The sequence below is a fragment of the Mucilaginibacter sp. genome, from assembly GCF_039921305.1.
Lineage (GTDB): Bacteria > Bacteroidota > Bacteroidia > Sphingobacteriales > Sphingobacteriaceae > Mucilaginibacter.
This window is the reverse complement of the sequence record NZ_JBDSCA010000025.1, coordinates 1-57,671: the sequence shown is the minus strand read 5'-3', so window position 1 is coordinate 57,671 and position 57,671 is coordinate 1. Positions and strand designations below refer to the sequence as shown.

Here is a 57,671-nt window from a genome sequence, read left to right as displayed (position 1 = left end):
TTTTACCTGGGAGCAGGTATTTGGCTTCTAAAAGCAGGTGTTCCTTTGTTTCGTTTACTGCTGCCGGTTTACCGTTTATCTCTATTGATTTGATTTTAGCTGGCTCTTCTTTAAAATCCAGTTGCAGTGGCTGGCCGGTTTGTTTGAAGTTGAAGGTTATGGTTTCGGTAGCCTCGATATCCGTTGTCTTAGTTTCGGGGATGGTGAGGTTGAGGGTGTATTGGAGGTTGCGAATGTTGGCAGCGCGACTTTCGGCGAGTTGTTTAGATACGCCGGGGTCGATGGTTTGGGCTTGGGTTGCAGTTGTATATGATAGGACTATAAGCAGGAACTTGGTAAAACGCATGTGTAGGTATTTGATAATGGCAAATTACTGGATTTTTTTTTAACGGGGGATAACAAAGTGGTGACATCTTTGAATGGTGGCTCTGTATAGTTTCCGCTCATAGCCGACAAGCCAAATGGCTTGTAAGCAGTAGGCTTCTTTGCCGCACAGGCCTTTTACCTGCCTGCCGGCAGGCAGGCGCACAAGCGGAGAGAACTCCACGGGCTGAATGCTTGTGCGGCTTAGGCTTCACGAGGCCCGCGCTATGCACAAACAGGAGGCCCTTCCCTACCGCACTGCCCACCACGTTCTCTCCGCTTTTGGCCGAAGCTGTCTGCTGACGAGAAATTGGGTTTTGAGTTTTGGTTTGAACCTTTGTTTTGCGTTAGGGATAGTAGTGGAAAGCCCGGAGGCACGTCTATCAGTGGCGAGGACTTGGAACGGATAGCCCGGGCCGAAGGCAACGCCCAAATGATTATCTAAATTTTAGTTATTCAAACTAACATTAGCATATAAATTAAACTCCTATCCATTATACCTTAATCAAAATCATAAAAAACATCACTCCCACTTGAAAAAACATTGAAAAATATCACCAAAAAAGAAGATTCCGTTTCGTTGTAATGGTTGAATTTAATAGCTTTACCGCACAAAATATCTCGAACGAAATGAATATTCACGAATATCAGGGTAAAGCTATACTAAAAAGTTTTGGTGTAAGGATTCAGGAAGGCATTGTTGCCGATAATGTTGAACAGGCTATTGAGGCCGCGAAAAAGTTGAAAGAAGACTTTGGGTCGGACTGGGTGGTTGTTAAGGCGCAAATTCACGCTGGTGGCCGGGGTAAAGGCGGTGGCGTTAAGCTGGCTAAAAACCTTGACGATGTGAAGGAAAAAGCCGGCGCTATTTTAGGTATGACTTTGGTTACTCCGCAAACCGGTCCGGAAGGTAAGTTTGTTAGTAAGGTTTTAGTTGCTCAGGATGTTTATTATCCAGGCGCTACCGAAACTAAGGAGTTTTATATGAGTGTTCTGTTGGACAGGGCTGCTGGTCGTAACATCATTATGTACAGTACCGAAGGTGGTATGGACATTGAAGAGGTTGCCGAGCACACTCCGCACCTGATATTTAAGGAAGAGATTGACCCTAAGGTTGGTTTACAAGGTTTCCAGGCTCGTAAAATTGCTTTTAACTTAGGTTTGAGTGGTGATGCTTTTAAGGATATGGTGAAATTTGTTGCTGCTTTGTACAAGGCTTACGACGCTACAGATTCGGCTATGTTTGAGATCAACCCTGTTTTAAAAACAAGCGATAATAAAATATTGGCCGTTGATGCTAAGGTTAACTTAGATGATAACGCGCTGTTCCGTCACCCCGACTTTGCCGCTTTACGCGACACTGCCGAGGAAGACCCAATGGAAGTTGAAGCGAGCTTAAGCAACCTGAACTATGTAAAACTTGACGGTAACGTTGGTTGTATGGTTAACGGTGCCGGTTTAGCTATGGCGACCATGGACATAATCAAAATTGCCGGTGGTGAGCCTGCTAACTTTTTGGACGTAGGCGGAACCGCTAACGCGCAAACTGTTAAGGCTGCTTTCAACATTATTTTGAAAGACCCTAACGTTAAAGCTATTTTGATCAACATTTTCGGTGGTATTGTTCGTTGTGACCGTGTTGCCCAGGGTGTTATTGACGCTTACAAAGAAATTGGCGATATCCCGGTTCCGATCATCGTTCGTTTACAAGGTACCAATGCTGTTGAGGCTAAGAAATTGCTTGACGAAAGTGGTTTGAAGGTTAAATCGGCTATATTATTGAAAGAAGCTGCTGATCGAGTTAAGGAAGTATTTGCTGCTTAATTAGCCTTTTTTGTTTTCGGGGATTGCAAATCCCCGGTGATGTTAAGTCCGGGATTATAAATCCGGACTAACGAGTAAAGCGATGGGTTTAGACTCATCGCTTTTTTTGTGCTACGATCAGCGATATTATTAAAGGAGAATAATGAGATTTTCTCCTTTTTTGTTTTATATTTAGTAAACCATAATAACCTTATCATAATGAGTAATGGAGTAGATATTGAGGTAATAAGAAAAACCTATGAACGAAAAACTGATGAAGAATTAGTACGCGTTGTAACCCAAAACTCTGCCGGTTTAACGCCCGAAGCTATTGACGTAGTTAAGGCAGAACTTAAAAAACGCAATATAGATGCAAGTGTTGCACGAAGTGTTGACGCGCAGAATAAACAATATACAATTGAAGAGATAGATGCTTATTGTGCTATAATTCAAAACCTGCCTTGCCCTGTAACAGGCAGTACCGACGAAAAGTTAAATGCTACAATCGTAGCTGAAGTAATCAGTTTTATAATTTTCACCAATTATAAAAAAAAGATGCTCATTGCCAGCCCGGATGCTTTGGACAAGGCTAACAATAACGCTTTGGTAAAAACAGCCATATTAGGTTGGTGGGGGATTCCCTGGGGAATTATCAAAACTATTCAGGCGATAAATTTGAATATTAAAAACAAACGATCAAACCGGGCAGACGGCCCTAATGATTATTTACGGGGTTTTGTATTGAGCAGGGTTGGACAAATAGAAGCATTTAAGGACAACCCAAATAAACTGGCTGAGATCATTTCGTTGTGATGATATTACTCCAATGAATATTGCTAAAAGAACTTATAGATCTATATAACGTAAAGGGATAACTATTTCAGTCTTTTTTATTCGTTGCAAAATCTACTCAAAATAGAATCCGTAAAGATTTGACAACTTTTAATTACTGCTTCCCATCCATCGATATTAACGATTTTGAAGTAATGATCTTTAATGCGGCTTCTTCAGAAAAACCAACTTTTATTAAGGCATCATAATAGGCTTTAGTCACCTGGGCCAGTTTGGTTGTGGTTTCGGGTTTGCTGTATCTGTATATTTTTAACTGGGTACTAATGCTGTTGAGGCTAAAAAATTGCTTGACGAAAGTGGTTTGAAGGTTAAATCGGCTATATTATTGAAAGAAGCTGCTGATCGAGTTAAGGAAGTATTTGCTACTTAATTTATTAGCTATTTGATATAAAAAAGGGAGGGCATATGCTCTCCCTTTTTTGTTTTCGGGGATTGCAAATCCCCGGTGGTGTTAAGTCCGGGGATTATAAATCCGGACTAACGATGGAAATGCAATCCTCTAATTAATTAGAACTATCGCAACCGGTATTAAACTAATTAATGCCAAATTAACGTAAAAATGCCATTCTTTTTTAAAACAGACTGCGCCTAATAATAACGTAAATACAAACACTACACTTATAACTAAAGCAGCAATACCGGTATACATATAATTATACCAATGACCGATCTGGTGACTATCGGTAAAGTGCTCTGCAACCATTTCCACGCTCAATCCGGCTTTAAATACGATAACCCAATACACACTGTAGAACAGGAAAAGGATAATAGTTACCGGGTGTTTTTTTAATAGCTGTACCAAATATTGCATATCAGTAGTGATATTTTATTGACGTAACCTATAGGTTGTGTTGCAGCAGCAAATTCCTTAACTAGGCTTACTACTTCCCATCCATCGATATCAATGATTTTGAAGTAATGATCTTCAATGCAGCTTCTTCAGAAAAGCCAACTTTTATTAATGCATCATAATAATTTTTTGTTACCTGGGCCAGTTTTGCGGTTGTTTCGGGTTTGCTGTAAACTTTTAGTTGGGCATCGAGTATGCTGGAGTACATGCTTCCCATCATTGGGCCTACACCGTCCATAATCCCTTTAGGCATTGGTGCTGTAAAATTGCTACTTACATTAAAAGCCGTGTCTTGTTTAATTTCATTTTTTGCACCTCGTGGCGGAGCCATCAATACTACATCGGTTACCTTAACACGTTCGTTAACGGCAGGCGCCGATTTGGTTAGGCTTACATTGTAAAAGTTAAAATAAAAGTTGGTGCCGGGTTGCTCAAATATGTAATGGGCACGTTCAACTATGTTGATGGCTTTTGTACCGGATTTAAGCTTTTGAAAATACACCTTAAAGCTTACTTCCTGTCCATCTTTTGTCGCGGTAATTTTGTTGGGCTTTAGTGGGATGCCTTCCGATTTTATATAGTTATACTTCTCTTCGCCATTGGCATCCTGCAGATAGATGCCTTTATTAATTTCAACCCAGGCACCCGGATTTGGAAACGTATGTTTAAAGCTTACCACGGTATTAGTTTTGGTAACCTCTATTTTAGTAACAGTTGTATTATGCGCTTCGGCATAACCAACTTGCGGCATGGTTACCGATTGGCAATAGGCTATGGCCGGGCATAGCGTGATAAAAAGCAATAGTGATTTGAGTTTCATGTGGTTTAGTTTTTATTAAAGATATGTATTTTAATAACATAGATATCTTAATATATGTTAAATTTAAGATGGTGATTTTGTATCTTTGTATAGCGATATTTCAACGTCTATTATGCTGAAACGAGTTTGGCATGGTGATGAAATAATTCTTACAATACCCCCCTGAAAATAGAATCAGGAAGTAAAAGCCAAGAATCAAAAATTTAAAATTCTTACTTTATCCCCTATAAGTTCGCTCTGTAAGTCGGGGATTGCTTCGTTCCTCGCAATGACGCGCGGAGATGAATACATAAAACATCTTTTTTAAAACACCCACTTTTACCCCCCTATCCTCAGTTATTCAGGTTATTGGAAATTTGTAATTTGGCGTATCAGAATATACCATTTGTTTATCTTCGTTCCATGCAGCCTACAGACGCTAAAAAAAGAATCCACGAGTTATCCACCGAATTAAAACAGCATAATTACAACTATTATGTGCTGGCTATGCCAACTATTGCCGACTTTGATTTTGACATCAAACTAAAAGAACTGGCGGAATTGGAGAAACAGTTCCCTGAGTTTCTGGAAGAGGATTCGCCTACGCAACGTGTGGGTGGCGAGGTGACCAAGGAATTTGAAACAGTGCGGCATAAGTGGCCTATGATGAGTTTAGGCAACACCTATAACGAGCAGGAACTGGTTGATTTCGACGCGCGCATTCGTAAGGCTATCGGTGATGATTTTGAGTATGTGGTTGAACTGAAGTTTGACGGTTTATCAATGAGCCTCACCTATCAAAACGGTAAGCTGCTGCGTGCCGTTACCCGTGGTGATGGTGTGCAGGGAGATGATGTGACCACCAATGTGAAGACGATACACAGCATCCCGAAGAAACTGGACGAGGGCAATTACCCTGAACATTTTGAGATACGTGGCGAAGTATTTATGCACCGCAAAGCCTTTGAGCGCCTCAATAATGAACGGATAGAACAGAACGAAGTACCATACGCCAACCCAAGGAACTTTGCCTCAGGCACTATTAAACTACAGGATTCGCGTGAGGTAGCAAAACGCCCTTTAGACTGCTTTTTGTACTTTTTATATACGGATAAACCGTTATTTAAAACGCATTGGGATAGCATTATGGCTGTTAAAAGCTGGGGCTTTCATGTTTGTGAACATACTAAGCTTTGCAATAATATTAGTGAGGTATTGGAATTTATAGCCATTTGGAACGAGAAACGGCACGACCTAAGTTATGATATAGACGGGATTGTTTTGAAGGTTAATAGCTATGCACAGCAACAAGAGTTAGGTTTTACAGCTAAATCGCCACGATGGGCCATATCTTACAAATACAAGGCACAGCAAGCCGAAACAGTTTTAGAGAGTGTAAGTTACCAGGTTGGCCGTACGGGATCGGTTACGCCGGTGGCTAATTTGAAGCCGGTTTTACTGGCGGGTACTACGGTTAAGCGAGCTTCGTTACATAACGCTAATGAAATATTGAGGCTTGATTTGCATGAGGGTGACAGCGTGTTTGTGGAGAAGGGCGGCGAGATCATCCCAAAGATCATCAGCGTAAATCCGCTAAAGCGGAAGGAAGATTCGCCGGTTATTCAGTATATAACACATTGCCCTGAATGTGGTACGGAGTTGGTACGACAGGAAGGTGAAGCCAATCATTACTGCCCTAATGATGAGGGTTGCCCACCACAGATAGTTGGTAAGATGCAACACTTTATCGGCCGGAAGGCGATGAATATTGATGGGTTAGGTGATGAAACTATTGAGACGCTTTATCAGAAAGGATTTTTGCGCCACATCAGTGATATTTATGACTTGCATAAACGCAGTGATGAGTTGAAACAGCTTGGCAGGTTTGGTGAAAAGTCTATCAATAATATGATGGATGGTATCGAAAAATCAAAGCTGATGCCTTTTGAAAAGGTTTTGTTTGGGATGGGCATCCGCTATGTTGGTGAAACGGTTGCTAAAAAATTGGTGGCTTATTTTAAGACCATCGATAACCTGATCAAAGCCAATGTTGAGGAACTGACCGCCGTTGATGAAATAGGTACCCGCATTGCCGAAAGTTTGGTTGAATACTGGAGCAACCCTGAACATGTGGAGCAGGTTGAACAAATGAAAGTGCAGGGTTTACAATTTGTATCTGATGAGAAAGAGGTAGTATTGGCCAGTAATAAACTGGAAGGTAAAACCTTCATTATCTCGGGTACGTTTGAAAGATCGCGCGAGGAGTTGAAGGATATTATTGAGCAGAATGGTGGTAAGATATTGAGCAGTATATCGGCCAAATTGAACTATTTGGTGGCGGGTGATAATATGGGCCCGGCTAAGTTGGAGAAGGCTACCAAGTTGAATGTGCCGATCATTAGCGATGAGGAGTTATTAGCTATGCTGACCGCTGATTAATGATGATTATTTGATTTCGCTGATTTATTTGCAAGCATTCTTATAATTTTTCCAGATTTATTTACTTGAATTTACGCCTTAAAATCATCAAAAATCAACGAAATCATGGTAATCAAAAATATAATCAACGGTTCAAAAACATACTTTAAACGATCTAAACATATTTTTTCTATCTTTACAGCCTGATTATTGATAATGGAAATGTTTAACGGAACCGGGGTTGCTATGGTGACTCCTTTTCATCCAAATGGTGATGTAGATTTTGGTGGCCTCGAGGCAGTAATTAACCATATTATTGGAGGCGGAGTAGATTACATTGTAGTGCTGGGTACAACCGGCGAAACAGCTACTTTAACCAAGGATGAGAAGAAGCAGATTTTTAAGCGCAGTGTTGACCTTACCAATGGCCGTGTACCTTTGGTTGCAGGGATTGGTGGCAATAATACTTACGAGGTTTTAAAAGATATTGAAGCTTTTGATATTACGGGCTACAGCGCTATACTTTCGGTTAGTCCGTACTACAGTAAACCTACCCAGGAAGGTATTTATCAGCACTACAAAGCTATTGCCGAAAAATCGCCTTTGCCTGTTATTTTATATAATGTTCCGGGGCGTACTGGTAGCACTATTAGTGCTGAAACAACGATACGCCTTGCGAATGATTTTAAGAACATTGTAGCTACTAAAGAGGCTTCGGGCAGCTTTGATATCTTTAACCAGATTATGCGCGATAAACCGGCTGATTTTATGCTGATATCGGGCGACGACCCGGTTACTTTGCCGATGATAGCGATGGGTGCTTCGGGTATTATATCGGTGATTGGGAATGCGGTGCCGAGGGTGTTTTCGGATATGATCAGGCTTTGCCTTAAAGGCGATTATGCAGCGGCCCGTCCGTTACATTATAAGCTGATAGAGTTTACAGCACTTATGTTTGCCGAAGGCAACCCAGGTGGTGTGAAGCATGCTTTAAAAGAGCTGGGCATTTGCGGCGATACGCTTAGATTGCCATTGGTAAATGTGAGCAACTCAACTGCTCAAAAAATAGGCATACAATTACAACAGATCAATCTGGTTGCACAACCAGCCTAAATATCCGCAAATAAAAAACCCGGCTTTTGGCCGGGTCTTTTACTAATAATTACATTATTATTAAGCCTTGTTTTTAGACTCTTGTACTTCTAAACGGATAGCTTGAGCAAGGTTTTTCAAATCTTGCATTCCTTTACGTACACGGGTTCCAGCAGCGCTGTTACCTTTGTTGTAGAATTTGTCAGCATCACCTTCTAATGAAGAGATAAGTTCTTTTACTTTTGTGAATTTTTCCATTTTTCAAATACTCCTTTTAATAATGAGGTTAAAATTGTTTTAAACTATGTGCTAATGTAAAATGTTTTTTCATCAAAAAAAAACATTTAAAGCACTAAATAGCCGCGTAGAGGCGGTTTTTTTCCACATTTTTTAGTTTTGGAGGTATTCATTTGCAAATGTAGGGGATTACCTCAAAAGCTATTTTTAGCAAAATTATAATTATGCGTGCATAATTTAACTAATCCCATAACAATCAGGCTCAATAGCATAAAGTATTATAAATATCACATTGAATGTAAGTGATAAATATAGAGAGCAAAAGCCATAGTTATTTTATTATTTAGAACGAAAAAAGTACAAAAAAAGCCGCTAAATGTTAATATAGCGGCTTATGATGATATAAATAATGGTTAAAATCAGGCAAAAGCCATCTTTAATTCTTTATAATGTCCGGCTTTTAGCTTCTCTCCTACCTCGGTAAAGGCAGAAAGTGTTAGTTCAACATCAGCCAGCGAGTGCATCGCTGTTGGTATCAATCTCAGTTGGATCAATCCTTTTGGGATAACCGGGTACACCACTATGGAGCAGAAGATGCTATAGTTTTTACGCAGGTCCATGGTTAAAGCTGTGGCTTCGTTCAGGTCGCCTTTTAAAAATACAGGTGTTACCATGGTATTGGTTACGCCGGTATCAAAGCCACGTTCGCGCAAGCCGGTTTGCAGTGCGGTTGCTATATTCCATAGCTTCTCACGAAGTTCGGGTCTTGATTTTAATAGTTCGAAACGCTTTTGTAAACCAATTACCATTGGCATTGGCAATGCCTTAGCAAAGGTTTGTGAGCGCATGTTATAGCGAAGGTAGTTTACGATTTCTTCGGTAGAAGCTACGAACGCTCCAATACCCGCCATTGATTTGGCAAAGGTTCCGAAATAGATATCTACACCTTCAATACAATCCTGCGCCTCGTGGGTTCCGGCACCGGTTGCTCCCATTGTACCGAAGCCGTGAGCATCGTCGATCAACAAACGGAAATCGTATTTATCCTTTAAGGCTACGATCTCTTTTAGTTTACCTTGCGCGCCCGACATGCCAAATACTCCTTCGGTGATCAATAAGATACCACCGCCAGTTTGTTCGGCCAGTTTGGTGGCGCGTTCCAACTGCTTATCACAGCTTTCCAGATCGTTATGCTTGTATACAAAGCGCTTGCCCATATGCAGGCGAACACCGTCAATGATACAGGCATGTGATTCACCATCGTAAACGATCACATCATTACGATCAACCAGTGTATCAATGATAGATACCATTCCCTGGTAGCCATAGTTCAGCAAAAAGGCATCGTCCTTTTTTACAAATTTGGCCAGGTCTTGCTCTAATGCTTCGTGGTATTTTGAATTACCCGACATCATACGGGCACCCATTGGATAAGCCATACCGAAATCGGCAGCACCTTTGGCATCAGCCGCGCGTACTTCCGGGTCGTTAGCTAAACCTAAGTAATTATTTAAACTCCACACTAAATGCTCTTTCCCTTCAAATTGCATGTGCGAGCCAATTTCGCCCTCTAAACGAGGGAACGAAAAGTAGCCATGCGACCATTTAAGGTGCTGGCCCAAAGGCCCCATGTTATTTGATATCTTTTTAAATATATCCAAAATCGTAATGTTTTAAATCCTCTGTAATGTACAAATATAGCGGTTAAAGCGGTGAACAGCAAGCGCTATAACTTTTTATAATGGTTTATAACGAAAAAAGCCCCTGTATAAATACAGAGGCTTTGAATAAAGTTTTGAACACACTAATGAACTTAGTCTACATTGTCATGCAGAAAAGAATTGTTATTTCTGATCTCGGTTTTACCTTCATCATCAGTTAATAAACTAAATCTTGAGATCTGGCTTTCTGATGATTGCGGAGTTTGTTGTAAGGCTATCTCTTTACGTTTGTAAGCCGGTACGTTCTCCAATTCCTGAATGTTACCGTTACGCAGTTTCATGCTCAGGTCCTTCAAACGCATAATGCGCTCACGCGATTTACGCAATTGATCTTCGATAGATTCATCGGTTTTATCATCATCTGCACCAACAATTGGCTCGGGTTCTGGCTCGGGCTCGGGCACAAATACAGGCTCGGGTACAAAGGTTACCGCTTCTACAACTTCGGGAACTTCAAATTCCATTTCTGGTTCTGATAGTTTGAAGGTGAAGCCGGCAGTGTCTGCAACCTCTTCCTCTTCGGCAGCAGGTTCTTCTGGTTGGAATGAATATTTGATAACCGGTGGCTCTTCGCTTTTGGCGAAAAGATCAAATAAACCGGTTTGCTTTTGCTCTTCGGCAGCAGGATTAGTGCCTTTCATGTAAACACCAGCGGCAGTTCCTTCCTGTTTAACAACAGGGTTAACAAACTCGTTAACCGGACGGGCCAATGGTTTATTTTCGGGAACAAGCATCGAAATTACCTTTTTGGTACTTTGTTCCTTTTCGCGCTCGTCTTTAGTTTGGAAACCGGTAGCTATAATTGTTACTGAGATCTGCTCGCCTAAAGATTCGTCGCGACAGTTACCCCAGATCAGATCAGCAGATAAACCTGCTTCCATCTGGATAAAATCGGTAATGATGCTCACCTCATCCATAGTTACCTCGGTAACGCCTGATGTAATGTTCAATAAGATATAACGGGCACCTTCAATTTCGTTATCTTTCAATAGCGGAGAAAGCAATGCACCTTCAACAGCTTTTAAAGCACGGTTTTCACCTTCGGCAGAGCAGCTACCCATAATGGCTACGCCACTGTCTTTCATTACAGTGCGCACATCCTTAAAGTCAACGTTGATATATCCCGGTAAGGTGATGATCTCGGCAATACCTTTGGCGGCTGTGGTCAATATATTATCTGCCTGTGCAAATGCCGAACCTAAGGTTAAGTTTCCAAATATCTCGCGCAAGCGATCGTTTGAAATTACCAGGAACGAGTCTACATGTTTTTTAAACTCTTCCAAACCTTCTTCGGCCTGCATTTTACGGCGCTTACCTTCAAAAGAGAATGGCGTGGTAATAATACCAACCGTTAATATATCCAGTTCGCGGGCCGCTTTGGCTATAATAGGGCTTGCGCCTGTACCGGTACCACCGCCCATACCTGCTGTTATAAATAACATTTTGGTATTGCTGCCAAGCATCAATTTAATATCGTCAATATTTTCGATAGCTGAGTTTTTACCTACTTCGGGGATAGAGCCTGCGCCCATTCCTTCGGTTAAACTTGCACCTAATTGCACCTTGTTAGGGATAGGGCTCAACTCTAAAGCCTGGGCATCGGTATTACAGATGATGAAGTCGACACCGGTAATTCCTTGCTTGTACATGTGGTTAACAGCGTTGCCACCACCGCCGCCAACACCAATAACCTTGATGATGGACGACTTTTCTTTTAACATCTCAAACTGCATAATCCTTGTTTTTCAGCTATATGTGATTGACGATAATTCAGATTTCATCTAATGTAATATTAAGAGTTTTTCCACATAGTTTATTAACAATTGTCAATAATGTGGAAAAGTAATTTACCTGTTGAAAACTCCTATTTCAAGAAGTCCTCATCCTTAATATCGTCTTTAATAAATTTCTTTCCAGACTCTAATATCTTACCAAACAAACCAAATTTACGTTCATCTGTAAGTTTTGCCTTTTCAACCTTAACCTCTTTTACCGGCAGATCCATGTCTTCCATTTTCTGGATCCCTTTGATAAGCAAACCAATACCGGTAGCAAAAGTCGGGCTTTGTAATTCCTCATAAATCGCTTTTGGCAATACCTCATTTTTGGCCAGGTGTTCGTTAGGGTAACCTACACGGCAATCTAATCCGGTAACGTACTCAACCAATTGCGGCAGGTGCTTTAATTGCGCGCCACCACCGGTTATTACAATACCTGCTATCAGTTTCTTTTCGTAGCCTGATGATTTGATCTCGTAATAAACATGTTCTACGATCTCTTCCATACGGGCCTGGATAACGTAAGCCAGGTTTTTGATCGAGATCTCTTTTGGCTCGCGGCCACGTAAACCTGGCACACATACAATTTCGTTATCCTTGTTCTCGTCGGCCAAAGCAGAACCGAAACGGGTTTTCAATTGCTCGGCAATGTTGCGCATTACAGAACAGCCTTCGCGGATATCTTCGGTGATACTGTTACCACCGAACGGGATCACGGCGGTATGACGGATGATACCTTCGTGGAAAATAGCCACATCGGTAGTACCGCCACCTATATCAACCAAAACAACGCCGGCTTCTTTTTCCTCATCGCTCAATACAGCTTCGGAAGATGCCAATGGCTCAAGAATTAGGTCCTGACTTTCAAGACCGCCTTTGTTTACACACTTTACAATGTTTTTAATAGCAGTAACCTGGCCGGAGATGATGTGGAAGTTGGCTTCCAAGCGTACGCCAGCCATACCAATAGGATCTTTAATACCCGGCTCGTTATCCACCGTGAACTCCTGCGGCAACACATGGATGATCTCTTCGCCCGGAGGCATCACCAGGTTGTACATATCCTCGATCAGCTTCTCGATATCCTTGCGGGAGATCTCGGTATTCAGATCGCGACGGGTAATTAAACCTCGGTGCTGCAAACTTTTGATATGCTGACCCGCGATACCCACGTTTACAACTTTAACCTCAACGTTTGATTGAGTGCCAGCGATATCAACAGCCGCCGTGATGCCCTGAACGGTTTTATCAATATTAGATACCATACCACGGGTTACACCCGCAGATTCGGCTTTGCCGATACCTAATACCTCTATCTTTCCGTTCTTGCTTCTGCGACCAACAATAGCGCATATCTTTGTTGTACCAATGTCTAATCCCACAACAATTGGTGAACTTTTTTCGTTTGTCTGGCTTTTGTCCATATCTCTGCTTATTAAAATTGTACTTTACTTTGTGTTGTATCCGGTTTTATCTTTATTTCTTCCTTTTTCTTAGTTACAGAATCGGGTTTCAATAATGTATTTTTAATACCAACCACCTGGTTAGCATATTTAATGTTAATTATTCTGTAGGCATCCTGCCCTACTTTTGGCAATGCCTGTTTATAAAACACCAGCAGGTTACCAAACTTGGTAGCCAACGAATCGGCGTTACCCAGCAATATTTTATGGTTACCTACTCTTGGAATTAATTCCAGTTCGTGATCTGTATTGACATAGATCTGTACGATCTGCGCGCTCCATAATGAATCTTTACGAATAAAGTCGGCTGTTCTGTACAAGTCTTTGGTTATAGCGTTGTGCAATGAATCAACCCGGTTACCAAACAGCTCGTCAATTTCGCCGGTAGCTACCAAAACCTTAGCGGTGAAGTTTTGCGACAGCGGCATTTTCATACCGTATTGGTCTATATAAAAATCCTGATCAAACTTATTAACCACCCGTAATATCGGTTGGCGCTGACTGATCTCGACATGGATCACACCATCCATCTCCATATAAACTTTTGCAAACTCAATAAAAGGATTTGCACGGAGCTTACTTTCAAGTGCCTGGATGTTGATATCTTCCAGTTTATGGCCTATCAGCGCGTTGTTTTTTACCTGTAAAATATTATCAACCTCTTCCTTATCAATAAAATACTGATTGCCTGGTATGTATATCTTCACATCGGTGCAAACTACTCCGGCCTTTTTATATTCAATAAAACTCATAAGCGCAATAATGCCACCTATGCTGGTTACCCAGGCAAAGCCGATCAATATTTTACGCCATATTGGGTTCTTAAACATTTTGCAAAGCCTTTTTTAAAGGTTCAACCAATTGATCAATATCGCCCGCACCTACTGTTAACAGCAACTCGGGCATTTGTTTTTTCACTAAATCAACACTCTCTTTTTTACCGATGATACGTTTGTTCAGCATTTTCATGCGGCTTAATATCATATTCGAATCCACGCCTTCGATAGGCAACTCACGGGCGGGGTATATATCCAATAGCAATAGTTCGTCGCTCATATCCAATACCTCTGCAAAACCGTCGACAAAATCGCGCGTGCGGGTAAATAAATGCGGCTGAAATATTACTGTCAGCTTCTTTTCAGGGTATAACTTTTTTACTGATGTAATGCAGGCACGCAACTCTTCGGGATGGTGCGCATAGTCATCAATGTAAATATGCTTTGTCGATTTTACGATGTATTCGAAACGACGCTTTACTCCTTTAAAGGATTTTAAAGCCTTTAAAATATCATCGGGTTTAACTTTCAAATACAAGCAAGCCTGTATAGCGGCAACCGCGTTATCAATATTATGAATGCCGGCAATGCCCATTTCAATATTCTTGATATCAACCGTACCGTTATTGAAATCAAAATAGAAAGTTCCTTTTTCTATGCTGATGTTAGCGCCAACTACATCGGCAAAAGTATTGATGCCATAGGTTACACCATTATGGATATGCAGGCCTTTGTGATAGATGAGCTTACCGCCAATTTTTAGCTGCGAGGCAAACAACTGGAAAGATTCTGTTAGATGCTCATGGTCTCCATAAATATCCAGATGATCGGCATCCATTGATGTGATGATGGCGATGTTTGGGTGCAGTGTGAGGAACGAGCGATCATACTCATCGGCCTCAACCACCATTACTTTACTTTTACCAAACAGCACATTAGTACCATAGTTAGACGCGATACCGCCCAAAAATGCAGAACAATCTATACCTGAAGACTTCAGGATATGCGCTATCATGCTTGAAGTTGTGGTTTTACCGTGGGTACCAGCCACGGCAACCGTTAGCAAGCTTTTGCTAATGATACCTAATACTTGTGAACGTTTCTTCGGATCAAAACCCTTGTTCCGGAAAAAACTCAATATCTCTGAGTAATGCGGAATTGCCGGGGTGTAGATGATCAGCGTTGAATCATTCGGTTTGTAAAAATCAACCGGAATATCTTCGGCGTTATCATCATAAATTATACGGATGCCTTCTTTAACCAACTCGGCAGTTAAGGGGGTAGCCGTTTTATCATATCCGCAAACAATGCAGCCCAAATGGTTAAAATACCGCGCAAGGCCGCTCATACCGATGCCCCCGATACCTACCAAGTAAACTTTTTCAATGTTGCTTAACTTCATTCTCTTTTTAATAAAGCCCCCTCTTTTGGGAAAGGGGGCCTTGATTTAATTGTTAATTGTTATTTGGATAACCTCTTTAGCAATAACTTCGTCGGCTTGTGGCAGGGCCAGTTTACCTATGTTAGTGCTTAATGTTTTTTGTTTCTCTTTATCTTTTAATAATTCTAAAGCCGCGTCAATCAACTTTTCTTCGGCATCTCTATCGGCAACAAAAACCGCCGAATTGGTTTGCATTAAAGCCAAAGCATTTTTAGTTTGATGATCTTCCGCAACGTTTGGCGATGGTACCAATATCACCGGCTTTTTGATCACACATAACTCGGCAATAGTGCCCGCGCCTGCTCTGGATATAATTACGTCGGCAGCGGCGTAAGCCAGATCCATCCGGTTTAAAAACTCCATTATCCGAACGTTAGGGTGATAATCCTCACCCAGTTTTTCGATGATGCCTTTGTAGTAGTATTTACCTGTTTGCCAGATGATCTGAACATCGGCAGCGATAATCTTATCTAAACCGGCCATCACACTTTTATTCAAAGTACCCGCGCCTAAACTTCCACCTGTTACCAGGATTGTTTTTTTATTAGACGATAGCTTCATTAATTCTATCGAAGACATGCGCTTGTTAGCAATATCAACCGACTCCTTACGAATAGGATTACCTGTTTTTATGATCTTATCTGCAGGAAAAAACTTATCCATACCATCAAAAGCCACACAAATCTTTTGCACCTTTTTAGCCAGCCATTTATTGGTGATGCCCGCGTACGAGTTTTGCTCTTGTATTAAACAAGGAATACCTTTTAACGATGCCGCATACAATAACGGGCCAGATGCATAACCACCTACACCAACAGCGGCATCGGGTTTAAAATCTTTAATAATGGTGAGTGCCTTGCGCACGCTTTTTAATAACTTGATAGGGAACATTACGTTTTTCCAGATGGAGCTGCGTTGTATGCCCTGGATATCTAAACCAATAATTTTATAACCTGCCGCCGGAACTTTTTCCATCTCCATACGGCCCAAAGCACCAACAAACAGAATCTCGGTTTGAGGATCGAGCTTTTTTAAAGCATTGGCAATAGCGATAGCCGGGAAGATGTGTCCTCCTGTACCTCCGCCACTTATGATAACACGAGCCCCCCCCGCCCCCTGAAGGGGGAGCTTTTGATTAGCAAAGTCGCCTTTCGGTAACTTTTGATTTGATGCTTCGTTAGTGCTTTTCATCGCTCGGTTTATATGCTGTTAATTATCTCTCTTTTATCAAACTATCCATTCCCCCTTCAGGGGGATTAGGGGGCCTCTACTTCTCTAATTTCTCCTACTACTACTTTTCGTGGCTCATCATTATCGCGGCTAACCGAGAGTATGATACCGAATGCTATACTGGTAAATAATATGGATGTACCGCCCATACTTACCAGTGGTAAAGGCACACCTGTTACCGGACCTAAACCTACAGCTACCGCCATGTTGGCAAACGCTTGTATAGTTAAACTGAAGCTTAAGCCGCAGGCCAGCAAAGCACCAAATGCTTTGGGCGCCTTCGTGACAATTTTAATGCAGCGATATAGCAAGAACAAATAGATGCCCAATAATGCAAAACCACCTATTAAACCATATTCCTCACATATAATGGCGTAAATCTCATCCGAAAATGAATCGGGTAAATAATTACGCTCGGTACTGTTACCCGGGCCTTTACCGAAAATACCGCCAGATGCGATGGCTATCTTAGCATGATCTGACTGGAAGGATTTATCAGAACTTACCTTTTCGGGATGCATGAAAGTGTGGATACGCGAGATGTAAGTTTTACGCCTCGGACCCAAAAAGATAACACCGGTTAATAAAACCGCGCCTGCTAAACACACTACAGCAATCTGCTTGATACTGATACGACCGATGATCAGCAATAAAATGCTTACACCAAACAACATCAAAGCTGTTGATAAGTTGGCCAATGCGATCAAAATAAATATCACACAAACCGAGCCCATGATGGGGATAAACGATTCCTTAACGTCCTTAATATTCTCTTGCTTACGCGATAAGGTACGTGCTAAAAAAGTAATCAGTGCAAGCTTGGCCAAATCGGAAGTTTGGAAGCTTAAACCAGTACCCGGTATTGCTATCCAACGGCTGGCATCATTCACATGGCTACCAAAAATCAAGGTGTATAACAGCAATGGTATGGTAACCACCATCAATATTTTAGAGATACCGGCATAGTAACGATAATCCAGTTTGTGCGAAATATACATCAATGTAAGGCCACCCACTATCATGAATAAATGCTTCATCAGGATAGATTCCGCGCCCACGCCACGCTTAAAGGCAAGCGTTCCGGTTGAGCTGTATACCGCTAACAGGGATATCAGTGATAGTAAGATCACGATAAGCCATATCCATCGGTCGCCCCGGGTTTTATTTAATATGTTATCTAAACTGGCAATCATTTACCGTTGATTAATATTGATTTTTATAATTTCGCTGATCCTTATATTTCATTCACACATTTGCAGATCTGCACATTCTCTATAATTCTTTTACTGCTTGTTTAAATTGGTCGCCACGGTCTTCGTAATTTTCAAACAGATCAAAACTGGCGCATGCCGGTGATAATAAAACCGTGTCGCCTTTTTCGGCTAAGTGATAAGCAACCTGCACCGCTTCTGATGCTGAATGTGTATTGACTATTATTTCAACATCATCTTCAAAAGCATCATGAATGCGGCGGTTATCTTTGCCTAAACACACTATTGATTTCACTTTTTGTTTAACCAACTCTTTCAGCATCGCGTAATCGTTACCCTTATCAACGCCACCTAAAATGAGTACCACATCATTACTCATACTTTCGAGCGCGTACCAGGTTGAGTTAACGTTGGTTGCCTTGGAATCGTTAATGAAACTGATGCCTGATATTTTGGCAACAAACTCCAAACGGTGCTCAATGTTTTGGAAATCGCTCATGCTCTCACGTATCGTTTCGTTGCGTATCTCCAGTACTTTGGCAACAATACCCGAAGCCATTGAGTTGTAGATGTTGTGTTTGCCTTGTAGGGCCAGTTGGGTTAATGACATTTTAAAATGTTCTAATGATGTGTTTATAATTAAGTTTTGATGCTCAAGGTATGCGCCGCGCTCAATTGGTTTTTCAATTGAGAAGGGCAGTAATTGCGCTGCGAATTTGCGTTCTTCCATGCCTTTGATGGTTTCGGCATCATCGGCGCAGTAAATGAAATAATCGGCAGCGGTTTGATTTTGGGCTATGCGGAATTTTGATGCCGCGTAGTTTTCCAGCTTATAATCGTAGCGGTCCAGGTGATCTGGTGTAATGTTCAACAACACCGCTATATCCGCCTTAAACTCATACATATTATCGAGCATAAAGCTGCTGATCTCTAACACATAGTGATCAAACTTTTGGGTAGCCACCTGGTAGGCAAAACTTTTGCCGATGTTACCTGCCAGGCCAACATTCAAACCCGCATTTTTCAGGATGTGGTAAGTTAAGCTTGTGGTGGTGGTTTTGCCATTTGAGCCGGTAATACAGATCATCTTAGCATCGGTATATCTGCCTGCAAATTCAATTTCAGAAAGCAGGGCAATGCCTTTTTCTTTGATCTTTTTAATGATGGGCGCCTTATCGGGAATGCCGGGGCTTTTCACTATTTCCGTAGCGTTCAGTATCTCTGCTTCGGTATGCTGCTGTTCTTCAAAACGGATGCCCCACCCAGTTAATTGAGTTTTGTATTTATCGGCGATAGCGCCAAAATCAGAAACAAAAACATCGTAACCCTGCTGTTGTGCAAGGTAAGCAGCCCCTGCACCGCTTTCGCCGGCACCAAGAACAACAAGGCGAGCCCCCTCCGCCCCCTGAAGGGGGAACTTTTGATTGGCTGCTTTGCTACTGCTTTGCATATTTGTTTTCAATTCCTTTTAAACTCTATTTATATTAAACTATCTGTTCCCCTTTTAGGGGGTTAGGGGCCTATCTCAATTTCAATGTCAATACCGTTATTACCGCTAATGCTATGCTGATGATCCAAAAACGGGTTACGATCTTAGCTTCGTGGAAACCTCTTTTTTGAAAATGGTGGTGCAAAGGCGCCATCAGGAATACCCTTTGGCCTTCGCCAGTTCTCTTTTTGGTGTATTTGAACCAGCCCACCTGAATTATAACCGAGAAATTTTCGATCAGAAATACCCCACATAATAATGGAAGCAATAATTCTTTACGGATCATGATAGCGAAAACCGCTATAATACCACCAATAGCCAAACTACCAGTATCGCCCATAAATACCTGGGCGGGATAAGAGTTGTACCATAAAAAACCCACACAGGCTCCAACAAATGCTCCTGCAAAAACCACCAGTTCGCCCGAGTTAGGGATGTACATAATGTTAAGGTAATCGGCAATAACCGTGTTACCGGATACATAGGCCAGGATTGCCAGCGTTATCCCTATGATTGCCGATGTACCCGTAGCGAGGCCATCTATCCCATCGGTTATATTGGCGCCGTTGGAGATAAATACGATTATCGCGATAACGAAAACCATAAATACCAGCAAGGTGTAATGCTCATAACCATGCCCGAAAAGTTTAAGCACTTTGCCGTAATCAAATTCATTGTTTTTGTAAAACGGCATGGTGGTTTTGGTAGACTTAATATTTTGCGTATAAACCGCTTTGTTGTTACGCAGGTGAAATTCAACCGGAACATCATATTTAACCGGCAGTTTTACTTCCTGACGGATGATAATATCTGAGTTTGAATACATTGTCCAGCCGACGATCAAAGCCAAACCAACCTGACCAACTATTTTAAAACGACCCGCTAAACCTTCTTTGTTCTTTTTAAATACTTTGATGTAATCGTCTAAGAAACCGATGGCGCCTAACCAAACGGTAGAAACCAGCATCAGGATAACGTACACATTCTCAAGTTTGGCAAATAGCAAAGTAGGCACCAGGATACCCAGTAAAATGATGATACCACCCATTGTAGGTGTACCTTGTTTTTGCATTTGGCCCTCTAAACCCAAATTACGCACGGTTTCGCCAACCTGTTTAAAGCGCAGGTAGTCGATCAACCTCCGACCATATACCGTCGTGATGATCAACGATGTGATGACAGCCATAGCCATCCGGAAGGTAATGTACTGAAACACACCAATCCCAGGGATGCTAAAGTTGTGATCTAAATAATTAAACAAATAATACAGCATCGGCTATTGTGCTAATTGGTTAAAGTTGTTCAACAATTCTTCTTTATCATCAAAGTGATTTCGCACTCCGTTTATTTCCTGGTATTTTTCGTGACCCTTGCCGGCTACTAAAACAATATCGCCTGGTGAGGCTAAGTGACAAGCGGTTTTTATCGCTTCGTGCCTGTCGGTTATGCTGATGGTTTTCTTTTTGCCTTCGGCATCAACGCCTACTTCCATATCTTTAATGATCTGTGCAGGGTTTTCTGACCGGGGATTATCTGATGTGAGGATAACCTTATCGCTCCATTGACAAGCTACTTTAGCCATAATGGGGCGTTTGGTTTTATCCCTATCGCCACCACAACCAATAACGGTTATTACCTTTTCTGTCCCTTTGCGGATATCGTGAATAGTGCTTAATACATTTTGAACAGCATCCGGCGTATGGGCATAATCAACTATCGCGATCACTTTATTTGGCGATATCAGGTAATCAAACCTACCCTCGGCACCTGTTAGTTTGCTTAATGAGGTTAGCACTTTAGTTTTATCCTGACCTAACAGAATAGCTGCACCATAAACGGCAAGTAAATTGTAAGCGTTGAAACTGCCTACCATTTTAAACCAAACCTCTTCGTTGTCTATCTGTAAAAGCAAACCGCCAAATTGATTCTCTAATATTTTAGCTTTAAAATCGGCCAGGCTTTTTAAAGCGTAGCTTTTTTTACTGGCTTTGGTATTTTGCAACATGATGTTGCCGTTCTTATCGTCGATATTGGTTAGGGCGAAAGCTGTTTTAGGTAGGGTATCGAAAAACGTCTTTTTAGCTTTTAGATAATTATCGAATGTTTTGTGATAATCTAAGTGATCGTGAGTTAGGTTAGTGAATATTGCACCAGAGAACTCTAAACCCTCGATACGATGTTGAGCTACGGCATGTGAGCTTACTTCCATAAAGCAGTAATCGCAACCCTGATCAATCATATCGTTCAACAAACCATTCAGCACAACCTGGTCTGGCGTGGTATGAGTTGCCGGGATAACTTTGCCGTTGATCTGATTTTCTACTGTTGACAGCAACCCGCATTTATAACCCAGATCACGGAATAATTGGTATAATAATGTAGCTACTGTGGTTTTACCATTAGTACCGGTAACGCCAACCAGCTTTAGTTTTTTAGAGGGATGCCCGTAAAAGTTAGCGGCCATTTGCCCTAAGGCAACGGCAGAATCGGCAACCATTACGAAGGCTACTTCGCCAGTTGTGTGGCCCGGGAGATCTTCGCATATAATGGCAACAGCTCCGTCTCTAATAGCTTGTTCAATATATTCGTGCCCATCAACCACAGTACCTTTAACAGCAACGAACAGACAGCCCGGCGCAACCTTGCGCGAATCGAACACAATGGATGTGATTTCCATATCATCAGCTCCCTGCAACTCGGTTGCCGGTACGCCATTTAATATTTCGCTTAGATATCTCATTCCAGTTCGATTTGAATTTTTGAGCCCTTTGGAATAATGCTACCACCTGTTACCGATTGCCTGGCCACAACACCACTTCCACGTACATTTACTTTATAACCTGCATTGCCCAAGGCATACAAGGCATCGCTTAAACCCATGCCCGTTACCGATGGAACCATGCCTTTTTTATATTTTACATCGTCTACAGCAACACCATTACTAGTATCGGTTACCGGAGTATTTGATGCGTAAAGCGGTTTCATACCCAGTTTGCTGTAAACTTGTTGTATGGCTTTCCTATCACCAATTTTAACTTTTGCGGGTTGCGTGTTACCTACCAAACGAATAGGTGCTGCTTGCTCCATTTTCAAATCGCTCGAATAAACTTTATCTGCTATCTCGCGGAATGGCGGGCCAGCTACCTGCGCGGCATAATAACTTCCTTTAGGATCATTAACCACCACGATCAACGAATATTTAGGATGATCTGCCGGGAAGTAACCGCAAAATGATGCCTGGTACTGCTTTTTAGCCTTGTAGCCAGCTCTACCGTCGGCAACCTGCGCTGTACCGGTTTTACCGGCAATTTTATATAGCGGATTGTTGATGATCGTTTTACCTGTACCTTCGGATACTACACCTTCCAGCATTTCTCGCATGATCTTAATAGTTGCCGGGTTAGATATCTGCGGGTTGATAACATGAGCCTGAAAGCGCTCAACAGTATTGCCCAATCTTTTAATCTCGCGAACAAAAAGCGGTGATACGTATTTGCCATTATTAGCAACCGCGTTATAAAACGAGAGCATTTTTAATGGCGTTAGCTGCATTTCGTAACCATAAGCCATTTGTGGCAGGGTCATGTTTTTGTTCCAGCTTTTGTTTTTAGGGTTTTTAACAACCGGCTGTGCTTCGCCGGGTATTTGCAGACCCATTTTTTCATTCAGTTTCCAATTATATAAATGATCGGTAAATTGTGATTGGTTATTATGGTAAGCGTTATTGATCAGGAAAGCGACTGCCGCATTTGATGATTCTTCAAAGGCTCTTTTAACCGAAACAACGCCAATACTGCCGTGCGAATCTTTGATGGTATGATTGGGTATCCTATACTCGCCTGTATTTACACGGGTACTGGTATCCACTTTATGATCTTCCAGCAAAGCCATGTATGATGCCAGTTTGAAGGTTGAGCCGGGATCCTGATTACCTGCTATGGCATAATTGAATTGCTCTTTATAGATACCCGTACTTACTTTTGAATAATTGGCAACGGCACGAACTTCGCCAGTGGCAACTTCCATCAGGATAACGCAACCGTGATCGGCATCGCTTTTGATCAGTTGCTTTTCTAATGCTTTTTGAGCTACATCCTGAAAATTAACATCGATAGTCGACATAATATCGGCGCCTTCTTTAGGCTCAATTTCTTCTTCATCGCCATTGCTGTTAACCGGCATCCAAACACCACCCGCAATACGCTGCATTAAGCGCTGGCCGCTTTCGCCATTGATGTAGCCTGAGTAAGCACCTTCCAAACCAACCGGGTTAGTGATGTTCTCATTTTTATAACCAATGGTACGGGCCGCTAACGAACGGAAAGGCAGTATGCGTTTGTTTTTTTGTACGATGATCAAGCCGCCTTTATACTTGCCCATATTGAAGATGGGGAACTTACGAACCTGTTTTAACTCCTGATAAGTTACATTACGACGAACCAGTTCATAACGCGAACTATCTTTACGGGCATCCCTAAACATGCGCGAGTAATCACTTGCCGAGTGGTCGCCAAAAAACTGGGCCATTTTTAACGCTAGCGAATCTATCTTTTCGTAAAAGATATGATCGTCGGCAATGCCACCGGCCAGCATATCCATGTGCAACTCATATTCAGGAACCGATGTTGCCAATAAACTCCCATCATAAGAGAAGATATTACCACGGGCGGCCTCAACCTTTACATATTTAGTAGAAAGACTATCAGCCATAGCACGCCACTTTTTACCCTGTACAAACTGAACCCGGCATAGCTGTACAGCTACGGCCAGCGCAAATAGCACGATTAACCCGAAAGCCAGGTAAACCCGCAGCAGTATGTTAGTCCTGATACTCATTTGCTATCGCTTTCAATGGTTAATTTTTGTGGTGGTTCAACAGATATTTTGATACCTAATGTATCTACCCGTTTTGCAACCTCTGTCAGTGTACTTTTATAAGCCAAATCGGCTTTGGTCGATTTATAATCCCAGTTTAATTCTTTTACTTCTTTAGTCAGCTTATCTATTGTGCGCAGGTTCTTTTCGGATAAATGCCTGTTCGCGATGTAAAGCATCCCCAAAAAAGCGACGTACAAGATAAATGGAAGCGCTTTTGTTGCCGACTCGGTCGACATAAAACCCTTGCTGAAAAGCTGGGTAAAATAGTTTTCAGAAAACTCCTTAGGCGCTTTCTTTTCAACTATCAATTCCTTCTCTTCCTCTTCTTCCGCAATCTCTGCACGTAAACGATTGTTCATCTTTTTACCGCTATTCTTAATTTTGCACTGCGTGCCCTATTATTTACTTTAATCTCCTCGTCGGTAGCAGTTATGGCTTTGCGCGACACGGCTTCGTAGGGCCTGTCATCATTACCATAAATATCCTTTTCCAGTTCACCGCTAAACTTTCCTTTCGCGATGAAGCTTTTCACCAATCTATCTTCCAGCGAATGGTATGACATTACTACCAATCGGCCACCAACAGCTAATACCTCAACCGATTGTTTTAAAAACTCCTGTAAAGCCTCCAACTCCTGATTAACCTCGATACGCAGCGCCTGAAAAACCTGCGCCAGGTATTTATTTTCTTTCCCCCTCGGCAACAATACCGCTATCGCGCTTTTTAAATCGGCAATGGTATTGATCGGGTTATTCAACCGAGCCGTTACTATGGTGCGGGCCAGCGTTTTTGCATTTTGCACTTCGCCATACATCCCGAAGATGCGGTGTAGCTCCGCTTCGCTGTAACCATTGATCACATCCTTAGCAGTTTGACTCGCGCCCTGATCCATCCTCATATCCAGATCAGCATCAAAACGGGTGGAAAAACCACGCTCCGCTTTATCAAACTGATGGGATGAAACACCCAGATCGGCCAGTATACCATCCGCCGGAATCGCTCCGTGCAAACGGCAAAAGTTTTTCAAGTATTTAAAATTCTGATCTATCAGTTCAAAACGCTCATCATCAATCGTATTCGCCTGCGCGTCAACATCCTGATCAAAGGCTACCAGTTTACCATCCTTACCCAGGTGCTTCAAGATCTCCCTTGAATGACCACCACCTCCAAAAGTCACATCAACATAAGTACCGCCTGGCTGGATAGCCAAGCCATCAATGCACTCCTGCAACATAACCGGATTATGATAATTACTCATTAGTAGCCCTCCCTAAACGCCCCATCACCTCTTCGGCCAGATTGGCAAAATTTTCGGGCTCGTTATCCATCTGTGAATCGTAAGCAGACTTAGCCCAAACCTCAATTTTATTGAACTGACACGAGAGCACTACCTCGGCATCAATGCCCGCATACTCCAACAAAGCCTTTGGCAAAAGCACCCTTCCGGCAGCATCGGGCATCAACTCTGATGCACCACGGGTAAAATATCTTATAAATTCGCGTGTCTTTTTTTCGTATTGGTTAAGCTTCGCCAGGTCATCCACTATCTTATCCCACTCCTTTCGCGCATATATCACCAGATGTTTTTCGAAGCCACGATTGATCACAAGACCCTCTTTCTCAGCTTCTGGAAGCTGTTTTTTGAGGCCAACGGGAATCATCATCCTCCCTTTGGTATCCAGTTTACAATCAAATTCTCCTAAAAAATGAGACATAAGTACACTTATCCAAAATTTGTTAGGTAAAAGTAGAAAAACATTCCACAAATATCCACTTTCTCCCACCAAAAAGTTTTCAACAAATATTACGAATGCTTGGCTCCCACTTTGATGTTGGTATTACACCGATTACGTGTAATTGCACCGATTTTGAAATTTGAGTTTACGGTGGGAAAAGTAGTGAAGCGGCCTGTTTTTTTTGTAAATGAGACGGATTTTTTGTATCTTGTAGAGAAGAAGATTAAGATTCGAAATCAGGATCAAGATTTGGAGAACACCGACAAATACCGACCGAATTGTTACGATGATTATTGTGGTTAGCGGATAAATATTTAAAAGTTACCAACGTTAAACAGTAATAAAACACCGGTAAATACCGACCGATAAGTTACGTTGGTTATTGCGAAATGCAGAGTTTTAGCTTAGTTTCGTGATTACAAATCCACTCCTCGCGGATCGGAATTAGAAAGCCCGGCCAACGGGCGGGTGAAACATTGAAATACCGACAAATACCGATGACCATTGGGAATTACGACCTCAAATTTAAAAGCACATTGCAATTGTTAATTGTGAGGGCTATATTCGGGATGTAATTTAAAATGATACTTATGCGCGTTTATAGGATAGTGTTTTTGTTTGCGGTCTTGTTTATGGGTTTGCAGGCGAACGCTCAAAAGGTGATCGGTTTTAAGGATGAGCATATCCGGTATATGGGGCGTGTTGCGTACCAGACTGATGCGGTTAAACTGATGTGGTCGGGCAGCTGGGTGCAGGTTAACTTTACCGGTACCGAGGCTAAGGTGAGTTTGAAAGATGAGCGCGGCGATAACTTTTTTGATGTTATTATTGATGGGAAGATAGTTGTACTGCATCCCGATGCCGAAAAGCGTACCTATACTTTGGCTAAGGGTTTATCTAATGGCATGCACAGCTTATTTATTTTTAAGCGTACTGAATGGGCCGATGGCAGTACCTTGTTTTACGGCTTTGAGTTTAACCAGGGTGCCGAAGTGAATCCTTTACCTCCGGCTAAAAACCGGAAAATAGAATTTTATGGTGATTCGATAACTTCGGGATATGGTATTGAGGATTTTGAGGGTGGTAATAACTCGTACCTGCCGCCTTTTAAAAATAATTACCTGAGTTATGCCGGGCTTACTGCAAAACATTATGACGCGCAATACTCGTGTATCAGCAAAAGCGGTATTGGCGTTACTGTTGGTTATACCGATATGACGATGCCTGAATTGTATGACAGGCTTGACCCTAATGACAAGAATAGCCATTGGGATTTTTCGAAGTTTACACCGGATGTAGTGGTAGTTAATCTGTTTCAGAATGACGCGAGTATGATGCGCCAGGGTGATGCACCACAGTTTAAGGCCCGGTTTGGCAATCAGCAGCCCTCGGAAGAGTTTATTACCGAGGCTTACCGCAAGTTTATTCAAAACATCCGTAGCAAATACCCTAACGCTCAAATTATTTGTGCTTTGGGTAGTATGGATGCCAGTAAGGAGAGTTTACCGTGGAGAGGGTATGTTGAAAAAGCCGTTTCGAGGTTGAACGACAAAGCCATTATGACACACTTTTTTGATTATAAGAATACGCCGGGCCACCCCAGTGTTGAAGAGCAAAAGACCATGGCTGATGATTTGATCAAGTTTATTGATAACCATGTGAAATGGTGAGCCCCCCAACCCCCTGAAGGGGGAGCCTTTGATTGGCATGGTGGTTACACTTAGAGGAAAGACCTTTGCGCTCCGTCCTTCGACTGACGTTTAGGATGACAACCGGTACACTTCGATGTGTTTATAGATTGCTATAATTTTAAGCTCCGCCTACTTTTTGCTGTTCTGGTTTTTCGCCGGGGCCGGGTAATTCGGGAGCATCGCTTGTAGATGAACCACTTTCGTGATGAATCTCTTGTTCGTTGTTTTCGTGTGGAGAGGGCTTGTTACCGGTTTGATAGTCGGGTTCGCCTTGCTGGGCCTCGTTTTTGAAGTTGTTGTTTTCGGGTGCCTCTTCTGATGGCTCCGTTTTGGCAAAGTAGGCGTTTGTATAGCCCGCATTTTGTGATGGGTTAGCCGGATCATCACCAGTTGGTGGATGGCTTGTTCCGCCAAATTTGTGGCCGCCCATGCCTTCACCTTCCATACCTGGCGCGTTGGCATCCTTCATTTCGCCACCTATGATATAGTTTTTACGCAGACTGGCTTCGTCGGCATTTTTGTCGTCATCAACCCGGTAAGCGTTAGGTTTGGTATCGTTGGTTGGTTTTTGAACCTCTCCTTGAGCGTTCGCTAACGGTTCATCTTGTAAGTTCATTAGTTTATTGTTATGTTGTTATGTTGTTATGTTGTTATGTTGTTATAGTGTAATAGTTAATATTGTTGAATTGTTTTAGATAGATGTGAGATTGTGGACATGAGATTTAGACAGACATCCATACACTTATCTCCTATCTAAAATCTCAATATTCGTATCTAATCCTTAATTTTACATCACCAATTATATATTTCATGAACAAAGTTGTTTTGAATGCCGATGAGGCTATCCGCGATATTGCTGATGGTATGACCTTAATGTTAGGTGGTTTTGGCTTGTGCGGTTTGCCCGAAAATTGTATTGCCGCACTGGTGAAAAAGGGGGTTAAAAATTTAACCTGTATATCAAACAATGCCGGGGTTGACGATTTTGGTATTGGATTGATGCTTAAACAACGGCAGGTGAAAAAGATGATATCATCTTACGTAGGTGAAAACGCCGAGTTTGAGCGCCAGTTATTGAGCGGCGAACTTGATGTGGAACTCATCCCGCAAGGAACATTAGCTACCCGTTGTATGGCTGCGGGTTATGGAATGCCCGCTATTTTTACGCCTGCCGGTATTGGTACCGAGGTTGCCATTGGTAAAGAGGTACGCAACTTTAATGGCAAGGAGTACCTGATGGAAATGGCCTTTGATGCCGATTTCGCTATTGTAAAAGCATGGAAAGGCGATACTATGGGTAATTTGATCTATAGATCAACCGCCCGCAATTTTAACCCGGTAATGGCTATGGCCGGAAAAACTACTATTGCCGAAGTAGAGGAGCTGGTACCAGCGGGCGAATTAGATCCCGATCAGATACATACACCCGGTATTTATGTTCACCGTATTTTTAAAGGTGTGGATTATGAAAAGAGGATTGAACACCGTACAGTTCGTACAGCGTAGTCGGAAAGTCCGGGAGTCGGGAAGTCCGAAAGAAGCATGCATCAATTTCCTTCCGAACTTTACCGACTTTAGGGCTAAAACCAAGTTTCGTTATTTGAAATAATTAAAAACATTTACGAAATATTTTACTTGTTATAGGTACCAATGTTTATTGTAAACATCTAAAAATATAACCTATGACAACGATAAATCAAGAGTCTTGGAATGACCGGGATGGACAGTTCGAGAACAATAACAGCCAGGCAGCCGATTCGAGGCTTGACGAGAATAAATATAACCTGGATACCGACGAGGATGATCAAAACCTAAGCGATGATGACCTAACAGGTAGTGACCTGGATGTTGATGGAGATGATGAATGGAATGAAGCTAATGTGAATGAAACCGACCTGGACGAGGATGACCTGGAAGATAACGATGAGGCTAATGCCGATTTACATAGCGTTAGGAATGATCAGTTTGGTAGTTTAGCATCATCTGTTCAAAACGGTCCGGACCCGAATGAAATACCTGAGGAAGGCGAATCGGGTAATGAAGAATTAGATTATCCGGATAACGATAATGTGGAGCAGGCTAAAGATGACGAGGTGAATTACAAGGAACCAAATGAGGTTTCGCAACCCAATACCACCGAAAATCCGGATAGAAATGCTGCCACATTGAATAACCTCGACCCAACGTTTACTGATGAATCTCACGATCGCCAAAGTAAAAGAATGGTTGATCATGAGCCGGGAGCCGGTTCAACAACTGGTGAGCACGGGGCTTACAACCTATAATTGATATTGATGGAGCTACACTGTGCCTTTACGCCAGTGTAGTTTTTATCTGATTAAATCCATACCTTGAATAAAAATTCATTGTTTATGGAACGTCGTAAATTTCTATTAAGCGCGGGTTTATCCATGGCATCAATTGCCGCTTTGCGTAATCAGGGTTTTGCTGCCATTTTGCAAGATCAGAAATATAAAATGAAAGCCCTGCGCAATAATGTAGGCATTTTTACTGAGCAAGGTGGTACTATTGCTTATTTGGTAAATAAAGAGGGTATTGTTGTTGTTGATGCGCAGTTCCCTAATACAGCTCCGCATTTGATAGATGAATTGAAGAAGCAATCGGATAAGCCTTTCCAATGGTTGATCAATACCCATCACCATGGCGATCATACGAGCGGAAATATCGCTTTTAAAGATTTGGCTAAGAATGTGGCGGCGCATGCCAATTCGTTAATTAATCAGAAGGCGGCAACTGCCGGTAAAGAGAGCGCTCAATTGTACCCTGATACCACTTTTACCGATACCTGGAAAATAAAAGTAGGTGACGAAAGTATTCAAGCTCATTATTTTGGCCCGGGCCATACCAATGGCGATGCCATGATCCATTTTGAAAATGCCAATGTTGTACATACTGGCGACCTGGTTTTTAATCGCCGTTACCCGGTTGTTGATCCCAAAGCGGGGGCATCTGTAAGACACTGGGCCGTAGCGCTCGAAACCGCGCAAAAAACTTTCAATAAAGACACCCAATTTGTTTTTGGCCATGCTTTTGATCCCGAAAAGGTAACGGGTACTATGGCCGACCTGAAAGCTATGCAAAATTATATGGAGAATTTGGTAGCCTTTGTTGGATCACAAATTAAAGCCGGCAAAACTAAAGATGAGGTATCACAAGCTACGGCTATACCCGGAGTTACCGAATGGCAGGGACAGGGCATTCAACGAAGTTTAGGCGCCGCGTTTGACGAATTGAGCGCAGGTTAATTCCAATCGCTTACTTGCGGCATTTTTGTGAGGTTAATCAAGATACTTGATCACCTGGCGTTTGGTTAAGTTTAATGCTCTGTTACTTGATGCATCGGCAATCAAGATAAGTTTAAACTCTTAGTTTAGCTAAATAAGTGCTATTATTTATTCTCATGATAATCGAAGGCTATGTTTTGTAAGAACCGGAGCGCACCCAAACAAATAATGCCAACAAATATATAACTGACGCTAATTGCATTGACTAATTTAGTTAATAACAATAATAATAAAGGCGACAGTTACTTAAAACTATCGCCTTAGATATATCTTGCTATGAATCATTAAGATGATCCATAAACTATCTTAGTTCGCCATCATCTTCAAAAACATAGCCAGTTTGGCTTTCATTTCGCGGCGATCGACTATAAAGTCTAAGAAACCATGCTCCTGAACAAATTCGGCAGTTTGGAAACCTTTAGGTAAATCTTTTTTGATCGTTTCTTTAATAACACGCGGGCCAGCGAAGCCTATTAAAGCACCTGGTTCGGCAATGTTAATATCGCCTAACATGGCATATGATGCGGTTACCCCACCGGTAGTTGGGTCGGTTAATAACGATATGTAAGGTATTTTAGCTAATGATAATAAAGCCAGTTTAGCCGATGTTTTAGCCATTTGCATTAACGAGAATGCGGCTTCCATCATACGTGCTCCGCCTGATTTGGATATCATCAGGAATGGTATTTTGTTTTTGATGCTATAATCGATAGATCGCGCTATTTTTTCGCCTACTACCGATCCCATGGAGCCGCCGATGAAATTGAAATCCATACAGGCAACAACCAGATCCTGCCCATCAATTTTGCCATGCGCCGCGCGGATAGCATCTTTTAAGCCGGTTTTTTCCATGCTCTCTTCTAAACGGGCGGTGTATTTCTTGGTATCCACAAAATTCAATGGATCACCAGACGTTAGATTGGGAAACAACTCGGTAAACTCGTTATTATCAAACAATACAGAAAAATATTCTTTTGAACCTATCCGTAAATGATAATCGCAATAGTGACAAACATATTGATTTTCTACCTGCTCAGAGTAGTGAAGCGGCTTTTTACAATTCGGACACTTGTTCCAAATCCCATCGGGCGCTTCTTTTTTTTCTTCGGTAGTAGTTATAATCCCTTTGGATTCTCTTTTAAACCACGCCATTACTGTGTCTTTCTCTTTCAATTGACTGCAAAGATAGCAGTTAATACTTAATAGGTAAAATGTTAATTTAGGATATACGATGGTGTTAATAGTACAATAAGCTAATTGTAATGGATTGCGGCGTTTAAATTGATGTTTTATAGCTAAATAACACAATAAGAATAAAGTATTTTACAATTAATTTTTAACTTCGGCCAACAAACCAAAAAACTGAGAAATGAGCATTAAAAATTATAAAGGCGTATTGCACGGCGACCAAGTGCAGGAGATGTTTGAAGCAGCTAAAAAGCACCAGTTTGCTTTGCCTGCGGTTAACGTAATAGGTACAAACTCTATTAACGCGGTTATGGAAACTGCCAAAGCGGTTAACTCACCGGTTATTATCCAGCTATCGAATGGTGGCGCGCAGTTTTACGCAGGTAAATCGTTAGATAACTCTAAACTGCAAGCTTGTATTTTAGGTGGTGTATCTGCTGCAAAGCACGTGCACTTATTGGCCGAGCATTATGGTGTAGCCGTTATTTTGCATACAGACCATGCCGCTAAAAAATTATTACCATGGATTGATGGTTTGCTTGATCATGGCGAGAAGTTTTTTGCCGAAACCGGGAAACCTTTATTTTCATCTCACATGTTGGATCTATCTGAAGAGCCTATCGAAGAGAATATCGAGATATCTGCCAAATATTTAGAGCGTATGGCCAAAATGGGCATGACTTTAGAGATTGAGCTTGGTGTTACCGGTGGCGAAGAAGATGGTGTAGATAACTCTGACGTTGATAGTTCACGTTTATATACCCAGCCCGAAGAAGTGGGTTACTCTTATGAGCACTTATCAAAAGTTAGCCCGCGCTTTACCGTTGCTGCCGCTTTTGGTAACGTACATGGTGTTTACAAACCAGGGAACGTTAAGTTGGAACCAAAAATATTACACAACTCGCAAGAGTATGTGAAAAAGAAATATAACCTTACTGCCGAAAAACCGATCAACTTTGTATTCCACGGTGGTTCTGGTTCAAGTCAGGAAGAAATTCGCGAGGCTATCTCTTACGGTGCTATCAAAATGAACATTGATACCGATATGCAATGGGCATTTTGGGAAGGTATTAAAGATTACTACCAATCAAAAGAAGGCTATTTGCAAACACAAATTGGTAGCCCTGATGGCGAGGATTCTCCAAACAAAAAATATTATGACCCACGCGTTTGGTTACGCAAAGGCGAAGACCAGTTTGTTAAGCGCTTAACCGCGGCTTTCGAAGATCTGAATTGCTTGGATGTGAACAGTAAGCTATAATTAAAACCGCATTAAATAAAAGAACGCCAGCAACAACACTGGCGTTTTTTTGTTACCCTATAAATTGCAACATTATGTCTCAAAAGATAAAGAAAAATTTCTTCGAACGGTTTTCAAATTGGGCCACAAATGCTACGGGTAGTTCAACCGCATTTTTGCTGGCGGTGGCGTCTATAGTGATATGGGGAGCAACCGGGCCTGTATTTCAATATTCTACAACCTGGCAGCTTATCATTAACACGGGTACTACCATTATTACCTTCCTGATGGTGTTTTTGATCCAGAAATCTCAGAATAAAGATTCAAAAGCTATCCATCTAAAATTGAACGAATTAATCGCCGCTCATCAGGGCGCCAGTAACCGGATGGTGAATATTGAAGATATTACCGAAAAGGAACTGGATCAGTTGCATAAGTTTTACGTTCGATTATCTATCTTAGCTAAACAGGAAGACGATTTGGGCTGCACCCACTCTATAGATGCGGCTGATGATAATCACCAGTTAAAATCGGAAGGGGTGAATCGCCATAGGGAACGCGATAAAAAGAAAGCTAATGCCGAAAGTAAATAAAGTATATGCTCATGATGATCTGGAAAAGGTTTTCGCTGTAAGGCGCGAAGTTTTTGTTGGCGAGCAACATTGCCCACCCGAACTGGAATGGGAGCACGAAGAAGAATCCAACCATTTCTTAGCCACCGTTGATGGTATTCCTGCCGGAGCAGCACGCTGGCGTAAAACGGATAAGGGCTACAAACTGGAACGTTTTGCCGTACTATCAAAATTCAGGGGCCATGGCGTAGGTCAGGCTTTGGTTAGGGCCGTATTGAACGATTTACCAACCGATGCGGGCTACGTTTACCTGCATGCGCAAATACAAGCGGTAGGCTTATACGAGAAATTTAACTTCGAGAAAACCGGACCGGAGTTTGAAGAAGCAGGTATAAGGCATTATAAAATGGTATTCGTAGGATAAATTTACCCAAATATCTTCGTCGAATAAGCCATCGCCTCATTCCATTTATCCATATTGAGGTCCAACTCAACCCCTTGTTGTTGCAAATAACTGATAACATTCTCAGTAGCAATATTCCCCGTCAAATCATCAGCGGCCATTGGGCAGCCACCAAAACCTTTTAAGGCGCTATCAAAACGTTCGCAACCGCACTCATAAGCAGCTTTTATCTTTTCTAAGCTGCTTTGTGGTGTCGAATGCAAATGCACACCAAATTCCGTTTCCGGAAAATCTGACCTTAGAGTAGGGTAAATCTCGCTGATCTTTTCAGGAGTGGAAACCCCGGTAGTATCCGCCAGCGAGATAATGCGGATGCCTTCACTAACCATTTGTCCGGCCCATTGAGCTACAATCTGGTGGCTCCATTCATCTCCATAAGGGTTACCAAAAGCCATAGATAGGTACACCAACAACTCCTTATTATTTTCACTACAAAGCTTATTCGCCTTTTTAACCGTTTCGAACGATTCCTTGATACTGGAGTTGGTATTCTGCTGCTGAAAGGTTTCTGATATGGAAAACGGAAACCCCAGATAGCTGATCTCGTCAAACTGTACCGCATCTTCGGCACCACGTAAATTAGCTATAATGGCCAATAATTTTGATTTGCTCTTACCCAGATCAAGTCGAGCCAGCACATCCGCCGTGTCCCGCATTTGCGGAATAGCCTTAGGCGATACAAAACTGCCAAAATCTATCGTATCAAAACCAACCTGCAACAACAGGTTAATATACTCAGCTTTGATATCAGTCGGCACAAAATCATGTAAGCCCTGCATCGCATCGCGTGGGCATTCAGTCAGTTTTATGGCTGGCTTTCCTATCATACAATTAAATGAGGTACAAACCGGCTTGTATTGCTGGTTATCAATCCGTCAGATTCCCTGATACCCATACCCGCGGGTTGTTGCCCAACAATCCAGCTACCAATAACCGGGTAGTTACCATCAAAATCAGGCAGTTTGCATAGCTCCTGAAAAATGTAACCTTCCTCGCCGTATTCGCCTTCGGTATTGGCTATCACTTGCTCATTTTCAACTATGGTAATGTTTGCGCCTTCGCGGGATAGGATCGGTTTCTTTACATAATTCTTCAGGTTGCTGCGGGTGAAATACGATGGTAGCAGGTTTTTATGATACGGAAATAGCTGCCATAAAATGGGGAGTATCGCTTTGTTGCTTAGTATCATTTTCCAGGTTGGCTCAACCCAATAAGCATTTTGCGTATCGGCAACTATGTTCTGTCCAAAGTCTTCATTCACCATCCACTCATAAGGGTAAAGCTTAAATATGTTACGGATCGGATTATTATCCAGATCAACAAAACAGCGGTTACCATTGTCCCAACCAATATCTTCAATGTAAATAAAGCTGGTTTCCAATCCGCCCTGCATGGCGCAATCCTGCATGTAAGCTGTGGTAGTAAAATCTTCCAAACTATCTTTTATACAGGTAAAATATAGCTTATCCTGGTGCAGGTAAGTTTTAAGGTACTTCCAGTAATCGATCAGCTTCTCGTGTAACGAGTTAAACTGATCCTTCGGCTCATCAAAATCCTTCAACCAAAACCATTGCACTATTGATGCTTCAAATAGCGATGTAGGCGTATCGGCATTAAACTCTATCAGTTTAGGTTCGCCAATACCATCGTACCATAAATCAAACCTTCCGTATATAGCCGGAGCATCATTATTCCACGAATCAATAATATGCGGAACTATAAAAGCCGGTATCTTAAAGGCCTCAAACAGGTTATTGTCAATCACATGCTGTACAGCTTGTACGCACATATCCCAAAGCTCGGCTGTAACTGTCTCTAGTTTTTCAATCTCGGGCATGGTAAAACTGTAATAAACGGCTTCATCCCAATACGGCACATCGGTTGTATGAAAGCCGAAACCTAAACCTTCAACCGTTTTTTGCCAGTTATTGCGTGGCGTAGTTTTAATGCGATGCATAGTATTATGAAGATGATGAAGCATGAAACCCGCCCGAACTCCCAAAACCGCCACGGGATACGCCGCCGCCTTCTGAAGAGTGAACGCCACTATTGGAATAACCCTGACGGATATAACCACTACGGCCTCCATAAGCGCCACCGTAGTAGCCGCCATACCCATTGCCATAGTATGCGCCGGGGTAATAAGTGCCAAACGCGTGGAATACATAATAACCATGATAGCCGGTTGTAGCATGGGTATAATTACCGGTAGAATCGGTACGCATATAAAGCCGGTTATGCTCCGGTTTGTTGTGGCTACAACCCAATAAGCCGGTAACCAGCACTAATGTAATAGCTTTCGATTTTTTCATCTTATCGGCTATTTAACAGTTACAAAAAAATCGTAATCCTTCGGGATAACCATATCCTTCGTATTGCCATCGTCGTCCTCGCCTTCGGTTTTGGTTTTACCTAAGCTTGGTATGGTATCTTTAACATCAAACTCTTTAAGTTTTGCGCCTTGTTTCCAAACTACATAATGTGTAGTAACCAGGTCTTTAAGCGAGTCGATGTGTTGTGTACTTAGCGTTACCGCGATACTGCCCTTAGTGTCAACTTCTTTGGCTTTATCCCCATTGTCGTCATCACAAGCAGCTAAAAAAAGGCAAAGTATAAATGCTGCAGGTAAAAGTTGTTTCATTGGTATGATATATTTACCCAAACATACAGTAAATTATGTAAGATGGAAAAGGTAAAAATGGAAGATGTATACATTTGAAAACTCATAATCTTCCAGCTTCTATCAAATTAATCATCCGCCTTGGGCAAATGCTCCGTTTCTACAATTTCTTCTCTCGAAAACTTGCGAATGATCAGCCTTGCGCCGCCATTATAGCTAAAATAGCTACCTATCCAGTTAATAAACACCACTACCTTATTACGAAAACTAATGAGCGACATTAAATGCACAAACATCCACGTTAACCAGGCAAAAAATCCCTGGAAACGTATTTTGCCAATATCAACCACCGCTTTATTACGCCCAACCGTAGCCATCGAACCCTTATCAAAGTATTTAAATGGTTCCGTTGGTTGGTTATTAATGATCTTGATAAAGTTCTTCGCTAAATGTGTACCCTGCTGCATAGCTACAGGCGCAACACCGGGATGGCCCTTAGGTGTACCCTCGGTAATAATTGCTGCCACATCGCCAATGGCGTAAATGTTAGTTTGACCGGTAACTAAATTCCTGTCATCGGTTTGTATCCGGTTACCTTTCACAACAACGTCTTTAGGCAAGCCTTCAATTACCTGCCCCATAACCCCTGCCGACCAGATCACATTATGTGTCTTAATGCTCTTTCCATCACCAAATTTGATCTCTTTGCCATCGTACTCTTTCACCATGGTATCGGTCATCACCTCAACGCCCAATTCTTTTAAAAACTCAGTTGATTTTGCCGATGCCTGTTCGCTCATTACCTGTAAAACTTTAGGCAGCCCTTCAACCAAATAAACCTTCATTTCCTCCTTATTCAGTTCCGGATAATCTTTATGAAGAATGTGGTTACGCAATTCGGCAATAGCGCCCGATAGTTCAACACCTGTGGGACCGCCCCCTACAACCACAAAGTTGAGGTAAGGTTCACGCTCTTCTTTGGTAGTAAGCAATATGGCCTCCTCCAAATTTTGCAATATCATACTGCGCAGGTTAAGCGCTTCCGGAATACTTTTCATTGGCATCGAAAAATGCTCCGTTTGCTTATTGCCAAAAAAGTTGGTGGTCGATCCTGTCGCTATCACCAGGTAATCATACTTAACCTCGCCAATGGTAGTATCCAATGAGTTCCTTTCGGGATTGATCTCCATTACCTCAGCTATCCTGAACCTGAAATTTTTTTGCCCCTCAAAAATCTTCCTTAACGGGAAAGCGATCGAATCCGCCTCTAAACCACCCGTAGCAACCTGGTAAAGCAAGGGCTGAAAGGTGTGGTAATTATGCTTATCCAACATAATAATATCAACAGGCTTATCATCAAGGTGTTTAGCCAGTTCAATACCACCAAAGCCACCGCCTATAATTACGATCTTCGGGAATTTAGATTCATTTGCTGTTTCCATTATATTAGTACAGTTAGGCTGACCTTCTGTTTGGTGAAAATCTAAATTTGAGAATTAAGATACCAATAACAAATGCTAGGTATCCATGGGTGTTTTAAAAAGCACCAACAAATCAACTAACACAAATACAACCATTCCCATGTCAAAAAACTAACTAGTTGCCCCAATTCAAAAACATATTCCGGTACTTTGCCCGTCCTTATGAATAACAGTACAAACACACAACCGCAACTCACTCCGCTAACTTTATGGGTAATTACTATAGCCACAGGCCTAATTGTAGCTAACCTATATTATAACCAACCATTGCTGGATATTATATCGGAGGCTCTGCACGTAAGCAAAGCCAAAGCCGGCTTAATTTCTATGCTCACCCAAATGGGCTACGCCGTAGGTATGCTGTTTTTGGCTCCGCTGGCCGATATGGTTAAACGTAAGCGCTTAATGATGTTCGATTTTGTTTTCATGCTCATCTCGCTCATAGCTGCAGGTTTCGCAACAGATGTTAATCTGCTCATTATAGCCAGTTTTTTTATCGGAGCCACCTCTATGATACCACAACTATTGGTACCCATGGCCGCGCATCTGGCTACACCTCAAAACCGGGGTAAAGTAGTTGGCCAGGTAATGAGCGGCTTGCTAATAGGAATCCTGCTATCCCGAACCTTAAGTGGCTTTATTGGCGAACACTTAGGCTGGCGGGCCATGTTTTTAATAGCAGCAGGGCTTATGCTCATCATCTGGATCTTCCTCTATTTTCTACTTCCCGAAGTTGAACCGGAGTATAAGGGCAATTACGGCACACTCATGCGCTCAATGGCAACCTATTTTAAAAACGAACCGAAACTCAGGTTAGCGGCATTTCGGGGTGCATGCGTATTTGGTTGTTTCGGCGCTTTTTGGACCACCCTCACCTTCCTGTTAAAACAACCGCAGTTTGATACCGGACCGCAAACTGCCGGTTTATTCGGTTTAGTGGGCGTTGCCGGTGCTTTAGGCGCATCGCTAATGGGCCGCATAAGCGATAAAATGGACCCATACAATGTAACTACCGCAACCATTATAATGGTGATACTTGCCTTTTTGGTGTTCAGCTTTTCAACAGCCAGTATGGTAGGTTTAGTTATTGGTGTTATATTATTAGATATGGGCGTACAAGGCACTCACATATCTAACCAAACCATGGTTTTAGCACTACATCCCGAAGCCCGCAACCGCATCAATACCGTTTATATGGTATGCTATTTTATAGGTGGGTCTTTAGGTACTTATTTAGCCAGCCACCTTTGGGAACATTACCATTGGACGGGCGTTTGTACCATAGGATTCCTATTTTCTATCGGTGCGTTAACAGCGCATCTGGCCAGCCGCAAAATAGCCACGGCAAAGAAACTGGATCTGGTTTAGGTATTTTGCCCCGACCGTTTACTACCGTATTAAATTTGTTGCATTTAAAATATACTGAAATTTTATATCTTAACAGTTTTAAATTTCCACATGAAAAAACTGTATTTTTTATTCGCAGCAATACTATTCAGCATTTGGGCAAAGGCACAAACTACAGCCCCTGCTCCTATTAAAGCCAACTACCAGTTAGCCGCTCGCTTCTCACCAAAAAAGATCGAGAAAATGGTGTTTACCGTTAACGCCGATGCGCATTGGCTAAAACAAAGCAACCGTTTTTGGTATGTGTACGAAACCAGCAACATCAAAAACTGGTACCTTGTCGACCCGCTTCTGAAAACCAAAAAACTGATATTTGATAAGGACCGCCTGGCCGCCGAGATCACCAATATAATTAAAGACCCATTCGACGCGCAACACCTCCCGATAGAAAACCTGAAATTTACTAAAGACGAAAAAACTATTCAATTTGAACTAAAAAGCTCTTTAGATCAAGTAAAGAAAGATCGTAAAGACAAGAAGGCCGCTGATTCTCTGGAAAAAAAATCATTCTACTTTCAATATAACCTAACTACCCAAACCCTATCCGAACTTAAAAACTACGATAAGGTAAAACCTAAACCTACCTGGGCATCTATAGCTCCCGATAGCAGTGCCATCATTTTCTCCCGCTACAATAATTTGTATTGGATGGATAAGAATAATTACAAAAAGGCCCTTAAAAATGAAGATGACAGCACCGTAGTAGAGCACCAGCTCACTAAAGATGGTGTTGAATTTTATGCCTATGGCGGATATGTTGAAAATGAAACCAATGTAGATGAGGTCAAAAACAAAAAGAACCGTAAACCATCATCGGTGATATGGTCGCCAGATTCAAAGCATTTCGCCATGATCCGTACCGATATGCGCAAGGTGAAAGATCTGTGGGTGATCAATAGCATTGCAGAACCTCGTCCAACCCTCGAAACCTATAAATACCAGATGCCCGGCGAAGCCGAAAATGGCAGGGATGAGTTGATGCTATTTGATTTTGCAGCCAAAACCGGTAAAAAACTCAATGTATCATCATTTAAAGATCAGGATATTTCAACGTGGGCGGCACCAAGCCTGGCTAAAAACCGTGATGATGAGTTCAAACCTTCAGTTTGGTTGGGTACCGATAACAAGTTTTACTTTTACCGTACCTCGCGCGATTTAAAACGTATTGATGTTTGTAGTGTTGATATCAATACCAATGCCGTAACCATACAAGCGCAAGAGCGAATGAACACTTACGTGGAAATTAACCGCCCCGGCTTAATTGATGGTGGTAAAGAAATGGTGCAATGGAGCGAGCGTGATGGCTGGGCACATTTTTATTTGTATGACGAAGCAGGCCACGTTAAAAACCAGATCACCAAAGGCCCCTTCCATTGCGACGATATCATCAAGATTGACGAGAAAAGGCGAATCCTCTATTTCACCGCATCGGGCCGCGAACCAAATCAAAACCCATATTATACCCACCTATACAGCATTAACCTAAACGGCACAGGCTTAAAGTTGCTCAACACAGGTGATTTTGACAACACCGTTAGCATGAATGATAACGAAAGCTATTTCGTTAATATTTCTTCCCGGGTAAATGCCGCGCCAAAATCTGTACTAATGGATAATAACGGCAACAAGGTAATGGACCTTGAAACTGCCGACCTATCCCGCCTGATGGCCGCAGGCTACAAGTTTCCGGAGCCATTTAAAGTAAAGGCTGATGATGGCATTACCGATCTATACGGCGTAATGTATAAACCCTTTGACTTCGACCCGTCAAAAAAATACCCATTAATTGAATACGTATACCCCGGCCCCCAAACCGAAGCGGTTAACAAAGCGTTCAGCTCACGTATGGATTATGTTGATAGATTAGCGCAATTGGGCTTTATTGTAATATCGGTAGGTAACCGCGGTGGTAACCCCGAGCGTTCGGTATGGTACCACACCTTTGGCTACGGCAACCTGCGCGATTATGGCCTGGCTGATAAAAAAACCGCTGCCGAGCAACTGGCCGATCGTTACCCCTTTATCGATATCACCAAAGTAGGTATCACCGGCCACTCAGGCGGTGGTTTCATGTCCAGCGCGGCCATGTTAGTATACCCTGATTTTTTTAAAGTAGCCGTTTCCGAATCAGGCAATCATGATAATGCCGTTTATAACCGCTGGTGGAGCGAAAAGCACAACGGCGTAAAAGAAATAGTGACCCCAAAAGGCGATACAACATTCAAATATACCATTGATAAGAACCCCGATATTGCCAAAAACTTAAAAGGCAGACTAATGCTCTCCACAGGCGATATTGATAACAACGTACACCCGGCTAATACCATCCGTTTGATTAACGCCCTCATCAAAGCCAACAAACGTTTTGATTTTGTGCTATTGCCCGGCCAACGCCACGCTTATGGCGATATGTCCGAATACTTCTTCTGGCAAAAAAGCGATTACTTCGCTAAATGGCTATTAGGCGATTTTAATCAGCCGGTTGATATTTTGGAAATGGATAAAGAAGTGGAAAGGAAAAAACCCTGATTTTGATTGGTATCCCGGTTTTCAACCACAATGGAATTTTAAAACAATAGAACAAGCTACCTGGAACAACAACAAAAATTTTCTGCACTTACAAGTCTACATTAGATGAGTAAGTGCAGAAGATCTCTCAATCATTCCTCTTCAAATAACAAAGAAGAAAATCCGAAATCGAACATCCGATTTCCGAAATCCCCTAAAACTCGCCCTTATGCTGCTCTACAATCTCCTTTAAAAAGGCATAAAACGGCTTGGCAAATTCTTTCCGGCGTAAAGCAAACTCAACATTGGTTTTCAAAAAATCGAGCTTGTTACCAATATCGTAGCGCTTACCTTCAATGGTATGGGCATACATACTTTCGCTTTTCAGCAGATAAAGCATGGCATCAGTTAACTGTACCTCGTTGTTTTTACCCGGAGGGGTTTTCTCTAAAGCCTTATAAATTTCGGGCGTTAAAATGTAACGGCCGGCTATTGCTAAATTTGATGGCGCTTTATCTACAGCCGGTTTTTCTATCAGCGTATTCAGGCTCATTAGCGTGTCCGATAACATATCGCCACCAACAATACCATAACGCGAAACCTTATCATGCGGAACCGTTTCAACCGCGATAACAGTGCTTTGATATTGCTCGTAAATATCAATCAGCTGTTGTGTTACGGGTATTACAGAGTTAATAATGGTATCGCCCAACAGCACCGCGAAAGGTTCGTTACCGGTATGGTGGCGTGCATACATTATAGCATCGCCTAATCCGTTGATCTCCTTTTGGCGAACAAAATGAATATTGGCCATATCCGATAGGTGCATGATCTCGTCATACATCTTATCTTCTTTTTCAAGCAAACGGGCTTCCAGTTCCGGGTGACGATCGAAGTGATCTTCAATAGAACGCTTGCCCTTACCAGAGATGATCAGGATATCTTCAATACCAGAATCAACCGCTTCCTGCACAACATATTGTATGGTAGGCGTATCAATTATCGGGAGCATCTCTTTTGGTGATGCCTTAGTTGCCGGTAAAAATCGGGTTCCTAAACCTGCTGCCGGTATTACTGCTTTCTTTACCATATTATATCATGTAAGGTTTTATAACGCGTGCGTTAATCTTTTTTAAACTGTAAACTAATTTCTTCAACATCTCATCATCCTGGTAAATACCAATGATGGCCCCGCCCGATCCGGTGAACGATGCCGAAGCGCCACAAGCCCGGGCAGTATTAATCAACTCCATATTACTATCGCTGATGCTCATTATCTTGGTACGATTATCAAAGTTGGCATTGATCAGTTCGCCCAAAAGCGTATCATCTTTAGCTTTTATGGCCTCTGCACCGGCATCAGCTAAATTAGCGATAGTGGTTAAGGTATTAATAGTATGCTCATCGCCTTTATCATACTTGGATCGGATCTCGTTCAAAACTTTGCCCGATACTTTACCCAGGTCTGTTTTGTATGCGATGTATAATTTAGGCAATAACATGGGATTGATTGGCGTATAAACACCATGACCATGCTTTCCCATCTGTTCTTTGTTAAAATCCATGTGAACACAGCCCTCGTAGCATTGTATCACACGGTCTTGCAGTCCGGCATTGATACCCATTTCCTGGGTTTCGGCCTGTAAGGCAATGTTTGGTAAAATGTGCATGGGTATTTCAACCTTATAAAACTGCATTAAAGCTTTCAATGTAGCGATAATGATGGCGCTGCTTCCTGCCAAACCTACCTGACGTGGTATGGTTGAGTGATAACGGATAGTGAAATTCTTATTAGATAACTTTACCCCGCTTTCATCGCAATAATCACAAAACTTTTTAATGGCCGCTTTAATGATGGGGATACCACCATTATAACCTATCAGGCTCACGGTTTCTTTCAGATCATAAATATTGCGGAATGTATTTACATCGGCCTCTTGTGGTTCAATAACCAACTCGGGCGATTGGTACAATAGAATTTGAGCCCCAAAATTTTTGATACTCAAGCTTATCGTTTTACCAAAATATCCATCGCTGGGGTTGCCAAGTAAACCGGCTCTCGCAAACGCGCGCGAATCAATGATCATAGTTGTAGTTGATATTTGTGTTGGCTAATTTGCAGATAAAATTAAATATCCGGAAATATTTAATCAATTGGGGCGATTTTAGAGTTTCACCCTCACGTATACCTGGATATTTTCATTACTAAATCATAATAACTTCAATTACCAGAATAATAAAGCTTGGATGTTCTTACTAACTGAAGGGGGATAAAGTAAGATATTTTTCATCACCAGCTATTAATCAAATTGACCTTGTTAACCACTGGTCTTTTATCCTTGCTCCTTGTTCTTTAATCCAAGAGGGGGATAAAGTAAGATATATTTCAGTCTTGGTTCCTGATTCTTATCTCTTGATTCTTCCTCCATGCAATATACGCAAAAACGTGCAGATAACAAAATCAGGAGCTAATCCGCTCAGGTATTCCTAACTATCTTTCGGTCAAACCATACGGCGGTAAGCCCTATCGCAACCAATATAAGATATATAAAATCTGGTGTATTCATAACATTACTTAATTAGATGCCCGCTTAAATGGATAAAATTGTGCACATGTTCGGCAGCTTTAACAATCAGGTGGATAATTTGAACAGCGAGGAAAGTTTTCATATTGTCGTTAGTTTGATGATACAAATATGCCCTGCTAATACTCTTTTGCCCACACCTTTTAGGTGAACGGCACTAAAATGTCGGTGAATGGTAAAAAAAGTGATTTGAAACATTTTTACCGGTATCTTTCTACCGTAATTTTACGTTAAATAAAAACAATTCAGGCTTTACAATACTTGTTACTCGTACATACCCAGATACTTAAAACCAAATTATCATGAAACGCGACATCAACAGCTTAATTGGCTTCAAAATAGCCGCCACCGATGGTGAGTTAGGCACAGTAAAAGATTTTTATTTCGACGATCATTCCTGGACCATCCGCTACCTTATTGTAGAAACCGGTACATGGCTAAATAGCCGTAAAGTATTCGTTTCACCCCAATCTGTACAATCGGGCTTCCGCGATCCCGGAAAGTTCCACGTAAATTTAACTATGGATCAGTTAAAAAACAGTCCATCAATAGATACCGACCTGCCCGTATCGCGCCAGCAGGAAGAAATACTGCATATGCACCACTCCTGGCAAAACTACTGGGATAATAACTTTTTTGGTGGCGGCACAAGCGGCGATACCATACCTGCCGAAGAAATAAACGGCGAAAACGAAACCCCCGGAAAAGAATACAATACCCACCTGCGCAGCGCGGCCGATGTAAGTGGCTACCAGATCCACGCCAGCAATGGCATTATAGGCCACGTAAACAATTTTTTAATTGATGATGATACCTGGCAACTGCTCAATTTTGTTGTTGATACCACCAAATGGTTCGGCGGTAAAAAAGTACTGGTAGATGTAAACTATGTTGAGGCCGTACAATGGTACAATTATATTGTATTTGTAAATATAGATATGGCCCATGTTGAGAACAGCCCCGAATATCACCGACCTCAATAATTTTAGCGATAAAATGGTGGCCTTTATTATTTACTTAACCGTTTTTAAAAACGCCACCATTTTTTCAACCGCTCTGGCACGGTGACTAATGGCATTTTTTTGCTGCATACTCATTTCGGCAAAGGTAATGTTATAGCCATCAGGCTGGAATATGGAGTCGTAACCAAAACCTTTAAATCCTGATCTCTGATGGCGGATAACGCCCTCTACCGTACCATCAAACAGATGCTCTTTACCGTTCCATATCAGCGATATTACCGTTCTAAAACGGGCATGCCTGTTAAAACTAGCCTTAAGTTTGTGCAGCACTTTATCAATATTGGCATCGTGGTTGCCATGCGTACCGGCGTACCGGGCCGAATAAACACCCGGTTCGTTGTTCAGCGCGTCAATTTCTAATCCGCTATCGTCGCCAAAGCAATTGAGTTTGTAATGATTAAAAATGAAATGACTTTTTATGGAAGCATTTTCGGCAAAGGTTGCCCCTGTTTCGGCAATATCAGCGTTACAGCCAATATCATCTAAACTCAGCAAAGTAAAATCGTTACCGGTTTTGGCGGCAACCTCTTCAATTTTATGGGCGTTGTTGGTAGCGAATACGAGTTTGTGCATGGTTACAATACTTTCATTTGTTCCCAAAAGGCTTTGGTTTTATCCCTGTCGCCCATCATTTCGGTAAAATTGTAAGTGTATAACGCTTTTATCCCGCCAAGGTTTGTTAACTGGTTAAGCGCCGGTTTATCCCAACCTGCCAATAAACAAGGAGCGCCTAATAATAGCAAACGGCTTGGTTTAAAATATTCGTTCAGTTGGCTAATGGTGGCGGTGCCGTGTTTATTTATATTTACAATAGCCACGTCATCCAAAGCCAGTTCCTTACGGGATAAGGCGCTTTTTAAAGCCTCAAGGTGCTTCTCATCCATTTGGTCGTTATCCGGATAATGGCACAATATCAAAAACTGTTTGGCATTGCTGCCTAAATAATTAAAATATAAAGCCGGAGCCTCCGCAACAACTATAGGTTGTTCGGTAATTACGGGTTCTGGTTTAGCAGATACAATCGCAGTCTCTTCAATCGCACCTGCTGGCTGTGCCGCCCCGCCATCAAGACTATCCATATCCTGCCTAAGCAGATAAATATCTTCACTTAATAAATATTGCAAGCCGGCGGTGTTATCAATTATCATTTAACAAATTTTAACCAAAAATAGGCAAATTGTTTATACCTTATTCAGCATATTCGCAGCATATAAGTATAACTGAGCGATAGCGTAATTATTTTATGATCAAACTCAATTTATTTTCCGAAATTCGGAGCCTCATATGGTTGGTAAACCTGTGATATATATTTAGAAGAAAACGAGATACATGAGAAAGTTTGGGTTAATCCTATTTATTTTACTGACCACATTAACATTTGTTAAAGCTCAAAAAAGAACCTTAGATAAAATTGCCGGTGTTGTAGGTAGTGGTATTATATTACAGTCCGACATCGAATCGCAATACGCACAATTCCTGGTACAAGGTAATCAGCCTAACCCAAGCATTAAGTGCTACATTTTACAGCAATTACTTACTCAAAAATTACTGGCACAACAAGCCGTTATTGATAGCGTTACCGTTAAAGATGATGAGGTTGATGCCGAGGTTGACCGCCGTATGCGCAGCATGGTTGCCCGCGCGGGTGGCGAAGAACGCCTGGAAGGCTTTTTAGGCCGCTCAATTATCCAATACAAAGACGAGATTCGCCCAGAGATCAAGGAGCAAAAAATTGCCGAAAAAATGCGCCAAAAAATAACCGAAAAGGTAAATGTTACGCCTTACGATATTAAAAAATACTTTGATGCTATCCCAAAAGATAGCTTGCGTACCTATAACAAAGAAGTTGAGATAGGCGCCATATCTATTTCGCCAACTTTAACTGCCGCCGAAAAAAAGTTTGTTAAAGAAAAAGTAGAGTCCTTACGCGCACGGGTTAAAGCCGGAGAAGACTTTGGTAACCTTGCCCGTTTATATTCGCAAGATCCGGGATCAGCAGCCGAAGGTGGCGATCTTGGTTTTGGCGATCGTTCGGGCTATGTAAAAGAGTTTTCGGCCCAGGCCTTTAAATTAAAAGCTGGCGAAATATCGCCGGTATTTGAAACCGATTATGGGTTTCACTTTTTACAGGTTATAGAGCGCCGTGGTGAGCAGGTTCACGTTCGCCACATATTGATCAAACCAGATATAACCCAGGCAAGTTTAGATAGGGCTAAGGCTAAGATAGACAGCGTTTATACTTTACTTTCGGGCAATAAAAAAATCGACTTTTCGAGTGCGGCGGCCTTTTATTCTGACGATAAAGAAACCAAGTTTAATGGTGGTATGATGCTTAACGCTGATAACGTACAAGCGCGTACCACATACATCCCAACGGATAAGCTTGACCCACAGGTTGCTTTGGTGGTTGATACCATGAAGGTTGGCAGTTTATCAAAACCACAATTATTTAGCGCTCAGGATGGAAAAAAATCGTACAAAATTTTATTCCTTAAATCTAAAACCGATGCCCATAAGGCCAACCTGGCACAAGATTTACCTAAGATAAAAGATTTAGCTTACGAGGATAAACTAAACCGCTCGGTAAGCGAGTGGTTTGAGAAAAAACGTAAAGAAACTTACGTGAAGATAGACCCTGAGTTTATGAGCTGCCCGCAACTTAAAATTTGGACAAGCGCCAACCCAACCGCACAGGCAAAATAATTTGAAACCCGATATGCAATACCAGAGCGATGTTGAAGTGGCCGACGCGTTAAAGGCTACTTACGAAAAAATACGTGCCGAAATTGGCAAAGTAATTATCGGTCAGGATGAGGTAGTGAAATCAGTTTTGATCTCTATCTTCAGCAACGGGCATTGTTTATTGGTGGGTGTACCTGGTTTGGCTAAAACCTTGCTGGTGCAAACCGTAGCCAAGGTATTGGATCTGGATTTTAACCGCATACAATTCACCCCCGATCTGATGCCTTCGGACATTATAGGCTCGGAAATATTGGGTGAGGACAGGAATTTCAAATTTATTAAGGGTCCCGTATTCGCCAACATTATTCTGGCAGACGAAATCAACCGTACCCCGCCTAAAACCCAGGCCGCGCTGTTAGAGGCCATGCAAGAGAAATCGGTAACGGCGGCCGGTGTAACACACCACCTGGAACAACCGTTTTTTGTACTGGCAACCCAAAACCCTATTGAACAGGAAGGCACCTACCCCCTACCCGAAGCACAGTTGGACAGGTTTATGTTCAACGTGTTTTTAGATTACCCTACCTTGCAGGAAGAGATACAGGTTATCAAAAATACAACCGGCTCATTAAAACCGGATATCCATAAAGTAATTACCGGTAAGCAAATTGTTTTCTTTCAGCAACTGGTTCGCAACATCCCAATTACCGATCATGTGCTGGAATACGCCGTTAAGCTTGCTGCCAAAACCCGCCCTAACACGGCATTAGCTACAGCCGATGTTAACCGCTTATTAAGTTGGGGAGCAGGGCCACGGGCTTCGCAATTTTTGGTATTGGGTGCAAAGTGCCATGCCGTAATATCGGGCAAATACTCGCCGGATATTGAAGATGTGCAAGCCGTTGCCAAAGCAATTTTACGCCACCGCATAGTGCGCAGCTATCAGGCCGAGGCCGAAGGCATCAGCGCTGATCAACTGATAGAAAAGCTTTTTTAAATTTCTTAAGACATTGACAGGCTGTTGATGAATGCGGTTTTCCGTTCATCAGCATAAACGCCATAAGCATCAATTAATACCCCTTTTAATCCCGACGCACTTTCAATAGCGTATACTACCGAGCTATCTTCCGGGTCGCTGGCACCTTCAAAGCGGTAAACTTCGGTTATCTTTAGTTCCTGCGGATTAAATTGGATGCCTTTTTCGTTGCAAAAAAGGTATTGATCTTTAAAATCAAATTCATCTGTATATCCCCGGTCTTTTAAATTACTTAATGCCTGGGTAACGGTTGCGTAGTTATATTGATCTGCATTCATAACAATTGTGTTTGGTTGATATATCTAAAAGAAAAAAGCCCTGCAATTGTTTTATTGCAAGGCTTTAATTTAACTCAATTTAATCAATAGTTGTTATTTTTTCAAACCTATTTCACGCAAACGCTCATCCAAATATTCGCCGGCGGTAATATCGCTGTACAATTTAGGGTGCTCGGCATCAATGGTCGAATCCAACGAGGTCAGGTCCATCTCTGAGCGTGGGTGCAAAAAGAAAGGTACCGAATAACGTGAGAAACCCATTTTTTCGCGCGGAGGGTTAACTACACGGTGCGTGGTTGATTTTAGCTTGCCATTGGTTAAGCGTTGCAGCATATCGCCAACGTTAACAACCACATCCTCACCCTCAGCTTTTATCGCGAACCAATCGCCATCGCGGGTTAATACTTCCAAACCATCGGCACTGGCGCCAATTAATAGGGTGATCAGGTTGATATCTTCGTGAGCACCGGCGCGTACAGCATCGGGGGGTAAAGCATCCGGATCAAGAATAGGAAAATAATGCAGGCAACGCAAAATGGAGTTGCCATTGTGTATCTTATCCGCAAAATAATCTTCGGGCAAACCTAAATAAACCGAAATTGCTTTTAATACCTCACTACCCGCTTTTTCAAGCTTTTTGTAGATCTCTAAAGTAGTATCGTTAAATTTAGGTAATTCGGTAACCTTTAAATTATCAGGGTACTCTTCTTTAATCGGATCATTATCTGTTATCGTTTGACCAATTTGCCAAAACTCTTTCAGATCAGGAACACGGAAACCTTTCGCGGTTTCTTTACCCTTACTGGTATAACCACGCTGACCGGCAAGCTCAACTTTTTCGTATTTCAGCTTAGTTTCTTCCGGAAGGGCGAAGAGCTCTTTAACCTCACTGTAAAGCTCGGTTATCAGTTCTTTACTTAAACCGTGGTTGGTTATGGTAACAAAACCTGTTTCGTTGAACGCTTTACCAATATCATCCGAAAACTTTTTACGCTGCTCGGCGGTACCGTTTACATAGGTGTCCAGATCCAGACGTGGAATATTTATGCTCATATTATAATCGTTTAGTAAATGTAAAAATATCTAAATCATTTGTTAACCCCTACTAAAATCTCAAAAAAATTCTTCAATACTATATTTTTCTGCAAAATCTGCAAAGTAATGTGACAATACTTTTACGTAAGAAACATTCAGCAATAATAAACGTTATCTTTAATCAAGAGTCAAACCATCAGATTCTAAATTAAACAGAAATCATGAGAACTATAAATAAATTATTAGGGTTAGCCTTTACAGCGCTGTTGCTGTTGATGCTAAAACCCGCCCAAACGCAGGCGCAGCCTGGTGCTGAGGTATCATACCAAACTTTTTACGACGAACTATCACCTTACGGTACCTGGGTAGACGACCCTGATTATGGCGACGTTTGGGTGCCTGATGTTGAAGATGGATTTCAGCCTTACGCAACCCGCGGCCACTGGGTACTTACCGAGTATGGCAATACCTGGGTATCTGATTACGACTGGGGTTGGGCGCCTTTCCACTATGGCCGCTGGAGGTTTGATGATTATTATGGATGGGAATGGATACCGGGCAGCGAATGGGGACCGGCATGGGTTAACTGGCGTACCGGTGGCGATTATTACGCCTGGGCACCATTAGGCCCCCGTATAAGTATTGATATATCATTCGGTAACGATTATAGGGTGCCAGATGATTATTGGATCTGTGCCCCGCGTGCTTATATCAATAGCCCGTATATTTATAATTATTATGTACCACGCAACAGGGTGGTAACCATCATCCGCAATACTAGCATTATTAATAATGTGTATGTAAACAACAACAGGCGTTTTGTTGCAGGCCCACGCCCGCAGGATATTGAGCGCTATACCCACCGCCGCCCGCAAATTTATGGTTTGGGTAATAGCAGCAGGCCGGGTACAACCGTTATACAAAACAACACGGTTAACGTATACCGCCCAACCATCATCCGCAATAACCGTGGTAACGACAGGCCACGCCCTACCCGTGTGGTTGATGCTAATGCTTACCGTAACCAACACCCAGACGCAGGCATTGCCAACAGGAGCAACGGTGCAACCATCAGGCATGAAAATGCTTCCAGATTAGCACAAACCGCCCGAAACACCCAACCTAATAACAACAATAACGGCGTAGTACGTATTAACAGGCCCGGTGCAACAACCCCTCCGGCTAACGGTAATAATAACGGCACTCCGGCTAACAATAATAACAACGGCAATGGCAGGTTTGGCGGTCGTGATGGCAGAAATACTAATGGTGCTCCAAATAATGCTAATCCGGCTAACCATAACAATGGCACAGGTACACAACCTGCACAACCTACAGGCACACCTGCTAATACTACACCTAACAACAACCCTAACGGCAATGGCAGGTTTGGCGGTCGCGATGGCAGGAATACTAACGGCGCCCCAAATAATACTAATCCGGCTAACCATAACAACGGCACCGGTGTACAACCGGCACAACCTACTACGGGCGCACCAGCTAATACTACGCCGAATAATCCAAATAATGGAAGAGGCACACGTGGGAATGGTACAACTCCCCAAGCGGCTCCGGCTAATCAACCCGAGGTTAAGCCTGTGGTAGTACCTAATAACCCTAACCCAACAACGCCTAACCCTGATAATGGCAGGTTTAACCGCAGCAAGAACAGGCCAAGTACGGCAACCCCAAATACTCAGCCACGCCAGCAATCTCCTGCGGTACAGCCACAACAACAAAATCAAGATCAGGCAGCTAAACAACAGGCCGATCAGCAAGCGGCACAACAACGCCAACAGCAAGAGCAGGTAAGGCAGCAACAAATGCAGCAGCAGCGCCAGCAACAAGAGCAGGCAAGGCAACAACAAGCGGCACAACAACGTCAGCAGCAGCAACAACAGCCGCAGGCTCAACCGCAGCAGCAGAGGCCACAACCGCAGCAGCAGCAGCAACAAAGGCAGCAACCACAGCCGCAGCCTCAGCCGGAACAGCAAAGGCCACAACAACAGCCTCAGCAGCAGCGGCCACAACGGCAGCCACAACAACAAAGGCCGCAGGCACAGCCGCAACAACAAAGGCCACGGCCGGTTGTAGTTGAGCAAAAGAAAGAAGATAAACCGCCAATGTAAGGCACAGGTAAAAAGCTTCCCATAAAGGGGAGCTTTTTATTTAATTTGCCACCTTTAGTATGATTTTGTAATTACCTTCGTTTATATCAGTTACCTATGAAGAATACCTTTAAATTTTTGCCGCTTATGGTGGCTCTGTTAATGTTATCGTTTACCGGCTTTGCACAAAATAAAGCAACAGGTAAAACCGAGATCCATTTTATTGAAGATGCCTGGACACAGGCTCTTAAACAAGCCGCGGCCCAAAACAAATATATTTTTGTAGATGCTTACGCCACCTGGTGCGGCCCCTGCAAAATGCTGAAGACTAAAACCTTTACCAATAGCGAGGTAGCAGCATTCTATAATAAGAATTTTATCAATGTATCTATTGATATGGAAAAAGGTATGGGACCGCAACTGGCTAAAGAATGGCAAATGCAGGCTTACCCTACACTCATTATCTTTTCGCCAAAAGGGAAACCGGTATTGGGCACCGTTGGGTTTATCCAACCTGATATGCTATTGAAGTTTGGACGTGAGGCTTTGGCTAAAAAGATATAACAAATAAAAACACTATAAAAAGCAAAGGCGATAGTTAACTATCGCCTTTGCTTTTTATGTTTTCAACGCTTTTAAGCGTAGCTATTCAGCATAACCGGCATAACCAGCATCAGTACATCTTCATTCTCATCGCCGCCTTGTGGCAGTAATAAACCGGCACGGTTAGGGGTCGACATTTCTAAGGACACTTCTTCGCTACCCAGGTTTTTCAGCATCTCGATCAGGAAACGGGCGTTGAAACCTATCTCCATATCCTCTCCTTCGTACTGGCAGCTTAAACGTTCGTGGGCTTCGTTAGCAAAGTCGATATCTTCTGATGAGATATGCAGTTCGCTACCGTTAATTTTTAAACGTACCTGGTGGGTAGTTTTATTGGCATATATGGCCACACGGCTCAATGAACCTAAAAATGCTTGCCTGTCAATTAATAACTTATTGGGGTTAACCTGCGGGATAACAGCTTCGTAATCCGGGTAACGCTCGTCAATTAAACGGCAAACCAGGTTAATGTTAGCAAATTTAAAAAACGCACTGGTGTTATTATACTCAATAGAAACGTTGGCATCGCCTGGTAAAGATGATTTTAACAGGTTCAACGCTTTCTTTGGCAATATGAAAGATGTTGTACTGGCAGCCTTAGCATCCTTACGGCGATAGCGAACCAATTTGTGGGCATCAGTTGCAACAAAGGTTAACGAGTCGGTTGTTAACTGGCAGAAAACGCCTGTCATGGCCGGGCGTAACTCATCGTTACTTACCGCGAATATGGTTTTGTTAATGGCTTCGGCTAAAACAGAAGCGGCTAAGTTTACTTGTGAAGCATTTTCCACCACAGGTATCTTAGGGAAATCGTCGCCGTTTTCGCCGCTTAGTTTGTATTTGCCGTCGCCGGCATTAATTTCTATAGCGAAGGTTTTATCGTCAACCGAGAAAGCGATAGGCTGCTCCGGTAATGATTTCAAAGTATCCATCAAAATACGCGACGGGATAGCCACACGGCCATTCTCCTTAGCTTCGACAGTTAAAGAGGTGGTCATACTGGTTTGAAGGTCAGTAGCCGATATGGTCAAAGTACCATCCTTGATCTCGAATAAAAAATTCTCCAGTATGGGTAATACAGTACTGCTGCTTAAAGCGCCGCTAACGGCCTGTAGTTGTTTAAGCAAGGTTGATGTCGAAACAATAAATCTCATATTCTGTTGGTATTATCTATCAAAAATAGAAAAATTAGCGTGCATACTTCCGTCTGCGGATATAATGTTGAAAAATAGCAAATATTAACACCAAAGCAATGGGTAAAATGCTATTTATTAACTGCCATTTTAACTTTTCGGCACGAATGCGGGGGCGATCGAGTAATCGTAACTGAATTTCTTTATTGCGAAGCTCGATGAGTCTGGAATCATCGGTCATGTAATCGGCAATATTGAGCAGCAGGTTTTTATTGCCGTATGATTGTTGCGTGTACCTGTCGAACCCTAAAGGGAATGGTGAGCCATCGCTGGCTACCTGATTTTTAAAGATATCGCCATCGCTCAACACGATCATCTTGGTGGGCTGGCTTTGCTGCAATACCGGTATCTGTTCGTTAACGCTATCGGGAACGGGGCGGAAACGAAAATTAGATATAAAAGTACCTTCTAACAATACCCCGGTAATTTTAGCCGGACTTTGAAAATCTTTAGGCTCGGGTACCTGCTCTATCATTTGCAGCGATACCGTGTGCGGCGATGTGAGTTTTTTATTGAAAGTTGATGTAGACAGCAACACTGTTTTTTGTGTCCCCTTAACGGCGAGGGTATCTATGGTGCTTACAAACTCGCTGCGTACCTCCAGATTTTTAACCAGCGGATGTTTTATTACAGGCACAAATATGGGATAGAACAACCAGGGAACCAGTTGCATTTGAGGCTGCCCGGCTACACTGCCGGTGTTGATGGGGATCTGGGCGCAGCTCATGTCCAGTATCAAATCGTAATTGATGCGGATGCCGTAGCGGAAAAGTTGATCATCCAGGTTGAGTTGTTTATTAAATGCCAGTTGTTCGTTCTGGTGATGGCGCATGCTGTCTAACTCGGCACTTACCTGGTCAATACTCCACAATATTTTTCCGCCGCGCATTAGGTATTGGTCGAGCTTAAATTTTTCGGCTTCGGTAAAGGCTTTATCGGGTTTGGGTATAATGAGCAGTTTTATTTTTTTCAGGTTAGCAAACGGGATAGTTTTGAGGTTAACCCGGCCCACCAAAAAACCATCAGACAGGCTGCGCATGGCATCATTCAATTGTAGATCAGTAAGTTCGTGATGCCCTTCGGTAAAACCAATTTCGGGCTTACCATCGGCTGTTACTTTTTTAATGGCCGATGTAAAAGCATATTCCAGGTTTTGGATAGAGTTGTTTAACTGATCATCGTAAGATACCCCCGTGCGGGTTTGTAAAAGCTGAACCGGAATCTGTTTATCATCGCACGATACGATGGCCGCCGGGAAGATGATCTTTTGCGTAAGGCCGTTATCGTTCTTCACGCTCAGGTTGGTTGGCTCGATGCCCTTGGTTTGCAAATCGCGGATGGCTTGCCGCTGTTGCTCCTGGTTCATCCCCGCAAGGGGATCAACAAACTCAAACTCCAGTTTGCGTTTGGAGTAAGCCTGCATATCCAGCAGCATATCGCGCGTGGCGCCTTGCAGGCGTTTAAAGCCCGATGGCATATCGTTACCTTGCAGGTATACGGTTACTTTAACCACTTTGGGCATACTATCCATCAGGCTTTTGCTAATGGGGCTTAGGGTGTAGCGCTTCTCTTTAGTAAAATCAAAACGGGTAAAAAAACTTCCCGAAAGGAAATTGACCAGAACTATCGCTATTAAGCAAATGGCTATCTGTGTTAAGTCGCGCTTTTTGTTGCTGCTTACCATTTGCGCCCTCCTGTTATAATTTTGGTAACGACAAGAAAGAGAGTGATGAAGCTTAGGAAGTAAACCAGATCGCGAGTATCTAACACTCCCCTGCTAATGGACTGGTAATGCTGATTGATACCGAAATTTTGCAATCCGAAGCTTTGAAGCGATAATAAGCTGCTCAGAGAATCTAATCCGCTAAAAGCGATAAAAGATAAAAAAACGGCTATAGTGAAAGCTATAATTTGATTGCTGGTAATGCTGGAGGCAAACAAGCCTATGGCTACAAACGCGCCTCCCAATAAAAACAAGCCGATGTATGAGCCAATAACGGCGCCCGTATCAATATTGCCCTGCGGCGCACCCAAATTATAAACAGAGTAATAGTAAACCAGTGTTGGCAGCAAGGCGAATAGCACGATGGCTAAACAAGCGAAGTATTTACCTAATATGATTTGCCAATCGGTTAGGGGGCGGGTGGCGAGTATTTCGAAGGTTCCTTCCTTACGTTCCTCAGCTAAAGAGCGCATGGTGATGGCCGGGATAAGGAACATAAATAAGTACGGTGCTGTGCTGAACAGGCTATCCAAACCGGCATAACCGTATTCCATGATGCTCGACTCGGGGAATACCCACAGAAACAGCCCCAATACCAACAGGAATGCCCCGATGGTAACGTAGGCTACCATAGAGCTGAGGTATGAGGTGATCTCTTTTTTGAGGATGGTTAGCAATTGGATATTGAGTTATTTGTTATTGAGTTATTCCGGCTCCGCGCGTCATTGCGAGGTACGAAGCAATCCCTAACTGTACAGGGCGAACTTGCATAGTTTGCTTGTCCTAAAGAGATT

52 protein-coding genes (1 of these 52 running past the window's edge) are annotated in these 57,671 nt (G+C 42.4%); 18 read left to right on the top strand and 34 right to left on the bottom strand.

Annotated elements, in window-relative coordinates:
* Positions 1–346: the beginning of a M1 family aminopeptidase gene (locus ABIN91_RS07215; protein ID WP_348049978.1), read on the bottom strand. The gene continues 2,219 nt to the left of window position 1, outside the view; the window shows 346 of its 2,565 coding nt (coding positions 1–346); the start codon lies at positions 344–346; the stop codon falls past the left edge of the window.
* A gap of 647 nt (positions 347–993) precedes the next feature.
* Between ABIN91_RS07215 and sucC the strand changes: the two genes are divergently transcribed.
* On the top strand, positions 994–2,187 hold the full coding sequence (sucC, locus tag ABIN91_RS07210) for an ADP-forming succinate--CoA ligase subunit beta (protein ID WP_348050199.1): 1,194 nt from the start codon (positions 994–996) through the stop codon (positions 2,185–2,187).
* A 198-nt stretch (positions 2,188–2,385) separates the two neighbouring features.
* Positions 2,386–2,979 carry a hypothetical protein gene (locus ABIN91_RS07205; RefSeq protein WP_348049976.1) on the top strand — a complete coding sequence of 198 codons (594 nt, stop codon included), beginning with the start codon at positions 2,386–2,388 and terminating at the stop codon, positions 2,977–2,979.
* Between the two features lie 538 nt (positions 2,980–3,517).
* Here the strand turns inward: ABIN91_RS07205 and ABIN91_RS07200 are convergent.
* Positions 3,518–3,829, bottom strand: a complete 312-nt coding sequence (locus ABIN91_RS07200; protein ID WP_348049971.1) for a hypothetical protein — start codon at positions 3,827–3,829, stop codon at positions 3,518–3,520.
* 70 nt (positions 3,830–3,899) lie between these two features.
* Positions 3,900–4,688 carry a hypothetical protein gene (locus tag ABIN91_RS07195; protein ID WP_348049969.1) on the bottom strand — a complete coding sequence of 263 codons (789 nt, stop codon included), beginning with the start codon at positions 4,686–4,688 and terminating at the stop codon, positions 3,900–3,902.
* Positions 4,689–5,090: 402 nt separating this feature from the next.
* Between ABIN91_RS07195 and ligA the strand changes: the two genes are divergently transcribed.
* Together ligA and dapA are read left to right on the top strand one after the other, a co-directional pair.
* Positions 5,091–7,106, top strand: coding sequence for an NAD-dependent DNA ligase LigA (gene ligA / locus ABIN91_RS07190; protein WP_348049967.1), 2,016 nt, complete (start codon positions 5,091–5,093; stop codon positions 7,104–7,106).
* Positions 7,107–7,301: 195 nt separating this feature from the next.
* Positions 7,302–8,198 (top strand): 4-hydroxy-tetrahydrodipicolinate synthase, encoded by an 897-nt coding sequence (gene dapA, locus ABIN91_RS07185; protein ID WP_348049965.1) that lies wholly within the window; start codon positions 7,302–7,304, stop codon positions 8,196–8,198.
* A gap of 60 nt (positions 8,199–8,258) precedes the next feature.
* On the opposite strand, the gene ABIN91_RS07180 is transcribed toward dapA, so the two are convergent.
* The 15 genes from ABIN91_RS07180 to mraZ form a co-directional block, all read right to left on the bottom strand.
* Positions 8,259–8,435 carry a histone H1 gene (locus tag ABIN91_RS07180; protein WP_348049963.1) on the bottom strand — a complete coding sequence of 59 codons (177 nt, stop codon included), beginning with the start codon at positions 8,433–8,435 and terminating at the stop codon, positions 8,259–8,261.
* 398 nt (positions 8,436–8,833) lie between these two features.
* Positions 8,834–10,075 (bottom strand): aminotransferase class I/II-fold pyridoxal phosphate-dependent enzyme, encoded by a 1,242-nt coding sequence (locus ABIN91_RS07175; RefSeq protein WP_348049961.1) that lies wholly within the window; start codon positions 10,073–10,075, stop codon positions 8,834–8,836.
* 152 nt (positions 10,076–10,227) lie between these two features.
* Positions 10,228–11,868, bottom strand: coding sequence for a cell division protein FtsZ (ftsZ, locus tag ABIN91_RS07170; RefSeq protein WP_348049959.1), 1,641 nt, complete (start codon positions 11,866–11,868; stop codon positions 10,228–10,230).
* Positions 11,869–11,999: 131 nt separating this feature from the next.
* Complete coding sequence (ftsA, locus tag ABIN91_RS07165) at positions 12,000–13,337, bottom strand: cell division protein FtsA (RefSeq protein ID WP_348049957.1); 1,338 nt, start codon at positions 13,335–13,337, stop codon at positions 12,000–12,002.
* Positions 13,338–13,348: 11 nt separating this feature from the next.
* A complete protein-coding gene (locus tag ABIN91_RS07160; protein ID WP_348049955.1) occupies positions 13,349–14,206 on the bottom strand; it encodes a cell division protein FtsQ in 858 nt (285 codons plus the stop codon).
* A complete protein-coding gene (gene murC / locus ABIN91_RS07155; RefSeq protein ID WP_348049953.1) occupies positions 14,199–15,554 on the bottom strand; it encodes a UDP-N-acetylmuramate--L-alanine ligase in 1,356 nt (451 codons plus the stop codon). Before murC ends, ABIN91_RS07160 begins: the two co-directional genes overlap by 8 nt.
* Before the next feature lie 45 nt (positions 15,555–15,599).
* Entirely contained in the window at positions 15,600–16,784 is a 1,185-nt protein-coding gene (murG, locus tag ABIN91_RS07150) for an undecaprenyldiphospho-muramoylpentapeptide beta-N-acetylglucosaminyltransferase (protein ID WP_348049951.1), read from the bottom strand.
* A gap of 65 nt (positions 16,785–16,849) precedes the next feature.
* Positions 16,850–18,016, bottom strand: a complete 1,167-nt coding sequence (locus ABIN91_RS07145; RefSeq protein ID WP_348049949.1) for an FtsW/RodA/SpoVE family cell cycle protein — start codon at positions 18,014–18,016, stop codon at positions 16,850–16,852.
* A 79-nt stretch (positions 18,017–18,095) separates the two neighbouring features.
* On the bottom strand, positions 18,096–19,484 hold the full coding sequence (gene murD / locus ABIN91_RS07140; RefSeq protein WP_348049947.1) for a UDP-N-acetylmuramoyl-L-alanine--D-glutamate ligase: 1,389 nt from the start codon (positions 19,482–19,484) through the stop codon (positions 18,096–18,098).
* A 70-nt stretch (positions 19,485–19,554) separates the two neighbouring features.
* A complete protein-coding gene (gene mraY, locus ABIN91_RS07135; protein WP_348049945.1) occupies positions 19,555–20,796 on the bottom strand; it encodes a phospho-N-acetylmuramoyl-pentapeptide-transferase in 1,242 nt (413 codons plus the stop codon).
* A gap of 3 nt (positions 20,797–20,799) precedes the next feature.
* Positions 20,800–22,263 (bottom strand): UDP-N-acetylmuramoyl-L-alanyl-D-glutamate--2,6-diaminopimelate ligase, encoded by a 1,464-nt coding sequence (locus ABIN91_RS07130; protein WP_348049943.1) that lies wholly within the window; start codon positions 22,261–22,263, stop codon positions 20,800–20,802.
* Entirely contained in the window at positions 22,260–24,359 is a 2,100-nt protein-coding gene (locus ABIN91_RS07125; RefSeq protein ID WP_348049941.1) for a penicillin-binding protein, read from the bottom strand. Before ABIN91_RS07125 ends, ABIN91_RS07130 begins: the two co-directional genes overlap by 4 nt.
* Positions 24,356–24,760 carry an FtsL-like putative cell division protein gene (locus ABIN91_RS07120; RefSeq protein WP_348049939.1) on the bottom strand — a complete coding sequence of 135 codons (405 nt, stop codon included), beginning with the start codon at positions 24,758–24,760 and terminating at the stop codon, positions 24,356–24,358. The genes ABIN91_RS07125 and ABIN91_RS07120 overlap by 4 nt, the downstream gene beginning before the upstream one ends.
* Positions 24,757–25,659, bottom strand: a complete 903-nt coding sequence (rsmH, locus tag ABIN91_RS07115; RefSeq protein ID WP_348049937.1) for a 16S rRNA (cytosine(1402)-N(4))-methyltransferase RsmH — start codon at positions 25,657–25,659, stop codon at positions 24,757–24,759. The genes ABIN91_RS07120 and rsmH overlap by 4 nt, the downstream gene beginning before the upstream one ends.
* Positions 25,652–26,116 (bottom strand): division/cell wall cluster transcriptional repressor MraZ, encoded by a 465-nt coding sequence (gene mraZ / locus ABIN91_RS07110; RefSeq protein WP_348049935.1) that lies wholly within the window; start codon positions 26,114–26,116, stop codon positions 25,652–25,654. The genes rsmH and mraZ overlap by 8 nt, the downstream gene beginning before the upstream one ends.
* Positions 26,117–26,727: 611 nt before the next feature.
* On the opposite strand from mraZ, the gene ABIN91_RS07105 reads away from it, so the two are divergent.
* A complete protein-coding gene (locus ABIN91_RS07105) occupies positions 26,728–27,807 on the top strand; it encodes an SGNH/GDSL hydrolase family protein (protein ID WP_348049933.1) in 1,080 nt (359 codons plus the stop codon).
* A gap of 139 nt (positions 27,808–27,946) precedes the next feature.
* Here the strand turns inward: ABIN91_RS07105 and ABIN91_RS07100 are convergent, their stop codons facing one another.
* On the bottom strand, positions 27,947–28,444 hold the full coding sequence (locus tag ABIN91_RS07100; protein ID WP_348049931.1) for a hypothetical protein: 498 nt from the start codon (positions 28,442–28,444) through the stop codon (positions 27,947–27,949).
* Between the two features lie 194 nt (positions 28,445–28,638).
* On the opposite strand from ABIN91_RS07100, the gene ABIN91_RS07095 reads away from it, so the two are divergent.
* The 3 genes from ABIN91_RS07095 (at position 28,639) to ABIN91_RS07085 (ending at position 31,094) form a co-directional block, all read left to right on the top strand.
* Positions 28,639–29,334: a CoA transferase subunit A gene (locus ABIN91_RS07095; protein ID WP_348049929.1), complete on the top strand. Its 696-nt coding sequence runs from the start codon at positions 28,639–28,641 to the stop codon at positions 29,332–29,334.
* 176 nt (positions 29,335–29,510) lie between these two features.
* Complete coding sequence (locus ABIN91_RS07090; protein WP_348049927.1) at positions 29,511–30,113, top strand: hypothetical protein; 603 nt, start codon at positions 29,511–29,513, stop codon at positions 30,111–30,113.
* An 87-nt stretch (positions 30,114–30,200) separates the two neighbouring features.
* Entirely contained in the window at positions 30,201–31,094 is an 894-nt protein-coding gene (locus ABIN91_RS07085) for an MBL fold metallo-hydrolase (RefSeq protein WP_348049925.1), read from the top strand.
* Positions 31,095–31,439: 345 nt separating this feature from the next.
* Here the strand turns inward: ABIN91_RS07085 and accD are convergent, their stop codons facing one another.
* Positions 31,440–32,285 carry an acetyl-CoA carboxylase, carboxyltransferase subunit beta gene (accD, locus tag ABIN91_RS07080; protein WP_348050197.1) on the bottom strand — a complete coding sequence of 282 codons (846 nt, stop codon included), beginning with the start codon at positions 32,283–32,285 and terminating at the stop codon, positions 31,440–31,442.
* Positions 32,286–32,502: 217 nt separating this feature from the next.
* On the opposite strand from accD, the gene fbaA reads away from it, so the two are divergent.
* From fbaA to ABIN91_RS07065, 3 genes are all read left to right on the top strand, one after another.
* Complete coding sequence (gene fbaA / locus ABIN91_RS07075) at positions 32,503–33,582, top strand: class II fructose-bisphosphate aldolase (RefSeq protein WP_348049923.1); 1,080 nt, start codon at positions 32,503–32,505, stop codon at positions 33,580–33,582.
* A gap of 74 nt (positions 33,583–33,656) precedes the next feature.
* On the top strand, positions 33,657–34,154 hold the full coding sequence (locus tag ABIN91_RS07070; protein WP_348049921.1) for a low affinity iron permease family protein: 498 nt from the start codon (positions 33,657–33,659) through the stop codon (positions 34,152–34,154).
* Positions 34,138–34,557 (top strand): GNAT family N-acetyltransferase, encoded by a 420-nt coding sequence (locus ABIN91_RS07065; protein ID WP_348049919.1) that lies wholly within the window; start codon positions 34,138–34,140, stop codon positions 34,555–34,557. The genes ABIN91_RS07070 and ABIN91_RS07065 overlap by 17 nt, the downstream gene beginning before the upstream one ends.
* 2 nt (positions 34,558–34,559) lie before the next feature.
* Here ABIN91_RS07065 and ABIN91_RS07060 read toward each other — a convergent pair whose 3' ends face one another.
* The 5 genes from ABIN91_RS07060 to ABIN91_RS07040 form a co-directional block, all read right to left on the bottom strand.
* Positions 34,560–35,423: a hydroxymethylglutaryl-CoA lyase gene (locus tag ABIN91_RS07060; protein WP_348049917.1), complete on the bottom strand. Its 864-nt coding sequence runs from the start codon at positions 35,421–35,423 to the stop codon at positions 34,560–34,562.
* Complete coding sequence (locus ABIN91_RS07055) at positions 35,420–36,553, bottom strand: glutathionylspermidine synthase family protein (protein WP_348049915.1); 1,134 nt, start codon at positions 36,551–36,553, stop codon at positions 35,420–35,422. The genes ABIN91_RS07060 and ABIN91_RS07055 overlap by 4 nt, the downstream gene beginning before the upstream one ends.
* Before the next feature lie 4 nt (positions 36,554–36,557).
* Positions 36,558–36,908 (bottom strand): hypothetical protein, encoded by a 351-nt coding sequence (locus ABIN91_RS07050; RefSeq protein ID WP_348049913.1) that lies wholly within the window; start codon positions 36,906–36,908, stop codon positions 36,558–36,560.
* Between the two features lie 8 nt (positions 36,909–36,916).
* Positions 36,917–37,237 (bottom strand): hypothetical protein, encoded by a 321-nt coding sequence (locus ABIN91_RS07045; protein ID WP_348049911.1) that lies wholly within the window; start codon positions 37,235–37,237, stop codon positions 36,917–36,919.
* Positions 37,238–37,344: 107 nt separating this feature from the next.
* Positions 37,345–38,658, bottom strand: a complete 1,314-nt coding sequence (locus ABIN91_RS07040) for an NAD(P)/FAD-dependent oxidoreductase (protein WP_348049909.1) — start codon at positions 38,656–38,658, stop codon at positions 37,345–37,347.
* A 201-nt stretch (positions 38,659–38,859) separates the two neighbouring features.
* On the opposite strand from ABIN91_RS07040, the gene ABIN91_RS07035 reads away from it, so the two are divergent.
* Positions 38,860–40,065: an MFS transporter gene (locus ABIN91_RS07035; protein WP_348049907.1), complete on the top strand. Its 1,206-nt coding sequence runs from the start codon at positions 38,860–38,862 to the stop codon at positions 40,063–40,065.
* Positions 40,066–40,155: 90 nt separating this feature from the next.
* Positions 40,156–42,633, top strand: a complete 2,478-nt coding sequence (locus ABIN91_RS07030) for a DPP IV N-terminal domain-containing protein (protein ID WP_348049905.1) — start codon at positions 40,156–40,158, stop codon at positions 42,631–42,633.
* 193 nt (positions 42,634–42,826) lie between these two features.
* Here the strand turns inward: ABIN91_RS07030 and galU are convergent, their stop codons facing one another.
* Positions 42,827–43,702 (bottom strand): UTP--glucose-1-phosphate uridylyltransferase GalU, encoded by an 876-nt coding sequence (galU, locus tag ABIN91_RS07025; RefSeq protein ID WP_348049904.1) that lies wholly within the window; start codon positions 43,700–43,702, stop codon positions 42,827–42,829.
* Between the two features lies 1 nt (position 43,703).
* The gene (locus tag ABIN91_RS07020; RefSeq protein WP_348049903.1) at positions 43,704–44,699 is read right to left on the bottom strand and encodes a hypothetical protein; all 996 of its coding nucleotides are present in this window, start codon (positions 44,697–44,699) and stop codon (positions 43,704–43,706) included.
* Between the two features lie 800 nt (positions 44,700–45,499).
* Between ABIN91_RS07020 and ABIN91_RS07015 the strand changes: the two genes are divergently transcribed.
* Entirely contained in the window at positions 45,500–46,180 is a 681-nt protein-coding gene (locus ABIN91_RS07015) for a PRC-barrel domain-containing protein (protein ID WP_348049901.1), read from the top strand.
* Between the two features lie 30 nt (positions 46,181–46,210).
* Here the strand turns inward: ABIN91_RS07015 and rdgB are convergent, their stop codons facing one another.
* Positions 46,211–46,792, bottom strand: coding sequence for an RdgB/HAM1 family non-canonical purine NTP pyrophosphatase (rdgB, locus tag ABIN91_RS07010; protein ID WP_348049899.1), 582 nt, complete (start codon positions 46,790–46,792; stop codon positions 46,211–46,213).
* Between the two features lie 2 nt (positions 46,793–46,794).
* Positions 46,795–47,367 (bottom strand): hypothetical protein, encoded by a 573-nt coding sequence (locus tag ABIN91_RS07005; protein WP_348049897.1) that lies wholly within the window; start codon positions 47,365–47,367, stop codon positions 46,795–46,797.
* Positions 47,368–47,548: 181 nt separating this feature from the next.
* On the opposite strand from ABIN91_RS07005, the gene ABIN91_RS07000 reads away from it, so the two are divergent.
* A complete protein-coding gene (locus ABIN91_RS07000; RefSeq protein ID WP_348049895.1) occupies positions 47,549–48,922 on the top strand; it encodes a peptidylprolyl isomerase in 1,374 nt (457 codons plus the stop codon).
* A gap of 13 nt (positions 48,923–48,935) precedes the next feature.
* Positions 48,936–49,898, top strand: a complete 963-nt coding sequence (locus ABIN91_RS06995; protein WP_348049893.1) for a MoxR family ATPase — start codon at positions 48,936–48,938, stop codon at positions 49,896–49,898.
* Positions 49,899–49,903: 5 nt separating this feature from the next.
* Here the strand turns inward: ABIN91_RS06995 and ABIN91_RS06990 are convergent, their stop codons facing one another.
* The gene (locus ABIN91_RS06990; protein WP_348049891.1) at positions 49,904–50,215 is read right to left on the bottom strand and encodes a phosphoribosylpyrophosphate synthetase; all 312 of its coding nucleotides are present in this window, start codon (positions 50,213–50,215) and stop codon (positions 49,904–49,906) included.
* A 93-nt stretch (positions 50,216–50,308) separates the two neighbouring features.
* Positions 50,309–51,268 (bottom strand): 2-oxoglutarate and iron-dependent oxygenase domain-containing protein, encoded by a 960-nt coding sequence (locus tag ABIN91_RS06985; RefSeq protein ID WP_348049890.1) that lies wholly within the window; start codon positions 51,266–51,268, stop codon positions 50,309–50,311.
* Positions 51,269–51,471: 203 nt separating this feature from the next.
* Here ABIN91_RS06985 and ABIN91_RS06980 point away from each other — a divergent pair, with 203 nt between their 5' ends.
* Positions 51,472–53,379 (top strand): DUF6600 domain-containing protein, encoded by a 1,908-nt coding sequence (locus ABIN91_RS06980; RefSeq protein WP_348049888.1) that lies wholly within the window; start codon positions 51,472–51,474, stop codon positions 53,377–53,379.
* Positions 53,380–53,475: 96 nt separating this feature from the next.
* Positions 53,476–53,922: a thioredoxin family protein gene (locus tag ABIN91_RS06975; protein ID WP_348049886.1), complete on the top strand. Its 447-nt coding sequence runs from the start codon at positions 53,476–53,478 to the stop codon at positions 53,920–53,922.
* Positions 53,923–53,993: 71 nt separating this feature from the next.
* Here ABIN91_RS06975 and dnaN read toward each other — a convergent pair whose 3' ends face one another.
* From dnaN to gldF, 3 genes are read right to left on the bottom strand one after another with little or no spacing between them, the layout of a single operon-like run.
* The gene (gene dnaN, locus ABIN91_RS06970) at positions 53,994–55,115 is read right to left on the bottom strand and encodes a DNA polymerase III subunit beta (protein WP_348049884.1); all 1,122 of its coding nucleotides are present in this window, start codon (positions 55,113–55,115) and stop codon (positions 53,994–53,996) included.
* A 34-nt stretch (positions 55,116–55,149) separates the two neighbouring features.
* Positions 55,150–56,838: a gliding motility-associated ABC transporter substrate-binding protein GldG gene (gene gldG, locus ABIN91_RS06965; RefSeq protein WP_348049882.1), complete on the bottom strand. Its 1,689-nt coding sequence runs from the start codon at positions 56,836–56,838 to the stop codon at positions 55,150–55,152.
* A complete protein-coding gene (gldF, locus tag ABIN91_RS06960; protein WP_348049880.1) occupies positions 56,832–57,554 on the bottom strand; it encodes a gliding motility-associated ABC transporter permease subunit GldF in 723 nt (240 codons plus the stop codon). The genes gldG and gldF overlap by 7 nt, the downstream gene beginning before the upstream one ends.
* Positions 57,555–57,671 lie beyond the last annotated feature (117 nt).

Bases quoted from the DNA above. Each gene is read 5' to 3' on its own strand.
- sucC (WP_348050199.1), top strand. From the start codon at position 994: ATGAATATTCACGAATATCAGGGTAAAGCTATACTAAAAAGTTTTGGT.
- ABIN91_RS07205 (WP_348049976.1), top strand. From the start codon at position 2,386: ATGAGTAATGGAGTAGATATTGAGGTAATAAGAAAAACCTATGAACGA.
- ABIN91_RS07200 (WP_348049971.1), bottom strand. From the start codon at position 3,829: ATGCAATATTTGGTACAGCTATTAAAAAAACACCCGGTAACTATTATC.
- ABIN91_RS07195 (WP_348049969.1), bottom strand. From the start codon at position 4,688: ATGAAACTCAAATCACTATTGCTTTTTATCACGCTATGCCCGGCCATA.
- ligA (WP_348049967.1), top strand. From the start codon at position 5,091: ATGCAGCCTACAGACGCTAAAAAAAGAATCCACGAGTTATCCACCGAA.
- dapA (WP_348049965.1), top strand. From the start codon at position 7,302: ATGGAAATGTTTAACGGAACCGGGGTTGCTATGGTGACTCCTTTTCAT.
- ABIN91_RS07180 (WP_348049963.1), bottom strand. From the start codon at position 8,435: ATGGAAAAATTCACAAAAGTAAAAGAACTTATCTCTTCATTAGAAGGT.
- ftsZ (WP_348049959.1), bottom strand. From the start codon at position 11,868: ATGCAGTTTGAGATGTTAAAAGAAAAGTCGTCCATCATCAAGGTTATT.
- ftsA (WP_348049957.1), bottom strand. From the start codon at position 13,337: ATGGACAAAAGCCAGACAAACGAAAAAAGTTCACCAATTGTTGTGGGA.
- ABIN91_RS07160 (WP_348049955.1), bottom strand. From the start codon at position 14,206: ATGTTTAAGAACCCAATATGGCGTAAAATATTGATCGGCTTTGCCTGG.
- murC (WP_348049953.1), bottom strand. From the start codon at position 15,554: ATGAAGTTAAGCAACATTGAAAAAGTTTACTTGGTAGGTATCGGGGGC.
- murG (WP_348049951.1), bottom strand. From the start codon at position 16,784: ATGAAAAGCACTAACGAAGCATCAAATCAAAAGTTACCGAAAGGCGAC.
- ABIN91_RS07145 (WP_348049949.1), bottom strand. From the start codon at position 18,016: ATGATTGCCAGTTTAGATAACATATTAAATAAAACCCGGGGCGACCGA.
- murD (WP_348049947.1), bottom strand. From the start codon at position 19,484: ATGCAAAGCAGTAGCAAAGCAGCCAATCAAAAGTTCCCCCTTCAGGGG.
- mraY (WP_348049945.1), bottom strand. From the start codon at position 20,796: ATGCTGTATTATTTGTTTAATTATTTAGATCACAACTTTAGCATCCCT.
- ABIN91_RS07130 (WP_348049943.1), bottom strand. From the start codon at position 22,263: ATGAGATATCTAAGCGAAATATTAAATGGCGTACCGGCAACCGAGTTG.
- ABIN91_RS07125 (WP_348049941.1), bottom strand. From the start codon at position 24,359: ATGAGTATCAGGACTAACATACTGCTGCGGGTTTACCTGGCTTTCGGG.
- ABIN91_RS07120 (WP_348049939.1), bottom strand. From the start codon at position 24,760: ATGAACAATCGTTTACGTGCAGAGATTGCGGAAGAAGAGGAAGAGAAG.
- rsmH (WP_348049937.1), bottom strand. From the start codon at position 25,659: ATGAGTAATTATCATAATCCGGTTATGTTGCAGGAGTGCATTGATGGC.
- mraZ (WP_348049935.1), bottom strand. From the start codon at position 26,116: ATGTCTCATTTTTTAGGAGAATTTGATTGTAAACTGGATACCAAAGGG.
- ABIN91_RS07105 (WP_348049933.1), top strand. From the start codon at position 26,728: ATGCGCGTTTATAGGATAGTGTTTTTGTTTGCGGTCTTGTTTATGGGT.
- ABIN91_RS07100 (WP_348049931.1), bottom strand. From the start codon at position 28,444: ATGAACTTACAAGATGAACCGTTAGCGAACGCTCAAGGAGAGGTTCAA.
- ABIN91_RS07095 (WP_348049929.1), top strand. From the start codon at position 28,639: ATGAACAAAGTTGTTTTGAATGCCGATGAGGCTATCCGCGATATTGCT.
- ABIN91_RS07090 (WP_348049927.1), top strand. From the start codon at position 29,511: ATGACAACGATAAATCAAGAGTCTTGGAATGACCGGGATGGACAGTTC.
- ABIN91_RS07085 (WP_348049925.1), top strand. From the start codon at position 30,201: ATGGAACGTCGTAAATTTCTATTAAGCGCGGGTTTATCCATGGCATCA.
- accD (WP_348050197.1), bottom strand. From the start codon at position 32,285: ATGGCGTGGTTTAAAAGAGAATCCAAAGGGATTATAACTACTACCGAA.
- fbaA (WP_348049923.1), top strand. From the start codon at position 32,503: ATGAGCATTAAAAATTATAAAGGCGTATTGCACGGCGACCAAGTGCAG.
- ABIN91_RS07070 (WP_348049921.1), top strand. From the start codon at position 33,657: ATGTCTCAAAAGATAAAGAAAAATTTCTTCGAACGGTTTTCAAATTGG.
- ABIN91_RS07065 (WP_348049919.1), top strand. From the start codon at position 34,138: ATGCCGAAAGTAAATAAAGTATATGCTCATGATGATCTGGAAAAGGTT.
- ABIN91_RS07060 (WP_348049917.1), bottom strand. From the start codon at position 35,423: ATGATAGGAAAGCCAGCCATAAAACTGACTGAATGCCCACGCGATGCG.
- ABIN91_RS07055 (WP_348049915.1), bottom strand. From the start codon at position 36,553: ATGCATCGCATTAAAACTACGCCACGCAATAACTGGCAAAAAACGGTT.
- ABIN91_RS07050 (WP_348049913.1), bottom strand. From the start codon at position 36,908: ATGAAAAAATCGAAAGCTATTACATTAGTGCTGGTTACCGGCTTATTG.
- ABIN91_RS07045 (WP_348049911.1), bottom strand. From the start codon at position 37,237: ATGAAACAACTTTTACCTGCAGCATTTATACTTTGCCTTTTTTTAGCT.
- ABIN91_RS07040 (WP_348049909.1), bottom strand. From the start codon at position 38,658: ATGGAAACAGCAAATGAATCTAAATTCCCGAAGATCGTAATTATAGGC.
- ABIN91_RS07035 (WP_348049907.1), top strand. From the start codon at position 38,860: ATGAATAACAGTACAAACACACAACCGCAACTCACTCCGCTAACTTTA.
- ABIN91_RS07030 (WP_348049905.1), top strand. From the start codon at position 40,156: ATGAAAAAACTGTATTTTTTATTCGCAGCAATACTATTCAGCATTTGG.
- galU (WP_348049904.1), bottom strand. From the start codon at position 43,702: ATGGTAAAGAAAGCAGTAATACCGGCAGCAGGTTTAGGAACCCGATTT.
- ABIN91_RS07020 (WP_348049903.1), bottom strand. From the start codon at position 44,699: ATGATCATTGATTCGCGCGCGTTTGCGAGAGCCGGTTTACTTGGCAAC.
- ABIN91_RS07015 (WP_348049901.1), top strand. From the start codon at position 45,500: ATGAAACGCGACATCAACAGCTTAATTGGCTTCAAAATAGCCGCCACC.
- rdgB (WP_348049899.1), bottom strand. From the start codon at position 46,792: ATGCACAAACTCGTATTCGCTACCAACAACGCCCATAAAATTGAAGAG.
- ABIN91_RS07005 (WP_348049897.1), bottom strand. From the start codon at position 47,367: ATGATAATTGATAACACCGCCGGCTTGCAATATTTATTAAGTGAAGAT.
- ABIN91_RS07000 (WP_348049895.1), top strand. From the start codon at position 47,549: ATGAGAAAGTTTGGGTTAATCCTATTTATTTTACTGACCACATTAACA.
- ABIN91_RS06995 (WP_348049893.1), top strand. From the start codon at position 48,936: ATGCAATACCAGAGCGATGTTGAAGTGGCCGACGCGTTAAAGGCTACT.
- ABIN91_RS06990 (WP_348049891.1), bottom strand. From the start codon at position 50,215: ATGAATGCAGATCAATATAACTACGCAACCGTTACCCAGGCATTAAGT.
- ABIN91_RS06985 (WP_348049890.1), bottom strand. From the start codon at position 51,268: ATGAGCATAAATATTCCACGTCTGGATCTGGACACCTATGTAAACGGT.
- ABIN91_RS06980 (WP_348049888.1), top strand. From the start codon at position 51,472: ATGAGAACTATAAATAAATTATTAGGGTTAGCCTTTACAGCGCTGTTG.
- ABIN91_RS06975 (WP_348049886.1), top strand. From the start codon at position 53,476: ATGAAGAATACCTTTAAATTTTTGCCGCTTATGGTGGCTCTGTTAATG.
- dnaN (WP_348049884.1), bottom strand. From the start codon at position 55,115: ATGAGATTTATTGTTTCGACATCAACCTTGCTTAAACAACTACAGGCC.
- gldG (WP_348049882.1), bottom strand. From the start codon at position 56,838: ATGGTAAGCAGCAACAAAAAGCGCGACTTAACACAGATAGCCATTTGC.